Genomic DNA, 55,978 nt, shown 5'->3' with positions numbered 1-55,978 from the left:
ACACGCCACCCGCAACAGGGTCGGCCACAACTCGGCTTCGGCTGCGGTAAACGGCCGCAACGCCGCATAAGCGCCGAGTAACGCCCGCGCTCGTGGTCCGACGATCAACCCGTCCTCGTCTGAACACCAGTCGTTCAACGCAATCGCCACGTCGTAGAGCATCGGCCCCGAACAGGCGTTGTAGAAATCAATCAGCCCGGTCAGGTGAGTGCCTTCGAACATCGCGTTATCGCGGAACAGGTCGGCGTGAATGTTGGCTCGCGGCAGCGCCAGAATTTTCGTCTTCTGCTGTGTGATTTCGTCCAGAGCCCGTTGCAGCAGATCGCTCTGCTCGGCATTCAGGTGCGACAGCAACTGCGTGCCCTCCTCCAGCATCCAGTCCAGGCCGCGATCGGTCTTGCGTTTGATCATGTTGGCCCGGGTTGCAAGGTGCAGATGACCGAGCAACTCGCCGACCTGAGCGCAATGCTGCGCGTTGGCTTCCTTGATGTGCTTGCCGGCCAGGCGTGGCTGCAACAGAGCAGGTTTGCCGGCCAGTTCGCGCAAGGCGACGCCGTCCGTGGTGCGCAATGCATAAGGCACGGGCAGGTCAGCGTCGTGCAGCACGTCGAGCAGCTCGATGAAGAACGGCATCTCCTGCACCGGACCACGCTCAACCAGGGTCAGGACAAATTCGCCCTGCTCCAGGCTGATAAAGAAATTGGTGTTTTCGCTACCAGCGGCAATCCCCTGGAAATCAAGCAGGCGGCCGAGCCCGTAAGGGGCGAGAAAGGTTTCCAGCTCGGGCCGAGCCAGCGGGGTGAACACAGACATGTTTGAACTGCCAGTACGGGCGCCGCTGCTTGAGCTAGCGCCGATTGAAATTAAGTAACTACTTCCACTCAAATATCTTCCACGACGGAATCAGCATATCCGGCTGATCCGAGCGGATGAAGTTTGCATCCGTTCCGTCCGCACGCACCAGAAAGTAAGGCGGTGCGCCCTTCGGTGTGACCTTGATCGCGTACAGGAAACCGTTTTGGCGGTATTCCTGGATGGTTTTATCGCCTTCCGTGCGAATGGTGACGTCCGGCTCCGGCGATGGCGCATCGTCCGCCGCCATGACGGCCAATGGTGCGATTGCAAACAAGCCAGCCAGCAGCAAGCGATTTAGTGTGCGCATGATAACCTTGTCCCTTTGTCGTCAACGGTCCCGCTATTCTAGCGCCGGACCCGCCGAAAAGGTTGATCCTGCTCATGAGCCAAGCCCCCCTCGTCCTGGTGGACGGTTCTTCTTACCTGTACCGCGCTTTTCACGCCCTCCCACCGCTGACCACGTCCAAAGGCTTGCCGACCGGTGCGGTCAAAGGCGTGTTGAACATGCTCAAGAGCCTGCGCAAGCAGTACCCGGACAGTCCGTTCGCCGTGGTGTTCGACGCCAAGGGTGGGACTTTCCGCGACGAAATGTTCGCCGAGTACAAAGCCAATCGCCCGAGCATGCCCGATGACATGCGCGTGCAGATCGAACCGCTGCACCAGAGCGTGATCGCCCTCGGTTTCCCGCTGTTGTGTGTCGAAGGCGTCGAAGCCGATGATGTGATCGGCACCCTGGCCCGCAGCAGCGCGGCGGCCGACCGCCCGGTGGTGATCTCCACCGGCGACAAGGACATGGCGCAATTGGTCGACGGCCACATTACCTTGGTCAATACCATGACCGGTAGCGCGCTGGACGTGGAGGGCGTGAAGGAGAAATTCGGCGTCGCTCCCGAGCAGATCATCGATTATCTGGCGTTGATGGGCGATTCTTCCGACAATATTCCGGGCGTTCCGGGTATCGGTCCGAAGACGGCTTCTGGTTTGCTGGTTGGCGTCAACGGCGGCCTGACCGAGCTCTATGCGCAGCTCGACATCGTCCCGACCCTACCGATTCGCGGCGCGAAAACCCTGCCGGCCAAGCTCGAAGAGCACAAGGAGATGGCGTTTCTCTCTTATCAGTTGGCGACGATCAAGATCGACGTACCGCTGGAGATCGGCCTGGACGACTTGCAAATGGGCAAGCCGGACCACGACAAACTGGCTGAGCTTTACACGCTGCTGGAATTCAAGAGTTGGTTCGACGACAACCAGCGCGACGCCAAGCGTTCCGGCCAGGAAGTCACCGCGCCGGTGGTGGTTGAAGAAGCCGCTGTCGAGACCGAACTGAAGTACACCACGATCCTCACCCAGGCAGACTTCGACCTGTGGCTGAAGAAGCTCAACGACGCCAAGCTGATTGCCTTCGACACCGAAACCACTGGCATCGATGCGCAGCAGGCGCAACTGGTGGGCCTGTCTTTCGCTGTACAAGCCAACGAAGCGGCCTACATCCCGCTGACCCATTCCTACATGGGCGTACCGGATCAGCTGGATCGCGACACCGTGCTGCGGGCACTGAAACCGATCCTGGAAGACCCGAACAAGCTTAAGGTCGGCCAGCACGCCAAATTCGACATGAACATTCTGGCCAACTGCGCCATTGGTGGCGATCAGAATTGTGGCATCACCGTGCAAGGCATTGCTTTCGACACGATGCTTGAATCCTACGTGCTGGACTCCACCGCGACCCGTCACGACATGGACAGCTTGGCGCTCAAGTACCTGAATCACACCACCACCAGTTTTCAGGACATCGCCGGCAAAGGCGCCAAGCAACTGACCTTTGACCAGATCTCCCTGGAGCTGGCCGGGCCTTACGCCGCCGAAGACGCCGACGTGACGCTGCGCCTCCATCAAACCTTGCAGGAAAAGCTCAACGCAATTGCGAGCCTGAGCAAGGTTCTGAGCGAAATCGAAATGCCGTTGGTGCCGGTGCTGGCACGAATCGAACGCCAAGGTGCGCTGGTCGATGCCAACCTGCTGGGCATTCAGAGCGTTGAGCTGGGCGAGAAAATGGTCGCCCTCGAGCGTGAGGCGTTCGCCATCGCCGGGGAAGAATTCAACCTCGGCTCACCGAAACAATTGGGCGTGATCCTGTACGAAAAGCTCGGTCTGCCGATCCTCAGCAAAACCGCCAAGGGCCAGGCGTCCACCGCCGAAGCCGTGCTGGCGGAACTGGCCGAACAGGATTTCCCGCTGCCCAAGGTGCTGATGCAGTACCGCTCGATGAGCAAGCTGAAAAGCACCTACACCGATCGCCTGCCAGAGCAGATCAATCCGCGCACCGGACGGATTCACACCTCTTATCACCAAGCCGTAGCGGCGACCGGGCGTTTGTCGTCCAGCGATCCGAACCTGCAGAACATTCCGATCCGCACCGCCGAAGGTCGTCGGATTCGTCAGGCCTTCGTCGCGCCAAAAGGCTACAAGCTGCTGGCCGCCGACTATTCACAGATCGAACTGCGGATCATGGCTCACCTGGCGAAGGACGAAGGTTTGCTGCACGCCTTCCGCAACGATCTGGACGTGCACAAAGCCACCGCAGCGGAAGTCTTCGGGGTTGAACTGGCGGACGTCACCACCGACCAGCGGCGCAGCGCCAAGGCGATCAACTTCGGCTTGATCTACGGTATGAGCGCGTTTGGCCTGGCCAAGCAGATTGGTGTTGATCGCAAGCAATCCCAGGCCTACATCGACCGTTACTTCACCCGATACCCGGGCGTACTGGAATACATGGAGCGCACCCGCGCCCAGGCCGCCGAACAAGGTTTCGTCGAAACCATCTTTGGTCGTCGCTTGTACCTGCCGGAAATCAACGCGAAAAACCCGGCCCTGCGCAAAGGTGCCGAACGCACAGCGATCAACGCCCCGATGCAAGGCACCGCGGCGGACATTATCAAGAAAGCCATGATTGCGGTGGACAGCTGGCTGACAGCGTCAGGCCTCGACGCCAAAGTCATTCTGCAGGTGCACGATGAATTGGTTCTGGAAGTGCGGGAAGATTTGGTCGACCAGGTCCGTGATGAGATTCGCGTGCACATGAGCGACGCAGCGAAGCTTGATGTGCCGCTTTTGGTCGAGGTTGGCGTAGGAAACAACTGGGATGAGGCTCACTGAGCCATCTGAAATGACGTTTTCCGCTGCGGCATAGTGCCGCGGCAGAAAGAGCGAAAGGGCTCTTAGTTCAGAAAATGCGTTGGGTTATTCCAAAGGCTTTTTAAAAAATTCTGAACTAATCTCCTGAATTGCCACTCAGAGTTACTGAATGGGTGGTGAAGCCCTTCGATGCTCCTTTGTTGTGTTAAGTGTTGGCAGATATCTAGACCCCGCCCTAACGGTCTGGAACTTGAACCCCGGAACTTCCCCCTCCCCATAAGAAGTCCGGGGTTTTTTTTGTCTGCTGCTTTTGTGTGGACAGCTTACTCGGCAAGCTCGGCGCCCTTGTCTGCCAGTTCCATCCAGCCCGCCAGTACAGTGTAGGCGTCTTCCAGACCCATGCGCTTTGGCGCCGAAAATAGCTGGATGCTGATTGCATCACCCCAACCCCTGCGGATGTCTGTCTGAACCTTGAGCAGGACGTTTTTCGCCGCGCCGTAAGTCAGCTTGTCGGCTTTGGTCAGCAAAATGTGCATCGGCATGCCGCTGGCGACGGCCCAATCGAGCATTAACAAGTCGAAGTCGGTCATTGGATGACGGATGTCCATCATCAAAATCAGACCTTTCAAACTTTCGCGACCACCCAGATACGCTTCCAGGTGACGCTGCCAGTGCAGCTTCAACGGGATCGGTACTTTCGCGTAACCGTAACCCGGGAGGTCGACCAGACGACGATCATCGTCTAGCTTGAAGAAGTTCAAGAGCTGTGTGCGCCCCGGAGTTTTCGAGGTTCGCGCCAGACTGGCGTGCGTCAGGGTGTTCAGAGCACTGGACTTGCCGGCGTTGGAACGCCCGGCGAAGGCCACTTCAAAGCCTTCGTCGTCGGGACATTGGTCGACTTTGGCGGCGCTGAGCATGAAGGTGGACTGTTGGCACAGACCGAGGATGGGGTTCTTGAGTTGCATGGGATTTCCGATGTGGGCGGCGCCGGGAATGGACGCGGCGAGCAGTGTCGTTTCCGTTTCAGTGACGCCAGTATATAATGCCGCAGATTTTGTGTGCGCTTTGTCCCAGCGTAGGATGAAGTTCACGAGAGCGATTGACCTTGATTGCGCACTAGAACGCAGCACGCTCTCAACCCTGAAAAGGTCGTTTTATGACGAAATGGCTGCTAGCTGCCGGTGTCTTGATGCCGCTTTACAGCGCTCAGGCTACACAGGATCCGGAAGCTGTGTACAACCGTGTTTGTGTTGCTTGTCATTCCGGCCAACTACCCATGGCGCCTAAAAAGGGCGATCAGGAAGCTTGGACGCCAAGGTTGGCAAAAGGTATGGGGACGCTGGTGCAACACGTAACCCAGGGTTTCAAGGCGATGCCGCCGCGTGGTTTGTGCATGGACTGCAGTGCCGAGGATTACCGAACAATCATCCAGTGGATGAGCGAGTGATCCCGGCCCATAACTCTTTAACCCTTAGCCGTAGTTGGATTAGCTGATGAACAAATTGATCGTGAGTCTGCTGTTGACCGTGGGGATCTCCGGCATTGCCCATGCTGCAGGTGATGCGACTGCTGGTCAGGCGAAAGCCGCAGTATGTGGCGCCTGTCATGGCCCGGATGGCAACAGTATGGCGCCTAACTTTCCGAAACTGGCAGGCCAGGGCGAACGTTATCTGAACAAGCAGCTGGTCGACATCAAGTCCGGCAAACGCACGGTGCTGGAAATGACCGGCCTGCTGACCAACCTGAGCGATCAGGACCTGGCCGATATCGCCGCTTACTACGCCAGCCAGAAAGGCAGTGTTGGCGCCGCCGACCCGAAAGTCGTGGCTCGCGGTGAAGCACTGTTCCGTGGTGGCGACCTGGCCAAAGGCCTGCCAGCCTGCACCGGCTGCCACTCGCCGAATGGCACAGGCAACGCAGCTGCCGGCTACCCGCACTTGGGTGGGCAGCACGCTCAATATATTGCCAAGCAACTGACCGACTTCCGCAAGGAAGAAGGCGGCCGGTCCAACGATGGTGACACCAAAACCATGCAGACCATCGCCAAAAGGCTGAGCGACGAAGATATCGCAGCAGTGTCCAGCTACATTCAAGGCCTGCACTAAGACCGGCAAATGGGGCGTCGCGCGAGGCTTACATCTCCTGCAACGTTAACGCTCTATTAATCCGTCGCAGCAAGTATAAAAAGGGTGGCTTAGGCCGCCCTTTTTTGTGGCCGCTGCCGTTACACTACAGAACTCAAGCCCGCCAGGACCTGTCTGAAAACAGGTCGCGCGAGGCGACCCAAATTGTCCAGGAGTAAAGCATGCGTAATCTGATCATCAGCGCCGCACTCGTCGCTGCCAGCCTGTTCGGCATGACTGCCCAAGCCGCCGAAGCACCCGCCGCCCCTTACGTCGAACTGACCAATCCGGTTCCGGTCGCCGTGCCTGGCAAGATCGAAGTCGTGGAGCTGTTCTGGTACGGCTGCCCGCATTGCTACGCTTTTGAACCGGTGATCAATCCTTGGGTTGAGAAACTGCCTTCCGATGTGAATTTCGTGCGTATTCCAGCCATGTTCGGTGGTCCGTGGGACGCACACGGCCAGCTGTTCCTGACCCTTGAAGCGATGGGCGTTGAGCAAAAGGTCCACTCGGCAGTGTTCGAAGCCATTCAGAAAGAACACAAGAAGCTGGTCGACAAGAATGAAATGGCCGACTTCCTGGTGACTCAAGGCGTAGACAAGGACAAGTTCCTCGCCACTTTCGACTCCTTCGCCATCAAGGGCCAGATCAACAAGGCTCGCGAACTGGCCAAGAAATATGAAATCTCCGGCGTCCCAACCATGGTCGTCAACGGCAAGTATCGCTTTGACGTGGGCTCTGCCGGCGGTGCCGAACAAGCACTGCAACTGGCCGACAAACTGGTCGACAAAGAGCGAGCGGCTAACAAGGCTGCTGCCAACTAAGCGCGGCGACTGCCATGCGCCGTTGGGGTACTGAACGCGTCGTTGGCCTGCATGATCCGCGGGTCAACGAGCATCATCTGGAATCGACGGGTTTGCCCGCAGACAGCCGTCTGCGCTTGCTCAGTTTCAATATCCAGGTCGGCATCAGTACCGAGCGTTATCGGCACTACCTGACCCGGGGCTGGCAGCATCTGTTGCCGCACACCGGGCGTGCCGACAATCTGCAAAAGATCGGTAATCTGTTGGGCGACTTCGATCTGGTCGCCTTGCAGGAGGCCGATGGCGGCAGCCTGCGATCAGGCTACGTCAATCAGGTCGAACACCTGGCCCAGCTCGGTGCATTCCCCTACTGGTATCAACAACTCAATCGCAATCTCGGGCGCCTCGGCCAGCACAGCAATGGCGTGCTCAGCCGCCTGCGCCCCTGGGCGATTGAAGATCATCCGCTACCGGGGCCCAAAGGTCGCGGGGCGATTCTGGTGCGCTTTGGCGAAGGCCCGGAAGCGCTGGTAGTAGTCATGATGCACTTGGCGCTCGGCGCGCGCGCCCGCACGATGCAGCTGTCGTACATCCGCGAGTTGATCGGCGGCTATAAACACCAGGTGCTGATGGGTGACATGAACACCCACGCCAGTGACTTGCTGCAAAACTCTCCATTGCGTGACCTCGGCCTGCTCGCGCCGCAACTGGAAGCGACCTTTCCCAGCTGGCGTCCGCAGCGTTGCCTGGACCATATTCTACTGAGCCCGACCCTGACCCTTGAAAAGGTCGAGGTGCTGGCACACCCCATTTCCGATCACCTGCCGGTCGCGGTAGAGATTCGTCTGCCGGGTTCGCTCACGGCTGATGCATTGCCCGCGTTGAGTCCTGCCCCTCGCGGATCCCATGAATGAGCGACGAAGCACAGCGCTGGAAAGAGAAATACCTCAAAAACATCGAACAACAGGAAAAGCTTGAGCGTCGATGGGACGCCCGGCTCGACCTGCTACGTCGCGGACTGGTGCGCAGCACCCTGGCCGCAGAAGGTACCGATCGCGCGGTTGACCTATGCATGAAGGAAATGCGCGAAGTCCTGCGCACCGACGACATGGACGCCGGCCTGGCCGCCCTGCTTCCGCGGCTGGAAAAAGCCGTACTCGACTCCGAACAGCGCCGGGAAACCCGAGTCAATCAAACCAGCGCCGCACTGACCGCACTGGTCTCGCAGCTGCAAACATTGCCGCTGCCCCGGGAAGTAAGCCGGCCGCTGAAAAACTTCGCCAAGCATCTGGATACAAGGGTCAGGCAGGCGCGCGAAATTCCGTTGCTGCTCAGCGAACTGAGTGGCCTGCAAGGCAAAGCCTTGGGTCAGCTTGAAAACCCGGAGGAACCCGGCCGCCCAGGTTTGCTGCAGCGACTGTTTGGTAGCCGCGAAACGGATGAAACGGCATTACAGGTCACCCCCGTCGCTATTCCGACGCCCGCCACGCAGTATGCCGAATCGATGGCTGTGCCTCATGCCGAGAGACCACAGGTAAACGTCGATCTCGCGCCAGACGTCGATGAGCCGCAAGTGGCGGTCGTACACGTCGCCGCTCCCGTTGCTGCACCCGAGCGACTGACGATCGAGACACAATCGCCCGCCGCAGCGCCTTCTCCTGCCGTTGTAGCGTTTATCCCGCCAGTGCTTGAGCCGCAGCAAGCACCCGAGCAGATTCCAGAGACGCAACCGCAACCGGGCCTTGAACCTCCAGAAGAACTGGCTCCTTTGATTATCGAGCCAGCAACTCAGGCTCAACCGGCACTCAATCCCGACGAATTAACCCCGGTGGTCTACCTCGACAGCCTGCCGCTGCCCCCGGCCATGGCCCAGGTGTTGGCCGCCGCAGATCCTGAACAACCCGAGCCGGATATTCTCTACGCCCTGCCGGACTCACCCGAACCGTCCTATAGCTCGGTGGCCAAGCACATCGAAGACACGCTACTGGGCTTACTCGACGACCTGACACTTCCCGAGCATCATCGTCCGCAAGCCGAAACCCTGCGTGATCGACTGAAAAATGGCCTGAACTGGTACGAGTTGCTGCCAATCCTCGATGATCTGGCAACCTTGATGCTAGCCATCACCGACAGCGGCCAGCACGAATTTGAAGCCTATCTGCAGCAGCTCAACGAACGCCTCGAGTCGTTCCAAAGCAACTTGCAAGCCGCCAGCGACGGGCATGCCGACAACCGTTCTGCCGCACGCGAGATGGACACCCAGATCCGCGAGCAGGTCGACGGCTTGCAGAACAGCATGCAGGACGCGGCCGACCTGGAAGATCTCAAGCACGTCCTGGAAAATCATCTGGAAGGCCTGCTCGGCACCATGGACCAGCACCAGAGGCAGCGTGACGAGCGCGAGCAGGAAGCCGCGGCGCGCCTTCATAGTCTGGCCGAACGCGTTGCGCACATGGAGCAGGAAGCTTTGGGCTACCGCGAGCATCTCGAAGAGCAACGCCAGAAAGCCTTGATCGATCCACTGACCGGCTTGCCTAACCGGGCGGCCTGGAGCGAGCAGCTGGATCACGAAATCAGCCAATGGCAGCAACAGGGCAACTCCCTGTTGCTGGCAATGCTCGACCTCGACCATTTCAAACGTATCAACGATAACTACGGTCACCTGGCGGGCGACAAAGTGTTGAAAATCATCGCCAGCGTGCTCCGCAAGCGCCTGCGCGGGACGGATTTCATTGCCCGGTTTGGTGGTGAGGAGTTCGTTCTGTTGATGCCCGCGACAGTACCGGCTGTCGGCGCGAAACTGCTGGAAAACCTGCGCGCGTCGATCGAAGCATGCCCTTTCCACTTCAAGGGTGAGCCGGTGACCATCACCATTTCCATGGGGCTGACTGCGTTCAAACCCGGCGAAAATAGCGATTTGGTGCTGAAAAGAGCCGATCAGGCGCTATATCGGGCAAAACATGCCGGCCGCAACCGGGTGGATCTGGGCTGACGGTCAATTGTTCCATTTTGTTTAAAACTTCGCGCTGGCCGTCTGAGTGCAAGGCAGTACGTTACACTGTTGCATTACTGACTTGCGTGTGTTGCCTTCTGCCATGAAATACCTAGCCCTCGTCGTGTCGCTGATTCTGTTGGCCGGTTGTGCCAGCGGCCCACGGTTTGACACCCGTCACCCTTCAGCCAATCACGACAGCCGCATTCAGTTCGTGGTGGTGCATTACACCTCCGCGTCACTGGAACGCTCGCTGCAACTGCTGACCCATGGCGAGGTCAGCAGTCACTATCTGATTGGCGACGACAAGAGCGCCACTATCTATAAGCTGGTGGATGAAAATCTCCGGTCCTGGCATGCAGGGGAAAGCGAATGGGAAGGCCGGACCTGGTTGAACTCCAGCTCCATAGGCATCGAAATCGTCAATCCGGGCTTCAAAGTCATCCCGACAGGGCGTCTCTGGTACCCCTATAGCGAAGCCCAGGTCCAGTCCTTGATCATTCTGCTCAAAGACATCAGCAAGCGTTACGCCATCAGCCCCCGCAACATCATCGGCCATAGCGACATCGCACCGCTGCGCAAGCTGGATCCGGGCCCGATGTTTCCCTGGAAACGTCTGGCTGCCGAAGGCCTTGGAGTCTGGCCGAACGAGCAGGCCGTTACGCGTCAGCAAGCACACTTCGAAGTACAGCTGCCAACCATCAGTTGGTTTCAGGCACAACTGGCCCGCCTGGGTTATCCCACGCCGCAAACCGGCGAACTGGATGTTGCGACGCGTCATGTGATTGCGGCCTTTCAGATGCATTTCCGACCCTCTCGTTTCGATGGCACGCCGGATGCGCAAACCGCGGCGCTTCTACAAGTCTTGAATCAGACAAAATAATGACGCCCGCCCGACGGTCAGGGCTTTTTTTCCAACCAGCAGCTATAACTCATTGGTAACTCTTCGGATGTTCCCTATGCCTGCTGCTCGAGAGACGGTACGTAGTTGGTTCTATCGCCCCTGGTTTTTGGCGATACTGGCTGCTGCCTTGAGCGCGACACTCCTGATGGCCGGCAGCCTGTTCATAGCCATGCATCAAGTCGAGAAGAGCGAAAGCGAAGAGATGAATGCCCAGGGCGAGCGCTTCCTTGCTCGCCTGGAGCAACTTTTCGGGCAGTTGCGTGAAAGCCTCGACGACCTGGAAGCCCAGCCGTTACGAGGCTGCGATGACGAAATGATCGCGACCTTGCAGCAGGTCAGCTTCAATTACCGCTTCGTTTATGAAGCTGCCTATATGGATGCCTCGCGAATCTGCTCCAACCGCCCCCGCCAGGAAGGGCTGTCAATGATAAGGTCGCCGGACATAAGAGGCCCGACCTACAGTTACTGGCTGAACACCACTACCGAACCCGATGAAAACCGTGCCGCGCTGATGCTCGGGCGCGGTAATTTTCGTGTTGCGACGTCTCGCGGGCATTTGACTGACATGGTCGACTTGTTACCGGGAAGCAGCCTGCTGGTGGTACTCGACCACGGCACGCGCGCGATTCCGGTACTGGGTTTCTCACAGGTCTGGCCACCGACCGAACCCTGGCCCCCGAAAAGCGGCGACGCGCTACAGGTCACGCAGTCCCGCTTGATTTACCGCATGCCAACCAACAATCCCGAATACCAATTGGTGCTGATCAGCCCGCGCACCGGCATGAATGTGCCTGCGGTTTGGTGGTGGTTGCTGCCGGCCAGCCTGGTGCTGGCGGTGTGTGTGGGCTTTCTGGTGCTTCTGTTGGTGCGCCAGCGACAGTCGCTGGACGCCGAACTGAGTGGCGCCATACGGCGAGGCGAGTTGCAGGTGTTGTACCAACCGATCTTCGACCTCGACAGTCGCAATTGTGTCGGAGCAGAAGCCTTGTTGCGCTGGCGAAGGCCGGACGGCACCCTCACCAGCCCCGACCTGTTCATTCCGATGGCAGAGAATACCGGTCAGATCCGCCAGATGACCGACTTCGTCCTGCAGCGCCTGCTTGAGCAACTGGGTCAATTGTTGCGGGCCAATCCACAGCTGTACATTTCGGTCAATCTGGCGGCCTGCGACGTCATGGTGCCGCGTATTGGCCAGGTGATGGCACGCCTGCTGACCTTGCACCGCGTCGCAGCAAAGCAAATTGCCTTTGAGGTCACCGAGCGGGGGTTGATCGATGTCGTCGTCGCTCGGGAAAACCTGCAAGCCTTGCGGGATGTGGGGCACCAGGTGCTGATTGATGACTTTGGCACCGGCTATTGCAGCCTCGCCTATCTGCAAACCCTGCCAGTCGACTGCCTGAAAATCGATAAGGCGTTTATCGATGCGCTGGGTCATGACGCTGCGAGTAGCGGTGTCGCACCGCACATCATTCACATGGCCCAGGCCCTGCAACTCAAAGTCATTGCCGAAGGCATCGAACATGAATCCCAGGCGGCGTTTCTGAGCAGTGAAGGCGTGAAGTTCGGTCAGGGTTGGCTCTTCGCCCATGCGTTGAGCGCGGTGCAGTTCATCGAGCTGATTACCCGTGGCCGCCGATTGGCTGCTCGACGTCTCGATGACGAAGCCTGAAGCTGCTGCGGCTTATACCGACAGCGCCATATAGAACTGGGTACCCTGCCCTGGCCGCGAATAAACACCCATCCGTCCGCCGTGCAACTGCACGATTTCCTTGCACAGTGCGAGACCTAGCCCGGCACCGCCCTTCTTGCGACCCACCTGTACAAAGGGTTCGAAAATCCGCCCCTGCTGGCCGTAGGCAATACCTTCGCCGTTATCCTCGACGCTGATAATGACTCGCTCGCCATGGCGTCGAGCCTGCAAACGTATTTGCCCGCCGGGGGCGGTGTGGCGCAACGCGTTGTCGATCAGGTTATCGAGCACTCGGTCCAGCTGCGGCTGATCAGCCTGCAATCGTGGTAATGGCCCTTGCACCTCCACCGACAGGTCGATGCGCTGCTCTTTTGCAGGGCCAGCAAAACGATCCCGGGCCTGTTCCAGCAACTCCTCGATGGCGCACGGCGCCAGCGTGAGTTTCTGTAATCCGTTCTGATAGCGGGAGAAGTTCAGCAGATCGTTAATCAACTGCATCAAGCGCTGCATCTCTTCGTTCACGGTGTCCAGCAGATCAGCTTCACGCGAGTCCTCGGCAAAGTGCGCGCGCTCGCGGAACAGGCCGAACGCCATGTGCATTCCAGTGACCGGCGTTCGCAATTCATGAGAGGCGCGCAGTACGAACTCGCTGCGCACTCGTTCAAATGCACGCTGTTCGGTGACGTCATGCAGCACCATCACAGCGCCGAGAATATGGCCCTGAGTATGGCTGACCGGTGTCAGGCTAAAGGTCAGCAACCGCGACTCACCGTCAACCTCGATACTCAGGTCTTCCGGCGCCCGCTCCAAGGTGCCGCCGCGTAGCACCAGTTGCAGCTGTTCATCGAGTTCGGGACGCTCAAGCGCCGTCCCCAGACCTTGACCGAGACGATCGGTGTCCCAACCCAACTGACGCTGCGCCACGGGGTTGAGGTGTTCCAAACGACCATCGCGGTCAATCATCAGCAACCCATCGTCGATGCTGTCGAGCACCGCCTGCAAACGTTGCTGGCCTGCGAGCAGCTCATGGACATTGGTGGCCTGATGCTCGCGCAAGGCTTCGGCCATGATCCCGAAGCGCTTGGTCAACTGGTTCATTTCCACTGCCGAGGAAATCGGCAGCGTCACTTCGAAATTACCTTGGCCAATGTTGTCCGCCGCCTGGGCCAGGGCCTCGATCGGTTCACCAAAACGTCGAGCAATAGCATGGGCGGTGACGAAGCCGATGATCAGCACCGCCAGCCCTACAAGCCCGAGCAGGCCGGCAACCAGCAGCGCCCTCTCCCGGGCCTGCCGTTCGGTGGCACTGATGTTACCCAGCGCACGCTTGTGCTCGGCGATCAAGCCATTGCGCAGCGCATTGAATTTTTCGGTGAGTACTTCGTTGCCGCTCAACACGTGGGTCGAGTCACGTGACGATTCGTACGCTTGCAGAAAGCTCTGGTAGTCAGCCTTGGCCTGCTCGAAGCCGTACTGGAGCTCATCACCCGTCCGGGTATGGGCAATGCCGTCATCCAGCAACTGAACATAATGCTGCCTGGACGCCTCAAACGCCGCGGGATCTGGCTTTTCGCTGAGCATGATGATCAGTTGATCGCCGAGGGTCTGACGCAATTTCAGCCCCAAGTCGAGGGTGTCGAAACTATTGCGAATCAGCGCTTCCTGGGTACCCGCCATCTGCATCACGCTGACCAGCCCGAGCAACAGTCCAAGCAGCGCCACAGTGATCAGTGCGGAAATACTCAGAAACAGCCGCGTGCGCAACTTCATCGCCAGTTTCATCGCAGACAGCTCACAAATTGTACTGCTTGCGTTTGCGATACAACGTCGAGGCATCGATACCCAGGGTCTTGGCGGCCTGGTCCAGTGTGTCTGCGGTGGCGAGGACTGCTCCGATGTGGGCTTTTTCCAACTCGTCCAGACTCAACGCAGCGCCGATCCGTGGTGCGTTGTTGACCGGAGTTTCGGCCATGCCCAAGTGGCTGATCTCGACCCGCTCCTGTGGACAGATAATGCTTGCCCGCTCCACAACGTTGCGCAACTCCCGGATATTCCCCGGCCAGCGGTAGCCAAGCAGCGCTTCGCGGGCTTCGTCGCTGAAGCCACGAGCCGGACGCGCGTATTCCTTGACGAAACGGGCCAGAAAGCGATCGGCCAGATTCACAATATCTTCCCGGCGCTCGCGAAGAGGCGGCAGGTGCAAGGTGATGACGTTCAGGCGATAGAGCAGGTCTTCACGAAAACGGCCGTCGCGCACCATGTCTTCGAGGTTGAGGTTGGTGGCCGCGAGTATTCGTACATCGGCGCGACGGGTCACTGGATCGCCCACGCGCTCGTACTCTTTGTCCTGGATAAAACGCAGCAACTTAGGTTGCAACGTCAGGGGAAAATCGCCGATTTCGTCGAGAAACAGCGTCCCGCCATCGGCCTGATTGACTCGCCCCAAGGTGCTTTCGCTGGCACCGGTGAACGCGCCACGGCTATGGCCGAAGAGTTCGCTTTCCATGAGTTCGGCGGTCAGGGACGGGCAGTTGATCGTGACGCAGGATTTCTTCGCACGCTTGCTCCAGCCGTGAATGGCCTGGGACAGTTCACCTTTACCGGTGCCGGACTCGCCGAGAATCAAAATATTGGCATCGGTGCTGGCCACTTGGCGGGCAGTCTCGAGCACTACCTTCATCGCCGGGCTGTGAGAGTCCAGGCCGTCCTTGGGTTTGCGCACTTCGCCTTCAAGGGCTTCCAGACGTGCCGACAGTTGCCGTACTTCCAACTGCTTGGCGGTGGCCAGACGCAATTGGTCGGGGCTGCAAGGCTTGACCAGATAGTCGGCGGCACCGGCTTGTATGGCATCCACGGCGGTGTCCACAGCCGAATGAGCGGTGACGATCACCACCCTCATCCAGGGCGCCTGAATGCGCATCTGGGCCAGAACATCGAGGCCATTGTCTTCACCCAAGCGCAGGTCGAGAAAGCACAAGTCGAAGACTTGGCGCTGAAGCAGTGCATCAGCCTGGGCGGCGCTGTTGGCAGTTGCGACGCTGTAGCCTTCATCTTCGAGGCAATAGCGGAATGTACGCAGGATGGCGGACTCATCGTCCACCAGCAGAATGCGGCCTTGATGCTCAGTGGCGGATTCCATATTCCTACGCTCCTTAACGAATGATCTTGGTTAGTCCCGGAAAAATCGGGCAAGTTGCATGGTTGATTTTGGTCGATTCCAGCCACAGCAGCGTAGCTCTCTCCGCACCCTACGGCTAATCGCCTGATTTTGTTGTTTTTTTATCAGATAGCCGGTTCGCAGGCAGTTGCCGGTGTCCCCTTGTGACATCCATGCCCTCCTCGCAATTCAAAAATATTGAAATTTCCTACGAATTTATCGTGCATTACGCACGGCTTCAAAAGGACCATCGTGCAGGATGCGTCCGGCCCGAATTCAACATCATTAATAACTGATTGATTTTATTAGATTTTATTATCATGAAAAGCTGGCATGCAGGCTGCAGTAGTTTGCTAAACCAGGGCATCTAAACGTCGCCCCAACAAGATCACCACCGTGTGGGAGGAGCTTCAGGATGAGTCGCCAACGTGCCGCCCAATTGCGTTTCTCGCCACTGCATATTCAGCAAGGTCTGTTTGCTGTCCTGGCGCTATTAATTACCTTGATCGTCGGCCAGCAGTTTCAGCGCTGGGAGCAAAGCCAGCAGCAAGAAGCGCCACGCCTCTCGATTCAGCTTCCGACCCAAACCCATTTCAGTGCGGCCAGCAATAACCAGGCTGACAGCGCGCCGATGCGAATGATGGACGTCGACCAGGCTCAGCCTGTGGATGAGATGCCTCCTCAGGAACGCTGGGTGTTCTAAACACACAAACTTGGCGCGTTCGATGCGCCGGGAAAAGCACCACAAGTCACATCTCTAAATAGAAGCGTAAGGAGAATCACCATGTTGAGCTGGGCAATCACATTCTTGATCATTGCCATCATCGCTGCCGTATTGGGCTTCGGTGGTATCGCGGGCACCGCCACGGGTATCGCCAAGATTCTCTTTGTCGTGTTCCTGGTGATGTTTATTGCTTCCTTCTTCTTTGGCCGTCGCGGTCGAGGCTGAATATGAGCGTTTCGTTAAAGACAATGGCAGCCGCCCTGCTTCTGGGCGGTTGTGCCATGGCGATGGCAGCCAATGATGGCCAGGCGCGGGTCAATGAGCTAGTCAATGCAGACCCGCAATACCGCGAAACCTGGCAAGGCGTGGTGAAGAAGGAAGAACGCCTGCCGGAATGGGTCATGAACCTGTCCGGCGACGCCGAGCAAATGAATGCCGTTGAAGAAGATGGTGAAAAGTATCTCGTTGGGCCGCTTTGCGAATCGCATTCGACTTGCCTCAACAAGCGCTTGATCGTTGCCGTCAGCTTCGACAAGAAGGATGCCTACGCCATGTTGGTTGAAGTGCCTGCGGGACTGCCGGCCGACAAGTCGCCCACGCGACATGCCGACTACCGCTTTCTCGGCAAGCCGGATCAGGGCATGCAGGACCTGTTGATGGAACAACTCAAGAAAGATCCACACTGGTACTGAATTCGTAACATGAAAGAAGCAGCATGGCTCCTTTCCAACTGCGCTACCCGAGGAAGGTAGACGCATGACCAAGGGGTCGGGACGTTCTGCCTGTTTCAGGGGCGGAGTGACCTACGGGTACAGGGAGTACCTGCGCAAGGGCCGGGTCAGGCAAAAGCTGCGACGCAAGTTCGCTGGTCACTCATGACTAGACGGACTTGCGAAGAGCTTTCTCAGTGCAAACCGTTGTCCTAGAGCGTTCTGCTCGCATCCCCGCTCCCCCTCTGTCAATCCCTCGCAACACAATTTCGCGGTGTTCCTTTTGCGACCGTATATCGAGAAGCTGCGCCTAAAAAACAGAGAAGTTTCGCGTTTAAACGTAGGTTTTTTCCCAATTTTTTGCCCGAATTCCCTCGCTTAAAAAACAACCAACCTCCTCTGCGATGGCCGGTTCACGGCACTTATGCCTGCCGAAATGTCGTATTCGAACCGGTTGGGACGCGAGTTTCAGTTAAAAAAGCTCATGCCGATTCGGCATAGGGTAGGCGTTTACAGCATTAGACGTTGCTTCCTTGCATCTGAATAGTTGCGCCTTTTTTCGCCTGCCAGAGAGCCGATAACAAGCACTCCGGGGCACCTTATACGGGGGTAGACGCACAAGACTTTTTCGCCACAAGCGTTCCAGTTTTTTTGCATCTGCCTGAGTCAAACGCAAGTAAGGGTAAAGATATGAAGAAGGCAAAGCTCAGCCTCGCCTGGCAGATCCTCATCGGTCTGGTATTGGGGATTGCAATCGGTGCGCTGCTCAACCATTTCAGTGCCGAAAAGGCTTGGTGGATCAGCAACGTCCTGCAACCGGCAGGCGATATCTTTATCCGTCTGATCAAGATGATTGTGATCCCGATCGTGATCTCGTCCTTGATCGTCGGTATCGCGGGTGTCGGCGACGCGAAGAAGCTCGGCAGCATCGGCCTGAAGACCATCATCTACTTCGAGATCGTCACCACGATCGCCATCGTCGTCGGTCTGGTGTTGGCCAACCTGTTCCATCCGGGTGCCGGCATCGACATGAGCACGCTGGGTACTGTGGATATTTCCAAGTACCAGGCCACTGCGGCTGAGGTTCAGCATGAACATGCGTTCATCGAAACCATCCTCAACCTGATCCCGTCCAACATCTTCGCGGCTGTCGCCCGTGGCGAGATGCTGCCGATCATTTTCTTCTCGGTGTTGTTTGGCCTGGGCCTGTCGAGCCTGAAGCCCGACTTGCGCGACCCGCTGGTGAAGATGTTCCAGGGCGTGTCGGAAAGCATGTTCAAAGTCACCCACATGATCATGAACTACGCCCCGATCGGCGTTTTCGCACTGATCGCGGTGACCGTGGCCAACTTTGGTTTTGCTTCCCTGCTGCCGCTGGCCAAACTGGTGATCCTGGTTTACGTCGCCATCGCCTTCTTTGCCTTCGTGGTGCTGGGCCTGATCGCTCGCCTGTTCGGCTTCTCGGTGATCAAGCTGATGCGCATCTTCAAGGATGAGCTGGTGCTGGCCTACTCCACCGCCAGTTCCGAAACCGTGCTGCCGCGCGTTATCGAGAAGATGGAAGCCTACGGCGCGCCGAAAGCCATTTGCAGCTTCGTGGTCCCGACCGGCTACTCGTTCAACCTCGACGGTTCGACCCTGTACCAGAGCATCGCGGCGATCTTCATTGCCCAGCTCTATGGCATCGACTTGTCCATCAGCCAGCAATTGCTGCTGGTGCTGACCCTGATGGTCACCTCCAAAGGCATCGCCGGTGTACCGGGCGTGTCCTTCGTGGTGTTGTTGGCCACCCTGGGCAGCGTCGGCATTCCACTCGAAGGCCTGGCGTTCATCGCGGGTGCCGACCGCATCATGGACATGGCGCGAACCGCGCTGAACGTGATCGGCAATGCCCTGGCCGTATTGGTCATCTCCCGCTGGGAAGGCATGTACGACGATGCCAAGGGCCAACGCTACTGGAACTCCCTGCCGCACTGGCGCAGCAAGGAAAAGTTGCCGGTCGGTGAAGTCTCCAACAACTGAGTCATCCTGCATTAGAGTCAAAACAAACCCTGGAGAAATCCGGGGTTTGTCGTTTCTGGCGACCCCGATATCATTCGCCGCATTCTTCGAGGGATTTAACTGATGCTCAATGGCCTGTGGCTAAGCTTTTTCATCGTGGCTGCCGTTTCGGCACTGGCGCAATGGCTGATCGGCGGTAACGCCGGGATTTTCGCGGCGATGGTGGAAAGCATTTTCGCCATGGCCAAATTGTCGGTCGAGGTAATGGTCCTGCTGTTCGGCACCCTCACGCTCTGGCTGGGCTTTCTGCGGATTGCCGAGAAAGCCGGGATCGTCGAGTGGCTGGCCAAGGCGCTCGGCCCATTGTTTCTGCGCCTGATGCCCGAAGTCCCGGCGGGTCACCCGGCCATCGGCCTGATCACGCTGAACTTTGCCGCGAATGGTCTGGGCCTGGACAACGCCGCTACGCCGATCGGCCTTAAAGCCATGAAGTCGCTGCAAGAACTCAACCCCAGCGACACCATCGCCAGCAATGCGCAGATTCTGTTCCTGGTGCTCAACGCCTCCTCCCTGACCCTTCTGCCGGTGACGATCTTCATGTACCGCGCGCAGCAAGGTGCACCCGATCCGACCTTGGTGTTCCTGCCCATCCTGCTCGCCACCAGTTGCTCGACATTGGTCGGCCTGCTGTCGGTGGCGTTCATGCAGCGTCTGCGCCTGTGGGACCCGGTGGTGCTCGCGTACTTGATTCCCGGTGCCCTGGCCCTTGGTAGCTTCATGGCGCTGCTGGCGACGCTCTCGGCGACCGCTCTGGCCGGCCTGTCATCGATCCTCGGCAACCTGACGCTGTTCGGGCTGATCATGTTGTTTCTGGTGATCGGCGCGTTACGTAAGGTGAAGGTCTACGAAGCATTCGTCGAAGGCGCCAAAGAAGGCTTCGACGTGGCCAAGAACCTGCTGCCATATCTGGTGGCAATGCTGTGTGCCGTCGGCGTGTTGCGGGCATCCGGAGCGCTGGACTTTGGCCTGGACGGGATTCGGCATTTTGTGGAATGGGCCGGGTGGGACACGCGCTTCGTCGATGCGCTGCCGACCGCCATGGTCAAGCCGTTCTCCGGCAGTGCCGCCCGGGCGATGCTGATCGAAACCATGAAAACGTCTGGCGTGGACAGCTTCCCGGCGCTGGTGGCGGCGACGATTCAGGGCAGTACCGAAACGACCTTCTATGTATTGGCGGTGTACTTCGGCGCGGTGGGGATCCAGCGGGCGCGGCATGCGGTGGGGTGTGCGTTGCTGGCGGAGCTTGCCGGCGTTCTAGGCGCCATCGGGGTTTGCTACTGGTTTTTTGGTTAACGAAGAACGCCTGTGGGAGCGGGCTTGCTCGGCCTTGGTACTCGGTCTGGAACGCTTGCAGGCTACCGCCAGCAGGGCCAGCACTCGCGGCACCACCAGCAACTCCACCAGCAACGACGCGCCAGCGGTGTCGAGCGCGCCGAGGCCGTTGAGGTCGATGTGAGTGCTGTCGTCGTATTGACCGTGGAGCTTTTCGCTCAGGTGCTTGAGATCGGCGAATGGGCAAGCGTCTGCCGGCCATTGTGCTGCTGGTCATAAGCGCCGTGCTTTATCGGCTATTACGCAGATCTACGTAATAGCACGAACGGGTTACTTTGCGGCAGCTGCACGCTGTTTGTCCTTTACCTCGAAGCGCAACACACCGATGACCTGGCCATCTTCGGTCAGCACCCGAACCTGCCATTTACCCGCAGGGTTGCCGGGGAAATTCTGCTTGTGCGTCCAGGCGCGGTAGCCTTCCTTGCGCCCGCCGTGGATGTCCAGGGGGATGCGGTCGACCTCTTTGCCGTTGAACTGCCACACATGATAGATCCGCTCCTCCAGACCACGCGGAGCGTTAATCGCGGTGTAAGCGTACAGGCCGCTACCACGGATCTGGTCGGCGGTGACCTCATCGAGGCTGTCGCCGGGGATACGGCCCTGCATTTGCGTACTGATCGCCACATCGGTCATCCACAGCGTCGCCGGCGGAACCCACGAACGCAGCACCCAGCCAACGCCGCCGATGCCTACGGTGATGCTCAGAATCGCCAGCGCGTTGCGCACGGTACGAATCGGGAAGATCGACGCCAGGCTCGGGAACGACAGCACGACGGCAGTGCCCAGGGCCAGTCTGAAACTCTGAGAGGTGGTCAGGTGCAGGATGACAGGCAGGGCGGTCAGCAGTGCAGCGAACAACGTCAGCGTGTGCAGCGCCAGGAACGCCCAGCGTCGAGGCGCCAGCCATTTGTAGTAGAGCGGATCGGTGATGGAAATCAGCGCGGCGATACTCAGCAGCCCGGTGAAAACCAACTGACCGCTGTTCCAGGTGGTGGTGATGAAAAAGAACGGCAGGACGAAGAACAGACTTTCCTGGTGGATCATCTGCGTGGCGTAACGCAGCAGAGGCTGGGGTATTTCGCGCTTGAAGATTCTGGCGAACAGCTTGGTGAGGCTGTTTTCCAGCATCAGCCAGATCCAGCTGACCAGCATGATAGTGGTGATCCAGGTCGCCAGACCTTGCTGACGATCCACCAGAATGAAGCTGCCGACCCCGGAAATGAAACCACCGAGCGCAATGACCCCCGGATAGCGCTTCATCAATTCCAGGATGCGCTGTACGAATAGGGTCAGAGTCGGCATTCGGCGGTTCGCAATAGTCGTGGGAAAAATCCTCGACAGGGTAACCGCCGAGAGGGCGGTGTGGCGAGGGGCTGCGGTCCGATCACAAAACCCTTGTAGCAGCTGCCGAACGCAGGCTGCGCCAGCTGCTACACGGTTCGCGGTGCCCTTCGATGCAAGCGCCAACCCAGCAGCATCAATACGATGAGCCCCAGTACACCGGCAATCGCCCACATCAACTGGTCATCACTCATCAACGGCTTTTCGATCCGCAGGTAGCCCGGCTGCATGAGCAATTCACGCATGGCCTTATTCGCTTCCGCCAGCGTCACCCCTTGCAGCTCCTTGGCCGGATTGGCAAAACGGCCGTCCTCGTAATCCCCAAGGGCACTCCAGTAATAATCGGCCAACGCGCTATTGCCTTGCACGGCCCAGGCCTGGCGGGCGATGGCGGCCTGTTTGAGGCGGTTGAAGCTGTCGGCATTGAGACCGTCCCTGAGCAACCCGGCCTTCAGATCATCCAGCACCTGTTCGGCCTCGGACACGTCATCGCGCTCAACGTCGGCGTTCAGGCTCATGAAACCCACGCCACCAAACACCTCGCGCTCCGCCGAAGGTCCGTAGGACAAGCCATGGGCCAGGCGCATTTGGCGGTAAAGCGCCCAGTCCAGATAGTCCTTGAGCAAGTCGTAGGTTTCGTCGTGCTGATCTTCCAGCACCGGCTCCGGCACCAGCCAATGCAACTTGGCACTGCCGCCGACAAAACCGTGACTCAGGGTGCGCTCGTGGGCGGCACTGGCCTGGATTTCCGGCAGGGGCGGGTGATCGGTAGGGTCGACCGCTTCAAGCGCACCATAAGACCGTTCCAGATAGGCCGGCAGTAACCGATCGAGGTCGCCGACCACGATCAGGGTCATGTTGTTCGGCGCGTACCAGGCCTTGCGTACCTTTTCCAGCTGTTCGCGGGTCAGGTAATCGACCTCAGCCCGCTCGGGGCATTTGAGGCCCAGTTCCACCGCCAGCTGATTACTCGCCGTGTGGCCAAGATCCTGGCGATCCAGCCAGCGTTGCAGGTGCGAGTAATGGCCGCCGTCTTCGCGCTCGACCACTTGTTTGGCGGCGTTGATCGCGTTGTCGTCGATTCGGGTTTGGGTCAGCAGTGCCAGCAGCAGGTCGAGGACCTTGCGCTGGTTTTTCGCCGGGGCTTCGAGGACGAACGTCGTGTCAGCGTTGCTGGTGTAGGCGTTCCACTCGCCGCCCAGCGCCTGCATGCGCTCTTCCAGCCCGCCTTCGCCAGTGGCATCGATGCCGCTGAACAGCAAGTGCTCAAGCAGGTGCGGCAACTCTTTGTCGGCACAACTGAAATCATCGATGCCGACGCCGACCACCAGACGAATTGTCACATGCCCGCGCTCCGTGCCGGGCTTTAGCAGCAATTGCAGGCCGTTGGGCAGCGTATAGCCCTCGACCTGAAAGCGATCCAGGGCAAATGCAGGGAGTGAGCCAAGCAACAGACAAGCGAACAACAGACAACGCATAACGAGTTTCCATACGGCTAGCGTAAGTTCAACAGACTTCAGGCAAGTGTGGACGTTCAGGGTGAATGCGTGATGTCAGCAAAATCATCGGCAATGAGTGCGCCGGTGTCGGAAGTTTCCAGCACCACATAGGCGCTGCTGCAGAACAGCGAATTCAGACGCTTCATGTCGGCAATCAACTCCAGGTGTAACGAGCTGGTCTCGATGCTCTGCACGATCTTACGTTGCAATCGGCTGACGTGAGCATGGGCCAGGCGGCGTTCCTGTGCGCGAAAGCGACGTTTCTCACGCAATAACTGGCGGGCACTTTCCTTGTCGGCACTGAGGAACACTGACAAGCCGAGACGCAGGTTGGATATCAACTGACTGTGCAGCCCCGCCAACTCTTCCAGGCCGACCTCGGAAAAAGACCGGCGCTGCGAGGTTTTCTGCTGCTGAACCTTGCGCAGCATGCGTTCGATGAGGTCGCTGGCGAGTTTAAGGTTGATCGCCAACTCGATGATTTCCGCCCAGCGCCGGCTGTCCTGCTCGCTGAGGTCTTCGCGGGGCATTTGCGCCAGATAGAGCTTGATCGCACCGTAGAGCGATTCCACATCATCGGTCAGGCGCCGCATCTCCTGGGTCACGGCGGTTTGGTTGCCGCGCAGCACGTCGAGCATGGCCTCAAGCATGTTGTCGATCAGGTCGCCGATGCGCAGGGTTTCCCGGGCGGCATTGGCCAGCGCCAGGCTGGGCGTGACGAGTGCCGTTGGATCAAGATGCCGCGGTTTGGCGGTGCCGTTGATTTCCGGCCGCTCCGGAAGCAGCCACGCGCAGAGCCTGGCCATCAGCCCGACACTTGGCAGCAAGATCAGGCAGCGCGCGGTGTTGTAGAGCAGGTGAAAGCCAATGACCATTTCCTGAGGGCTGAAGTCCAGACTGTCAATCCAGTGCACCAATGGGTCAAGCACCGGAATGATCAGCAGCAGGCCAATCAGTTTATAGAGCAGGCTGCCCAAAGCCACTTGGCGGCCGGCGGCGTTCTGCATGCTGGTGCTGAGGAAAGCAAGAATGCCGCTGCCGATGTTGGCGCCGATCACCAGGCCGATGGCAACTGGCAAGCTGATCACCGCGGCACCGGCCAGGGTCGCCGTCAGCAGGACGGCGGCCAGGCTGGAGTAGGAAACCATCGCAAACAGCGCGCCGACCAGGGCATCCAGCAGAATGTCGCCGGTCAGCGAGGCGAAAATTACTTTCACACCTTGTGCCTGCGTAATCGGCGCGGCGGATTCGATGATCAGTTGCAGCGCCAGGATGATCAGCCCCAGGCCGATGCCGACCCGCCCCATCTGTCCGACCCGGGTCTGTTTGCGCGACAGGAAGAAAATCACCCCCAGAAAGATCAGCAGCGGCGACAGCCATGACAGATTGAGGGTCAGCACTCGCGCCATCAGCGCGGTACCGACATCAGCCCCAAGCATGGTCGCCAAGGCCGGGGTCAGCGCCATCAGGCCCTGACCGACAAAGGAGGTGACGAGCATGGCGGTGGCGTTGCTGCTCTGGACCATCGCCGTCACGACGATCCCCGAGATGAACGCCAGCCAGCGCTTGGACATGTTCCGGCCGATCACGTGACGCAAGTTGGAGCCGTAGACCCGCAGGATGCCGGTTCGGACGATGTGCGTGCCCCAAATCAACAAGGCCACGGCAGATAACAAATTGAGCAGGGTGAGCATGCAGGCCCCCTGTGGTGGTAGCGCCCCAAAGGGGCAAGTTGACGGTGCCGCGCGTTCTTCTACGTTCTGTACTTAAGCTGTAGTTGGCTAACGGTCTGTGCGCCAGCATCGCACAGCTAAAGAAGTGATTGAAACAGAACTGTCATGAAAAACGGGTTTATGCAGAGGTGAAAAGGGGGCCGGAGGACGCTACCGCTCAGCTGAAAAGGTGCATGAACATAACCTCTGTGGCGAGGGAGCTTGCTCCCGCTGGGCTGCGCAGCAGCCCTAAATCGGGGGAGAGTTCAAATCGCTGAAGTGATCCCTGCTCAGCCCTACGTCGATCAGATACTTGGCTGTCTGTGGGTTACGTTCGTCGCAGCGTGCATAGCATTTGATGTGAAGGAGCAAGCTGTACTTGTGCGGAATCAACAGGATGACACCGTCCAGTTGATCAAATAGTTTGGCCTTAAGTCGCACTCTGTCCTCTATGGTTTCTACTTGGAGCCAATCGTTACCTTCAACAGGTTCTGGAGTCCACCCGACCTGTTTGAACTTTTGTTGTAACTCATCAAGGAGTTTTACCGCTTGTTCGAACGGCAAGGTTTCCAGCATCGGCGACGTAGTTAGGGTGATCGCTTTGAATTCGGACCACCCAATCGCACCGAACGTGGTAGCGGGCAGCGTAAAGCCATAGTTGGGATCATCAAATTGGATGACAACTGGATTGCTGATCCAGGTAGAGCTCGGATGAGGTGGATCTTTAGCGACGTTAGGATCCCCAGGATAAATTGCCGTGTTGCCTTGAACAGGGAATGTCGAGTCTCGTGCGACTTCTCTATATGGCTTCCCGATATACACGTTCAAAAAATCAAAGGGGTGGTGAAAAGAAGTCAGACAAATGAACACCAGAAAAAATAATACTCTTTGCAAACGTCGACGCCACCCTCTGGACCGACTATTCATTCGCTGTAGTAGTCCGCACCTACGCTAACATCGATCAGATACTTCGCCGTCTTCGGGTTGCGTTCATTACAGCGGGCGTAACATTTGACGTTAAGCGCAAGACTGTATTTGTGAGGTATCAGGAGCATCACAATAACAACCTGGTCGAACAATTTACTCTGAAGCGCATTTCTGTCAGTTTCATTTGTGGTTACCAGCCAAGCATGATCACTGCCGTTTCGCGGTGTCCAACCCGCTTCTTTCAACGTGGTCTGCATGTTGTCTAGCAGGGGCAAGAGTTCCTCAAAAGCCAATGTTTCGAGCATTGGAGAGGTGGTAAGAGTTGCAACTTTACTCTTGTTGTACGTCACTGCACCAAATTTGGTTGGTGGCAAGGTGAAGCCATGCTCAGGATCATCAAACCGAATGACAACAGGACTGCTGATCCAGGTTGAACTTGGATGGGGTGGTTCACTGGGGTAAACGGCTGTCTTTGCCTGTACTGAGAATGTTGAGTCTCGCACCACCTCCTCGTACGGTTTACCAACGTGAACGCTAAGCACATCTATGCTTCTATCGGAGTAGGCTGCATAAGCAACGAGAGCAGCAGCGGTGCCAACCACTAACAATCGAATACGCGTTGAGAGCATCCTCATTTGACGCCTCCGCCTTGGGATATCTCTGTTATCGATTGCTCCAACTGGTTATGTGTTAGGGGGTCTTTAAGCAAACGATCAAATTGCGTGGCAGCTCGAAGAACAGTAAGCGTCCGGCCAAGTCACCTTCCGAACTCCAGCATTAAGGGCGATGGTGTCCGCGTATTTTTAAGCGGACGCGATCACCCTTAACGTCAGGATTTCCATGCGCCAACGAAGCTCTTATCCAAAACCCTTCAAGGCCCAGGTTGTTCAGGAATGCCTGCAACCGGGCGCGACTCTATCCAGCGTTGCCATCAGTCACGGCATCAACGCCAACGTGATCCGCAAGTGGCTGCCGCTTTACCGGGATCAATTGCCAGCGGCGTTGCCGGCTTTCGTTCCATTGAGACCCACGCCCAAACGGCAGACAGAAGCGATGGCCATTATTGAGCTGTCGCTTGGCGAGCAAACGCTCACAGTGAAATGGCCGACTTCCGATCCTGAAAGTTGCGCCCGCTTTGTCCGTGGGCTCACGCCATGATCCGCATCGATGCTATCTGGCTCGCCACCGAGCCTATGGACATGCGCGCCGGCACTGAAACTGCGCTGGCCAGGGTGATCGCGGTGTTCGGTGCGGCGAAGCCGCACTGCGCTTATCTGTTTGCCAATCGCCGTGCCAATCGCATGAAAGTGCTGGTACACGATGGGATTGGCGTTTGGCTGGCTGCACGTCGCCTGAACCAAGGCAAGTTCCACTGGCCAGGCATTCGACAAGGCAGCGAAATGCAGCTGGATACCGAGCAACTTCAGGCCTTGGTGCTCGGTCTACCTTGGCAACGCGTTGGAGCTGGCGGGGCAATCACACTGCTTTAAAAACTCTAATTTGCGTCTTGGCTTGCTGTCGCAAGCGGTCTGCTTTGGTAAAATCCAGGGCATGACTTCCTCGCCCAATCTCGATCAAATGAATCCCGACCAACTGCGTGCATTCGCTGCGCAGTTGCTGTCGCAAGTCGAGACCATGGGCAAGACCGTCGAAACAATGGGTAAGAAGATCAACCGCGATCAAACGGTGATCGAGAAGCTGACCCACGAGATCGCCCAACTCAAGCGTTTGAAGTTTGCCAAGCGCAGCGAGCAGATGAATCCGCAGCAGGCCAGCCTGCTTGATGACCTGATCGATACCGATATCGCGGCGATTGAGGCTGAGCTTCAAGCCTTGCAAATAGCGCCAGCGGCGACCGAAACAAAGCAAAAGCCCAAGCGCACCGCATTGCCGGCAGAATTCCCACGCATGTTGATCCATCACGAACCGGACAACACCCACTGCCTATGCGGCTGCGCACTCAAGCGCATCGGTGAAGATGTCAGCGAAAAGCTGGACTACACGCCCGGCGTGTTTACCGTCGAACGCCACGTTCGTGGCAAGTGGGTTTGCGATGACTGCGAAACGCTGATCCAGGCCCCCGTACCGGCGCAGGTCATCGACAAGGGCATCCCGACTGCTGGGTTACTTGCCCACGTCATGATCGCGAAGTTCGCTGATCATCTTCCGCTTTACCGTCAGGAATCGATTTTTGGTCGTGCCGGCTTGGCGATTCCACGCTCGACTTTGGCTCAATGGGTGGGGGTTACTGGCGTGCAGTTGCAGCCCCTGGTCGATGCACTGCGCAACGTAGTGCTCGGGCAGCAGGTCGTCCACGCCGATGAAACACCGGTGCAGATGCTCGCTCCGGGTTCGAAGAAAACCCACCGCTCTTATGTTTGGGCTTACGCCACCAGCCAATTTTGCGAAACAGCCGCTGTCGTCTACGACTTCAGTCCCAGCCGCGCCGGTGAACATGCTCGCAACTTCCTGCAAGGCTGGAAAGGTAAGCTGGTCTGCGACGATTTTGGCGGTTACAAGGCCAGCTTCGAACTCGGCGTGACCGAGATCGGCTGCATGGCCCATGCCCGGCGCAAGTTCTTCGAATTGCACGCTACTAACAAGAGCCAGCTCGCCGAGCAGGCCCTGCGTTACATCCAGTTGCTGTACGAAATCGAGAGCGAAGTGCGCGATCTGGAGCCGGATTTACGGTGCCGAATACGGCAAGAAAAAGCCGTACCGGTGATGGGTATGCTGCATGCCTGGATGATCGCCCAGCGTGATCTTGTGCCCGAAGGTTCGGCTATCAGCAGAGCGCTCGATTACAGCCTGAAACGCTGGGCAGCGCTGTCGCGCTACCTCGATGACGGGGCCGTACCCATTGATAATAATTGGGCGGAGAACCAGATCCGACCATGGGCTCTTGGGCGCAAGAACTGGCTCTTCGCCGGGTCGCTACGCAGCGGAAAACGGGCGGCGGCAATCATGAGCTTGATCCAGTCTGCGCGGCTGAATGGTCATGACCCGTACGCCTATCTAAAGGATGTTCTCATGCGCCTGCCGACGCAGCGGGCGAGTGAAATCGAGCAGTTGCTTCCGCATAAGTGGCAGCCGGTTTAATCACGCAAGGCGTGATGCCCGGACGCATACGAAGAACAAAAGCCATACGTTGGTCTTTGTCCGCCAAATCAGAGAACGGATTGCGGCCAAATGTGACTTGACGATAGTCAGGAGCCTTACATTGACTGGCTAGAGTAAGTTGAATCTCTTCGGAAACTCCAGTGAACAAGCCAGTTACCACGGACACAACATCACCGGCTTGAGTGCCTTGCATAAGTCTTGCGAAGTGATTCACGTCATACATGGCTGGCTGAAGAATGTTTAGCTGCTCATGAGCAGCCATAAGCTCGACGCTCGTAGCAATATCTCCGGCGTCGATTGCCTTGAATGTATCGGATACCTCCGTCCGGAACGCACCGAATTCAACTCTATCTGCAATGGGCCAAAGTACTTCATTTTTAAGGCTGCTGCGGTCAGGCAGGCATTTCTCCATTTCCTTGAACCCTCGCACCATGAAAAACCGGTGCAATGGATAAACATCCAGGAAAAGAGCAGTGTTTCCAAGCGCCAGCATTTCGTGAACGTATTGCAATTCTTCTTGAAGAAACGCAATCGCGTCGCCTGACAGTGGATCACTCGTCAGGGGGACCGGATTCTGCTGCTTGGCCTGATCCCATTGTGTCCAAAGCTCAGGATCCGAACGCAATTTGTTCACCACTACGCGTTCATACAAATCCTTTGACTGACTGTCTTTTAACTTTCGGTAAGCTTTTTTCTCCGCTTCGATTCTCTGGTCTAGCGTGGAGGCATGAATCAACCCACACCCCACCTGCTTCGAAGCAAACGCCGCCAACCCCGCCCACTGAAACCGGTTATCCGCCAGCCACAACTGCGCATAGGCCGCGTTAATCTTGCGGTTGCGCGCTTGCGGATCGGCAATCAGTACGCCGCCCGGTGCGACCCATTCTTCGGCTTCTTTCTGAAACCTGCGCCACAGGCAGTTACACGTCAGCAACGGCACTTCGACGCGGGTTTTCGGGTTCGGGCCGCCCTTGGTGGTTTCGCGTTTGCAGGTAGGCAGTTCGCAGGTACTGTCCCAGAGTTTTTTCATGTCCAGGTCGTCTGGGGCCATGCATTGTCCGGTCATTTCGTTCTTCCTTGAGGTGTCAGACAGTCCAGCGGACTACGGCCAAATCCGGTTGTAAGGTCGTCACGCTTTGGGTCATGCCCTGAGCGTTGGTCTGGCCTTTGACGATGCGGCCTTCGGCGGTTTCGATTTCGTAGTCTTGACCGGCAATCGGTTCGCCATTGCCGGCACTAACGGCTTTGAATTCGACCAAGGGTTGGCCAATGATCGGCAGGGGCGGAATGAATGGCGCGGCGGTGTGACTGCTGCCGATGATGACGTTGCCGGAGCCGCCGATCACCACGCCGCCATGGCTGGCGGTGCTGTCGAGGGTTATGGCGTTCAGGCCGTTGATGAACACCGTTGAAGAGAATCCACCGCTGAGGGCCTGACCGCAGGTGCATTTGTCGCTGACCCGAGCGGCGGCGAGACCGTTGAAAAAGACATCGGGTGAGCCGCTGGCAATCGGGTTGGTGCCGTGACCAGGGAGGGGACAGGTGGTCGGGTCCGTGAGGCGTGCAGCCGGTTTTCCAGACATATGCATTCCTTGTCATTGTCGTTTGAAGCGAGCGGGGGACGCTAACCACCAGAACTCTGTGCGTCAACCTTTGGAAAGAACTGTCGGCTAATTCTTCAACTGCGTTGATGTGATTCACGCGCTCTGCGACACATGTTTAATGACACCCAGAGTTACTTCTCGGAGGCTACAACGCCTTGCGCCGTTGCCTACGGTTACGCCAGAATCCGCCGGCTTGTGCGCCTTGGCCCGGGTCTCTATCGTTTCCCAGTCGCTGAAAAACAGTGATCGGGTTTGGTAGCCCGTAGTCTGGCGCATAGCCACTTCTTGCGGACGCTTATTGAGCGTCGCAGCTTTATGGTGGTCATGCGCAGGGTCCCTTCGGGGGCGCCGGTTCCAGTACTCCGGTCTACCAACCTGTGTATGGCCGCCACCCTTCGTTTGGTAGCGAGAGTGATGGCTCCACGTAATGAGTACTGGAGTTCTATCTATGTTCAAGGTAACGCCCAACCCACCGGACACCGATCCGGTCCCCCACGACTTCCCGCCGCGTAAACCCAGCAGCATTTTCTTCATAGACCCCAAGGTCGATAACGAAACCTTGCTCGGGCACGCCTGCGAATCGTTGGCGTCAGCCAGTGTAATGGCCAGTGATTTCGCAGGGTTTCTGGATGGCCCACAGCGCAGCACTCTGCTGGGGATTCAGCAAAGCATCATGTTAGGGGAATTGGCGGTGAATCGAGTGCTGGATAACCTCGATCCGCCAGGGTAATCACAGAGCAAAAAAATGTGGGAGCGAGCCTGCTCGCGATGGGGCCGTCACATTCAACATTGATGCTGACTGACAGGCCGCTTTCGCGAGCAGGCTCGCTCCCACAGGTTTTGTGCACTGGCTGACACCAGCCAGTGCACAGGTTCGGGTTACTGACCCGGAACATCCTTGCGCAGTTTCACTGGGTCCTGCTGCTTCTTCTTTTTCATCATTGCGGTGCGCATCTTGATGTTGATCGCTTCCACTGCCAGCGAGAACGCCATGGCGAAGTACACGTAGCCTTTTGGCAAATGCACTTCGAAGGACTCGGCAATCAACACGGTACCGACCAGCAACAGGAACGACAGCGCCAGCATTTTCAGCGACGGGTGCTTGTCGATGAATTCGCTGATGGTGCCAGCCGCCAGCATCATCACCAGTACGGCGACGATGATCGCAGCGACCATGACCGGCACATGGGAAACCATACCCACGGCGGTGATCACCGAGTCCAGGGAGAACACGATGTCGATAATCGCAATCTGGATGATGGTGTACAGGAAGCTGCCACCCTTGGCGGTCGGTTCCTCGTGGGTCTCATCCTCGCCTTCCAGTGCGTGGTACATCTCTTGCGAGCTCTTCCACAGCAGGAACAGACCACCGAAGAACAGGATCAGGTCTCGCCCGGAAATACCCTGGCCGAACATTACGAACAGGTCGGCGGTGAGGCGCATGACCCAGGTGATCGACAGCAGCAACAGGATCCGCGTGACCATGGCCAGCGCCAGGCCGAAAATCCGGGTGCGCTGCTGCATGTGTTTGGGCATGCGGCTGACCAGGATCGAAATCATGATGATGTTATCGATACCCAGGACGATTTCCAGGGCGGTCAGGGTAAAGAAGGCAACCCAGATTTCAGGGTTGGTCAGCCATTCCATGTGTATTCCTTTGAGCGATTGTTAAACCACGAAGGGCCCGGGCTTCAAACAGCAAAGCCTGGACCCGTCATGGTGAGTCTTGGGCTTATAGAGTGCTGAACAGCGGAAAAATCCCCATCAGCAACGCGGCAACCAGTATGCACATGCACACCAGCACTGCCCATTTCAGGGTGAAGCGCTGATGGTCACCGAAGTCGATACCGGCCAGGGCCACCAACAAGTAGGTCGATGGTACCAGCGGGCTCAACAAGTGGACGGGCTGACCGACGATCGAGGCACGTGCCATTTCAACCGCGGTTATACCGTAATGACTGGCGGCTTCCGCAAGTACCGGTAACACGCCGTAATAAAATGCATCGTTCGACATGAAGAACGTGAACGGCATGCTTACCAGCGCAGTGATCACGGCCAGATACGGGCCGAGAAAATCCGGGATGACCGCCAGCAGGCTTTTCGACATCGCGTCGACCATACCAGTGCCCGTCAGGATACCGGTGAAGATGCCCGCGGCAAAGATCAACCCGACCACCGCCAGCACGCTACCGGCGTGGGCCGCAACGCGGTCCTTCTGTTGTTGCAGGCACGGGTAGTTGACGATCATCGCGATACTGAACGCCACCATGAACAGCACCGGCAGCGGCAACAGGCCCGCGATCAGGGTGCACATCAGGCCCAGGGTCAGGGCGCCGTTGAACCAGATCAACTTCGGACGACGGGCATCCGGGAATTGCGAAACGCTGATTTCACTGTGGTCGATTTCATCGCCCACCAGGTGCAGCTCACCCAGACGCGCACGCTCACGCTTGCCGTAGAAGTAGGCGATCACGAGGATTGCCAGCACCCCGGCAGCCATCGCCGGAATCATCGGTACGAAGATGTCCGACGGGTCCACATGCAGCGCACTGGCCGCACGGGCGGTCGGGCCGCCCCATGGGGTCATGTTCATCACGCCACCGGCGAGGATGATCAGACCAGCCATGATCCGCGGGCTCATGCCGATGCGGCTGTAGAGCGGCAGCATGGCGGCCACGCAAATCATATAAGTGGTCGCGCCGTCACCATCGAGGGAGACGACGAGCGCCAGTACGGCGGTGCCGACCGACACTTTCAGCGGGTCGCCCTTGACCAGTTTGAGGATCTTGCGCACGGCCGGGTCGAACAGGCCGGAGTCGATCATCAAGGCGAAGTACAGAATGGCGAACATCAGCATCACACCGGTCGGCGCGAGCTTGGTGATGCCTTCGAGCATCATCGGGCCAATCTTCGGCGCAAAGCCACCGAACAGCGCGAACAGGATCGGGATGATGATCAGAGCGATCAGCGCGGACAGGCGCTTGGTCATGATCAGGAACATGAACGTGATGACCATGGCAAAGCCAAGGAAAGTCAGCATGGGAATACTCCAGGCATAGCGCGGCTAGGGAATAGGCGAACCGGGTGGGTCAGCGCAGAACGGGAAGCACGAGGCGTATGGGCGGAGTGACAGCGAAGTGGCGGGTAGCAAAGGACATCAGGATCACCATTGTTGTTGTTAAATGGGCTGTGCGAGCGATAAAACACTGGCATTGGCCGACCGGTCTGTTGCCGGTAGTGGGGGCGATCCTAATCGGAGAAGCTTTCACCCAGCTTTCGCGGATGAAAGCATTGACCAGATGTGCAACCGGTCGTCGGGCGGGTTTAAAGTCCCTGAATACGGGGCAGGAGGAAAAAACATGGCCGACATTCATACCGGCGGCTGCCACTGCGGACATCTGCGCTATCAATTCAGCGGGCCTTTGCGCGACATCGCCCACTGTCATTGTTCGATTTGCCGACGGGTCAGTGGCGGCATTGTGACCACCTGGATCACCGTGCCGGCATCAGCCTTTGAATGGACGAAAGGGATACCCGCGCAGTACGACTCTTCGACAACCTGCGTACGGTATTTCTGCGGCAACTGTGGGGCGCAGCTGGCGCTGGTCACGCACCTGAGCCCGGACACTATCGACGTGACCATCGCCACCCTCGATCATCCCGAGCAGGCACCCGCCGAAAGGCATATCTGGACGGACAACCGTCTGCCCTGGCTGCACCTGGACGAACATTTGCCGGGCGAAGCTGAGGAACCGTTGTAAACTGATCAAAAAATAGACAGATCCAGTGGCCGAATGGCGCCCATCCAGATGGCATGCTCGGTGTGGTCGAGCAGATCGTCGCCGGTGTCCGGGTGCAGGAACACCACCAGACCCTTGCGGTTGAGCGCAAGCCAGGGCAGCACATCGCCGATGTATTGCGGCTCGAAAGCCAACTGGCAGCTCCAGTCAGGGTGCGGGCCCACCGGGCGTTCATGAACGCGGCCCATCTTCACTGGAAACAATTGCGCCGCCTGCTCACACAAGGCTCGCGCCTGAGGAAGGGTGCTGGCGTCGAAGTAGACATGGGCGTGGTAGCCCTTGATCGGCTGCATTTGAAACCCTCTGAACCGAGTCGAACCGGCGTTGTTTCCCACAGGTCACACGCCATATAGATAGGAAAAACGGAGCACGGCCATGAAAAATGCCGAAACCCCGGTGGTGAAAGTGGTGCTTTATGGTGCCATGAGTAGCCTGGGCAGTGCGCTGATGGCTGAAATGCTGCGGCGCCAACATGAAGTGATCGCGATTCTCGATGATCTGACGGCGCTCGCGCCGCGTCCGGGATTGCGGACCAAGACCGGCGATGTGTTCGACGCCGAGCGGGTCAAGCAGAGTGTCGCCGGTTGTTCGGCGGTGATCTGCCTGCTGGATGCACCAGGGTTGCCGATGAACAGCGAGCACGTGGAAAAATCCATCGTCCCCGGCCCGGTCGAGCAAGTGCTGGCGGTGGATGCTCTGATCGATGGCATGCAGGCCTCGGGGATTGCCCGGTTGTTTCTGGTGGGCGATTTCGAGGCATTGGACGATCCGGAAATAGAAGATCGACTGCAACGCCACGCCGCCGAAGAAATTCGAGAAGCCCTGCAAAGCAGCTCCTTGCACTGGACGCTGGTGAATGCGCCGCGCGGGGTGCCAGGGCTAACCATCGAGCATTTCAGCCATATCAGCAGCAACCTGGAGCCGAGCCTCACCGAACCGCTTGAGCGGTTGAGCCGGGTGGCGGTCGGGATTGCCGATGAGTTGCGGTTGAACCTGCATGTCGGCGAACACGTGACCTTTGTCGCGACCGAGGCTATACCGCGATAGACGGCAGCGGCAGGCCATTCAGCGATTGCGCACTGCTGGCCTGCTCAGCCATCAGCCAGTCCACAAACTGTTGAATCAGTGCGCCACGCCGTTTTCGCTGGGGCAAGACCACGTAATAGCCGAGCCTGGAGACAACCGTTTGCGCAATCGGTCGGCACAACAATCCCTGCGCCAGCAAGTTATCCACAAGGTGTCGCCAGCCAATGGCCACGCCTTGGCCGCCAATCGCCGCTTGAATCAGCAACGTGTAATTGTCGAAGCGCAATTGCCCCGGCGCGGGTGCCGAAGCAATCCCCAACTCACGAAACACGCCGCTCCAGTCGAACCAGTTGCTGCTGTTCTCGCCTCGAAGGTGCAGCAGCGGGAATTCCAGAAGTGACTGGACCGGCAAGGGCAGGGCGCGGTCCTTCAGCAACAGTGGGCTGCACACCGGAAATACTTCTTCGCTGAACAACCAATGGCTTTCACCCTGCTTGAATCGACCATCACCAAACAACACCGCCACATCGATATCGGTGCGCAGCATGTTGAGGCTGCGTTCGCTGGTGACCAGGCTGACGTCCACTTGAGGATTGGCGGCATGAAAGCGGTGCAGGCGCGGCATCAGCCAATAAGCGGCGAAGGCGAAGTCGGTGGCGACCTGCAACACTTCATGTTGGTTTTGTGCGCTGATCGCGCTCAATCCTGCGTCGATATTCTGCAATCCAAGTTGAACCTGCTCAAACAGGATCGTCCCGGCCTCAGTCAGTTCGATGCCGCGATAGATCCGGTCGAAGAGTCGCGTTCCGAGTTGTTCTTCCAACCGTTTGATCTGCTGGCTGATGGCCGGTTGCGTGGTGCCAAGCTCCACCGCAGCAGCGGTGAAGCTGCGCTGACGAGCCGCCGCTTCAAAGGCGCGAAGCAAATCCAGAGACAGATCACCAAGAGCGTCATACATAAGCTGTGCTTATCCTAGTCATTGCCGCGCATGGGCTTTACCGCAAATTGCTTGGGCTACATGCTCGATCGCAGCACTCTCGCATAAATATTCACTATGGAATGCCGCGATCACATGAAGCGCAAGAATATTCTTTTCATCATGGCCGATCAGATGGCCGCGCCAATGTTGCCGTTCTACGGTCCTTCGCCCATCAAACTGCCTAATCTCAGTCGCCTCGCCGCCGAAGGCGTGGTGTTTGACGCCGCTTATTGCAACAGCCCTCTGTGCGCGCCGTCGCGTTTTACCCTGGTCAGCGGTCAATTGCCGAGCAAGATCGGCGCCTACGACAACGCGGCCGATTTCCCCGCCGATGTCCCAACTTATGCCCACTACCTGCGTCGACTCGGCTACCGCACCGCGCTGTCGGGCAAGATGCATTTCTGTGGCCCGGATCAACTGCACGGTTATGAAGAACGCCTGACCAGCGACATCTACCCGGCCGATTACGGCTGGTCTGTGAACTGGGACGAGCCGGACGTGCGTCCAACCTGGTTTCACAACATGTCTTCGGTGCTGCAAGCCGGGCCGTGCGTACGCACCAATCAGCTGGATTTCGACGAAGAGGTGGTGTTCAAGGCCCAACAGTACTTGTTTGATCACATTCGTGAGGAGGGCGATCAGCCGTTCTGCCTGACCGTTTCGATGACTCACCCACACGACCCGTACACCATTCCCAAGGCTTTCTGGGATATGTATGACGACGCCGACATCCCATTGCCTGAGACCCCGGCCCAGTCCGAACTCGATCCACACTCCCAGCGTTTGCTGAAAGTTTACGACCTGTGGGACAAACCGTTGCCTGTGGATAAAATTCGCGATGCGCGCCGTGCATACTTCGGTGCGTGCAGCTATATCGACAGCAACGTCGGCAAACTTCTGCAAACACTCGAGGAAACGGGTCTGATCGACGACACCATCATCGTGTTCTCCGGCGACCATGGCGACATGCTCGGCGAGCGCGGTCTTTGGTACAAAATGCATTGGTACGAAATGGCCGCGCGCGTGCCTCTTTTGATCAGTGCGCCGGGGCAATTCGGCGCTGGCCGGGTCAGCGCGGCGGTCTCCACCGCCGATCTGTTGCCAACCTTCGTGGAACTCGCGGGCGGTTCGCTGGAACCGGGGCTGCCGCTGGATGGCCGCTCACTGGTCTCGCACCTGCAAGGGCAGGGCGGTCATGACGAGGTCTTCGGCGAATACATGGCCGAAGGCACGATCAGCCCGCTGATGATGATTCGCCGTGGCGCTTACAAATTCATCTACAGCGAAGACGACCCTTGCTTACTCTTCGACGTACACAACGACCCGCGCGAACTAGAAGAACTCAGCCAATCGCCACAACATCGGCCGCTTTTCGATGAATTTCTCGCCGAAGCCCGGGCTAAATGGGATATCCCGGCGATCCACCAACAAGTGCTCGCCAGCCAACGGCGCCGACGATTTGTCGCCGACGCATTAACTATCGGAAAGCTGAAGAGCTGGGATCACCAGCCGCTGGTGGACGCCAGTCAGCAGTACATGCGCAACCACATCGACCTCGACGATCTGGAGCGTAAAGCACGTTATCCACAACCCTGCCAAAACCAATAACGTTAAGGGGAATGCCATGCGTAGGTTATCCACAGCAGTAACGATCGGGCTTCTGGCTCTGGGCAGTGCATCGGCGTATGCCGATCAGAGTTGCGAGACGGTAAAAATGGCCGACCCTGGCTGGAGCGATATTGCCGCGACCAACGCCATCACCGGGTTTCTGCTGGACGGCATGGGCTACAAGGCCAAGGTTGACACGCTGGCGGTGCCGATCACCTTTGGCGGCTTGAAAGATGGCCAGGTGGACGTGTTTCTCGGTAACTGGATGCCGGCACAACAGGGTTTCTACGACAAATTCGTGGCCACCGGTGACGTCACACAACTGGCGAAAAACCTCGAGGGCACCGAATTCACGCTCGCCGTCCCGGATTACGTCTGGGACGCGGGTGTGCATAACTTTGCCGACCTGAACAAATACGCCGACAAGTTCGACAAGAAGATCTACGGCATCGGCTCCGGCGCTCCCGCCAACATCTCCTTGCAAGAAATCATCAAGAAGAACGACTTCGACATGGGTCAGTGGAAACTGGTCGAGTCCAGCGAGCAGGCAATGCTGGCGGAAGTGTCTCGCGCGGTGAAAAAGCAGAAGTTCGTGACCTTCCTCGGCTGGACCCCGCACCCGATGAACGTGCAGCTGAAAATGCATTACCTCAAGGGCGGCGAGAAGTATTTCGGCGACACCGGCAGCGTCCACACACTGACCCGCAAAGGTTATGCACAGGCCTGCCCGAACGTCGGCAAGCTGCTCACCAACCTGCGTTTCACCCAGGAGATGGAGAACAGCATCATGTCCGACGTGGTGAACAAGAAGGTCAGCAATGCTGACGCGGCAAAGGCGTGGATCAAGGCTAATCCGGCGGTGCTGGATAAGTGGCTGGATGGGGTGAAGACAGTGGATGGGAAGGACGCGTTGCCGGTGGTGAAAGCCAAACTCTAATTCTCTCCGCCGATCGTTCCCACGCTCTGCGTGGGAACGATCGGTGCCTGTCCTGCTACCCTTGCGCAAAACCCACCCGAGAGGACCCATGGCCTTCCCAAGCCGCCATTCGCTCTTCCCCTTCCTCAGTTGGTTGCCCCGGCAAACCCGCGCCAGCGTCGGTCGTGATCTGATCGTCGGTCTCAGCGGTGCCATTCTCGCGCTGCCGCAATCCATTGCCTACGCGCTGATCGCCGGTCTCCCACCGGAATACGGTCTGTACGCCGCCATCATCCCGGTGCTGATCGCGTGTCTCTGGGGTTCTTCGTGGCACTTGATCTGCGGTCCTACGGCGGCGATCTCTATCGTCTTGTACGCCAGCGTCAGTCCTCTAGCCGTTCCTGCGTCAGAGGACTACGTCACCCTGATCCTGTTGCTGACGCTTCTCGCCGGTATTTTCCAGTGGCTGCTCGGTTTTCTGCGCTTCGGCGCCCTGGTGAATTTCGTTTCACACTCGGTGGTCCTGGGTTTCACTCTCGGCGCGGCGGTGGTGATTGCCATCGGCCAACTGCCGAATCTGCTGGGGCTGGACGTGCCCAACCAGGCAACAGCGCTGAACAGCTTGATGATGCTGTTCAGTCACCTCGGCGAAGTGGATAAACCTTCGCTAATGCTGGGGTTGGCGACAGTCGTGGTGGGCGTGGTGTTGAAACTGCTCTTGCCACGCTGGCCGACGCTATTGATGACCCTGGCGCTGAGCGGATTGCTGGTCTGGCTCTGGCCATCGATGTTCGGCCATGTGAAGTTAGTCAGCGCATTTGTCGGGCGGATGCCGCCCTTCAGCCCGCTGCCGCTGGATCTGGACTTGATTCTGCGCTTGCTACCCAGCGCGGTGGCGGTGGGCATGCTCGGGCTGGTCACCAGTCTGTCGATTGCCCGTTCCTTGTCGGCCCGCTCACAGCAGTTGCTCGACGCCAATCAGGAAGTCCGCGCCCAGGGTTTATCGAACATGGTCGGTGCGTTTTTTTCCGGGTCGCTGTCAGCCGGTTCCTTCACCCGCTCAGGCCTGAGTTACGAAGCAGGTGCCTGCTCGCCGATGGCCGGCGTGTTCTCAGCGTTATGGGTCGCACTGTTCGCCCTCTTCGGCGCGGCGTTGATCGCGCACATTCCAATCCCGGCCATGGCCGGCAGCATTCTGTTGATCGCCTGGGGGCTGGTGGATCATCGCGGCATTCGCGCGTTGCTGCGGGTCAGCCGCGCCGAGTTCCTGGTCATGGCGCTGACCTGTGTCGCCACGCTGTTGCTGGAGTTGCAGACGGCAATTTACGCCGGCGTGCTGGCCTCGCTGTTCTTCTACCTCAAGCGCACCTCGCAACCGCGGGTCCAACATTGGCGCGATGGGGATGAAGACATTCTGCGGGTCGGCGGCTCGATCTTTTTCGGCGCCAGCCATTACCTGCAAGTACGCCTGCAACGGATGCACGGCGCGCGCGTGGTGATCGAGGCGCAACAGATCAACTTCATCGACTATTCAGGTGTGGAAATGCTGCACCAGGAAGCGCGGCGGCTGCTGAAACAGGATCGCAGCCTGACATTGCGGCAGGCGCGGCCGCAGGTGGTGGAAGAATTGCGGAAGCTGGAAGGGGCGGAGAAATGCCCGATCCGGTTTGAGGATTAAAGCGCCAACTGCCGACGAAGCTCGGCCAGCGCTGGCGCGGTGTCCGGGCGCACGCCGCGCCATAGGAAGAAGGCTTCTGCGGCTTGTTCAGCGAGCATCCCCAAGCCATCCATCGACACCGCTGCGCCATGTTCACTGGCCCAACGGCAGAACGAGGTCGGCTCCTTGCCGTACATCATGTCGTAGCACACCGTTTTGCCCGGCTCGATCAAACTGCTGGCAATCGGCGGTACTTCACCTGACAGACTGGCGGACGTCGCGTTGATGATCAGGTCCACCGACTCCTTCAACCAATCGAAACTACTGGCCGACACCGGCCCCAGGTCCGCGAACAATTCCGCCAGCAGCTCGGCTTTTTCTAACGTGCGGTTGGCGATGATCACCGAGGCGGGTTGCTCGGCCAGCAACGGCTCCAGCGCACCGCGCACCGCGCCTCCGGCACCGAGCACCAGGATGCGTTTGCCCTTGAGGCTGAAACCGGCGTTGACCGTCAGGTCCCGCACCAGACCGGCGCCATCGGTGTTGTCGCCCAGCAGGCTGCCATCGGCCAGTTTGCTCAGGGTGTTCACCGCACCGGCACGTTGCGCCCGCGCCGTCAGACTGTTCGCCAGACGATAGGCCTCTTCCTTGAACGGCACCGTCACATTCGCCCCGCGCCCTTCGAGGAAAAACGTCCGAGCGCACGTGGAAAAATCGTCGAGGGGCGCCAGCAACGTGCTGTAGTCGAGTTTTTGAGCCGTCTGCTCAGCGAACAGACGGTGGATCAGCGGCGACTTGCTGTGGCCAATCGGGTTACCGAATACGACGTAACGGTCCATCAGAATTCCTCGTTCAGGCCTTGGCCAACCAATCTCGGTCTTGCAGGAAGTATTCGGTCAGGCGTGCCTCTTCGCTGCCCGGTTCGACTTTCCAGTCGTAGCCCCAGCGTACTTGCGGCGGCAGGGACATCAAGATCGACTCAGTTCGACCGCCCGATTGCAGACCGAACAGCGTGCCGCGGTCGTAGACCAGATTGAACTCGACGTAGCGCCCACGGCGGAATTCCTGGAATTCACGCTGTTTCTCGGTAAACGCGTCATTTTTGCGGCGCTGCACGATCGGCAGGTAGGCGTCGATGAACGCATCACCGATGGCACGCATGAAGGCGAAGCTGGTGTCGAAATCCCACTCGTTCAAGTCATCGAAAAACAGCCCGCCGATGCCGCGCGGCTCGTGACGATGCTTGATGTGGAAGTAGCTGTCGCACCAGGCCTTGTAGCGCGGGTAAACATCTGCACCGAACGGCGCGCAGGCCTGCTCGGCGACGCGGTGCCAGTGCACACAATCTTCGTCGTTGCCGTAATAAGGCGTCAGGTCAAAGCCGCCGCCGAACCACCAGACCGGTTCTTCGCCTTCTTTTTCAGCGATGAAAAAGCGCACGTTGGCGTGGGACGTCGGCACATACGGGTTGTGCGGGTGAATCACTAGCGACACACCCAAGGCTTCGAAGCCACGGCCGGCCAGTTCTGGTCGGTGGGCGCTGGCGGACGGTGGGAGACCACTGCCGAAGACGTGGGAAAAGTTGACGCCGCCCTTTTCGATGACCGCACCGTTTTCGATCACCCGGGTGCGACCGCCACCGCCGGCAGGCCGGGTCCAGGTGTCTTCGACGAAGCGCGTGCCGCCGTCTTCAGCTTCGAGGGCCGCGCAAATGCGGTCTTGCAGGTCGAGCAGGTAGGCTTTTACGGCCTCGGTGCGGGTCGTCATGTCATCACCTTGAATCGGGCAAAGCTACGCGGCGCTTAACGGCCGGCGGCAAATTGCTGCGTAGGATAACACTGCACCTTGCCCCGTCGCAGTTGACGAAGATCAAGCTTGGGAGTTCGATAGGGCGCTTCGCGCTACAACTCTAGTAGCTAAGACCCAAGGAGTAGGCAGATGGCTAAGCGTATCCAGTTCCGCGCCCATGGCGGCCCGGAAGTGCTCGAGTATGTCGATTACCAACCCGCCGAGCCCGGCCCGCAGCAGGTTCGCGTGACTAACAAGGCCATCGGCCTGAATTTCATCGATACCTATTACCGCAGTGGCCTCTATGCGCCGCCAGCCTTGCCGTCGGGCGTGGGCGCGGAAGGTGCGGGCGTGGTCGAGGCGGTGGGCAGTGAAGTCACCCGCTTCAAGGTCGGTGATCGCGTAGCTTACGGCAGCGGTCCGTTGGGCGCCTACAGCGACGTTCACGTCTTGCCGGAGGCCAATCTGGTGCACCTGCCGGACGCGATCAGCTTCGAACAGGCCGCCGGGGTGATGCTCAAGGGCCTGACCGTGCAGTACCTGCTGCGTCAGACGTATGAACTCAAGGGTGGCGAAACCATCCTGTTCCACGCCGCGGCCGGTGGTGTCGGCTCGCTGGCCTGCCAATGGGCGAAGTCCTTGGGTGTGAAGTTGATCGGCACGGTCAGCTCGCCGGAGAAAGCCGCTTTGGCCAAAGCCAATGGCGCTTGGGCAACCATCGACTACAGCCATGAAAATGTCGCACAACGCGTACTGGAATTGACTGACGGCAAAAAAGTCCCGGTGGTGTACGACGGCGTCGGCAAGGACACCTGGCTGACCTCGCTCGATAGCACGGCGCCTCGCGGTCTGGTGGTGAGCTTCGGCAATGCGTCCGGTGCGGTAGACGGGGTGAATCTGGGGATTCTCTCGGCGAAGGGTTCGCTGTACGTGACCCGCCCGACTTTGGCGACCTACGCCAACAACGCTGAAAACCTGCAACGTATGGCGGATGAACTGTTCGAGATGATCATCAGCGGGAAGCTGAAGGTGGACATCAGCCAGAAGTATCCATTGGCTGAAGCGGCGAAGGCGCAGAACGAATTGTCGGCGCGGCGTACGACTGGCTCGACAGTGTTGTTGCCCTGACGGACGCTTTCGCGAGCAGGCTCGCTCCCACATTGGTTATGTGTCGATCACAAATCCCCTGTGGGAGCGAGCCTGCTCGCGAAGGGCTCGCCTCGGTATTAATCCGGGCGCACAACGTGGCCGGTGGCCAAATCACGAATCACACTCGGGTTCCTGCGTCCCCCGAGGTTACCGCCCAGCACCAAATCAACCTGCCCACGGAAATACTGCTCCACACGAATCCGGGTCCGCGCCGCCGGCCGGCCCTGTGGATTGGCCGAGGTCGACACCAGCGGCCCCACCAACGCGCACAAATCCCGTACTTGCAGATGATCGCTGACCCGCAATGCCACCGTTTCATGCACACCGGTAATCCACTGGGGCAACAGATTCTGATGCGGCACCAGCCAGGTATTCGGCCCCGGCCAGGTGCTGGCCATGCGATCCATCCACAGTTCAGGGAAGTCTTCGAAGAGGAAGTCGAACTGACGAATGTTGTCGGCAACGAGAATCAGGCCTTTATCCACAGACCGTCCCTTGAGCATCAGTAGACGATCCACCGCTTCTTCGTCCCACGGGTCGCAACCCAGGCCCCAGACAGCTTCGGTTGGGTAGGCAATCACCGCCCCTGCGCGAATTGCTCGTGCGGCTTGTTGCACACGCCAACTGTTGACCATGAAAAAAACTCTCCAGAATAAGGCTCTGCGCAGTTTACCGATCTTCCTTATAAAACCTAGCTCACCCGCGCAAACCAGCGCCCGTTTTCGCAGACCGCACGGCCGTCCATTTCCAGCTCCGTCAGCGCTGCCAGCACTTTGGGCAAGGCCCAGCCGCTGCTGACGGACAGTGCTTCACTGGTATGGGGCGCCGCGTGAAGCAGCCTAAGCAAGGGATGAGTCGCCGCCGCCGAGGGCATCTCTGTGGATAACGGCAACCGTTGCCAGCCACGCAAGGCTTCGAGGATATGCTCGATGGTTTCCACCAGCACCGCGCCGTCGCGAATCAGCTGATGACACCCCTTGGCACCAGGGTGGTGGATCGACCCCGGAATCGCATACACCTCACGCCCTTGTTCCGCCGCCAGCCTCGCGGTGATCAACGAACCGCTGGCGACACTCGCCTCGACCACCAGCACGCCGAGGGATAAACCGCTGATAATTCGATTGCGCCGGGGGAAGTTGCTGGCGCTGGGACCGGCGTCCAGCGGGAACTCCGAAATCACCGCGCTGCCCGAGTCGATCATGGCGTCCGCCAGGCGTCGATTGCGCTGTGGATAAAACTTTTCAAGTCCCGTGCCAAGTACACCGACCGTTCGCCCGCCCACGTCCAAAGCGGCTTGATGCGCGGCGGCATCAATGCCCAGCGCCAAACCGCTGGTAATGACAAAACCGGCGCCCGCCAAACTGCGGGAAAAGGCAGCGGCAGTATCCATGCCCGGCCGCGAAGCGCGACGACTACCGACCATCGCCAGCTGCGGTTTTTCCAGAATGCCCGGATCGCCCGCAACGAATAACAGTGGCGGCGCATCACTGATTTCCGCCAGCAGCGCCGGATAGTCAGGTTGGTCCCACATCAGTAAATGCTGGCCCGGGCGCTCTAACCAGGCCAATGCGTGACCCGCACCATCACGGATTTCCGTGGAGCGTCTGGCCTCCGCGCAAGCGAGGGGCAGACCCAGCGAACGCCAGGCACTGGCGGGCGCGCTGATAGCCTTGGAGGCCGAGCCGAACGCCTCAAGCAATTTCTTGAACCGCGCAGGGCCGAGCTCCGGTAGTCGATGCAAACGTAAACGAGCTTCCAGTTCCGCAGGGGAAACCGGTGCAAAATCAGGCAGTGACATGGATCATCCTTGATCGTTAAGAGCCCCGTTCAAACGGGAATAAGCTGTGGATAACTCTGTTGGTAACTTGTGGAGCCTGCTTACGGATTTCGCACCTTGTCCAGGACCGCCAGGGAGCGTGATGCGTTGAGCACCAGCCCGTAGCTGAGCTTGTCGTAGGTGCGGAAAACCATCAGCAAACCGGCGCGCTCATCCGGGATTTTCAGTGGCTGACCGGTGATTCGGTCACGCACGGTCTCGCCGGTTTTCATCACCTCCAGCACATTGCCTTCGGCGAGACCATCGCGCCGCCCCCTGTTTAGCGTGACCACATCCAGTGCGCCAATCTGAGTGACACCGCGCGGCACGTCGATGATTAACCCGTTGATCTCGGTTGTTGGCGCACTGGGCATAAAGGTCGAGTTGATCGATCGCTCTTCACCGCTGAACAAGCGGTCGCCGAGGCGGACCTCTTGAGTAGTGCGTTGCAGCGCGAGGGTGGCGATGTCGCCTTCGGTGGCCACGATCTCGCCACTGCCGATGTCGTCGGCATTGATCCCCAAAAACTCTTTACTGTCAGGGTCGGTGTAGATCTTGCCCTGACGGAAGATGCCGTAAACCGGCTGGGCCGGGTCGAAATGGCCGCGAGCGAAGATTCGGTCACCGGTGCCACTGAGCACGCGCTCGGCATCGCCGGCGACGATATAAGGCGCCTTGTCGAAGTCCTCGACCGTGTCGACGATGCGGTTGCTCAGCAAAAAGCTGTTGATCGATTGCAGCGGAATGCTCGGGATCGCATCGGCAACCGGGCTGCTGCGGATGCGTGGCGAAAGCTTGATGGTGCCCCGAGAAGCGCCGCGGTTGAGGGTCAGCCGCGGCTGGCCATTGACGTAGACCAGCGAAAGCGAGTCGCCGGGGTAAATGAGATTGGGGTTTTCGATCTGTGGATTGGCCTGCCAGAGCTCCGGCCATTTCCACGGCTCACGAAGGAATTTCCCCGATATGTCCCAGAGTGTGTCACCCGATACCACGGTGTATTGCTGTGGAAAACCTTCCTTGAGTTGCACTTGCCCGTGCGCCAAACCGGCCGAGGCCAGAAGGAGCAAGGCGAGTAGTGATTTCCTCATGCGGTGAATCCCTTTATTATGTGCGTTCGCGTGAAACGCCAGAGCCCTCGTGGCTCGCTCCCGGCTTGCTACTGCAAAGAAGGGAGCTACGTTTTACAACGGTAGCCTGCATCTTCGGACCCGCCAGGCCATCGACCCGACATTACCTCACACGTGCAGCAATTGAGCTTATGGCCATTTTAGACATCCTCGAATTCCCCGACTCGCGCCTGCGTACTATCGCCAAACCTGTGGCCGTAGTGGACGACGAAGTGCGTCAGTTGGTCGATGACATGTTTGAAACAATGTATGAAGCGCCAGGCATCGGTCTCGCCGCGACCCAGGTCAACGTGCACAAACGTATCGTCGTGATGGACCTCTCCGAAGACCGCAGCGAACCACGGGTGTTCATCAACCCTGAGTTCGAAACCCTGACCGACGAGATGGAGCAATATCAGGAAGGCTGCCTCTCGGTGCCGGGCTTCTACGAAAACGTGGATCGCCCACAGAAGGTCAAAATCAAGGCCCTGGACCGCGACGGCCAGCCTTACGAACTGATCGCCGAAGGCCTGCTCGCGGTGTGCATCCAGCATGAATGCGACCACCTGAACGGCAAATTGTTCGTTGACTACCTGTCCAGTCTCAAACGCGACCGAATCAAGAAGAAACTGGAAAAGCTCCATCGCCAGAACGCTTGATGCCCTCCTTTCAAAGGCTTGCTGCGGCAAGCCTTTTTCTTTTCAGAGATTGCTTCCATGACTGAGCCACTGCGCATCGTCTTTGCCGGCACCCCGGAATTCGCCGCCGATCACCTCAAGGCCCTGCTCGACAGCCCTTATGAGATCGTCGCGGTCTACACCCAACCGGACCGTCCGGCGGGTCGCGGGCAAAAGTTGATGCCAAGCCCGGTCAAGCAACTGGCGTTGGAAAACTCCATTGCGGTGCTGCAACCGCCGACGCTGCGCAACGAAGACGCTCAGGCTGAACTGGCCGCGCTCAAGCCGGACTTGCTGGTGGTGGTCGCCTACGGCCTGATCCTGCCGCAAGTGGTGCTGGATATTCCGCGCCTGGGCTGCATCAACAGCCACGCGTCGTTGCTGCCACGCTGGCGCGGTGCGGCGCCGATCCAACGCGCCGTGGAAGCGGGCGACAGCGAAAGCGGGGTGACCGTGATGCGCATGGAACTGGGCCTCGATACCGGGCCGATGCTGCTGAAGGTCACCACGCCGATCACCGCTGACGACACCGGCGGCAGCCTCCACGACCGTCTGGCCGAAATGGGCCCACCGGCCGTGATTCAGGCGATTGCCGGCCTCGCTGCGGGCACTCTGGAAGGTGACGTGCAGGACGACAGTCTCGCCACCTACGCGCACAAATTGAACAAGGATGAAGCGCGCATCGACTGGAGTCGCCCGGCGGTTGAGCTGGAACGCCTCGTTCGTGCCTTCAATCCTTGGCCGATCTGCCACAGCACGCTGAACGGCGAAGCATTGAAAGTGCTGGCCGCCAACCTGGCTGAAGGGCAGGGCGCACCGGGTGAAATCCTCAGTGCCACCAAGGACGGTTTGATCATCGCCTGCGGTGAGCAGGCACTGTGTCTGACCCGTCTGCAATTGCCGGGCGGCAAAGCGCTGAACTTCAGCGACTTGTTCAACAGCCGTCGTGAGAAATTCGCTGTTGGCACCGTTCTCGGTCAAGCGGTGGACGCTCAATGAATCCACGTCTGGCCGCCGCCAAGGCACTGGCTGCTGTTCTTAACGGAAAAGCCTCACTCAATAGTTCCCTGCCGACACAGATGGACAAGGTCGAAGACCGCGACCGCGGCTTCACCCAGGACCTGGCGTTTGGCACCGCTCGCTGGCAGCCGCGTTTGTCAGCGCTGGCGGCCAAATTGCTGCAGAAGCCGTTCAAGGCAGCCGACGCCGATGTCGAAGCGCTGTTGCTGGTCGGTCTCTATCAACTGCTCTACACCCGGGTCCCGGCCCACGCCGCCATCGGTGAAACCGTGGGTTGCGCCGACAAGCTGAAAAAGCCTTGGGCCAAGGCTTTGCTCAACGCCGTGCTGCGTCGCGCCCAGCGGGAAAGCGAAGCGCTACTGGCCGAGCTGGAACACGACCCGGTGGTGCGCACCGCCCATCCGCGCTGGCTGCAAAAATCCCTTAAAGCGTTCTGGCCTGAACAGTGGGAAGCCATTTGCGCGGCGAACAACGCGCATCCGCCGATGATTCTGCGGGTCAACCGTCGCCATCACACCCGCGATGCTTATCTCGCGTTGCTGATCGAAGCCGGCATCGCCGCCACGCCGTGCGTTTACAGTCAGGACGGCATCATCCTCGACGCCGCCGCCGACGTGCGCAGCCTGCCGGGTTTCGCCGAAGGCTGGATCAGCGTGCAGGACGAAGCGGCGCAACTGGCCGCCGACCTGCTCGACCTGGCGCCGGGCCAACGGGTGCTGGACGCTTGCTGCGCGCCGGGCGGCAAGACCTGTCACATTCTTGAAGCCGAGCCAGCACTCGCCGGCGTCGTGGCAGTTGACCTGGAAGCCAAACGTCTGGTGCGAGTGCGGGAAAACCTCGCACGTCTGGGCCTGAGCGCCGAACTGATCGCCGCCGACGGCCGCGACACCGCCACCTGGTGGGACGGCAAACCGTTCCAACGTATTCTGCTGGACGCGCCTTGCTCGGCCACCGGCGTGATCCGTCGCCATCCCGACATCAAACTGACCCGCCAACCCGATGACATCGCCGCGCTGGCGGTGCTCCAGGGCGAGCTGCTCGACGCCATGTGGCTAACGCTGGAAGTCGGCGGCATTCTGCTTTATGCAACATGCTCCACGCTGCCGACCGAGAACACTGAAGTCATCGAAGCGTTCCTCGCTCGCACACCGGGCGCCCGTGAACTGGACCTCGCCACTGCGGCCGGCATCAAGCAGCCTCATGGTCGTCAGTTGCTGGTTCAGGAAGGCGGCCACGACGGGTTCTACTACGCCAAGCTGATCAAGATCGCCGCCGCGCGCGGTTAAATGGATTCAATGGAGTGACTGGATGAAAATCATCATCCTCGGTGCGGGGCAAGTCGGCGGTTCGCTGGCAGAACATTTGGCCAGCGAGGCCAACGACATCACGGTGGTCGACACCGACAGCGAACGCCTGCGCGATCTCGGTGATCGGCTGGACATCCGCACCGTGCAAGGCCGCGGCTCATTGCCGACGGTGCTTCGTCAGGCCGGCGCGGACGACGCCGACATGCTGGTGGCGGTGACCAGCAGCGACGAAACCAACATGGTTGCCTGCCAGGTCGCCCACACCCTGTTTCACACCCCGACCAAGATCGCCCGGGTTCGCGAAGCCGCGTACCTGACTCGCTCCGAGCTGTTCGACAACGAAGCGATTCCGGTGGACGTGCTGATCAGCCCGGAGCAAGTGGTCACCAACTACATCAAGCGCCTGATCCAGCATCCGGGCGCCTTGCAGGTAATCGATTTCGCCGAAGGCAAGGCGCAATTGGTGGCGGTCAAGGCGTACTACGGCGGCCCACTGGTGGGTCAGCAACTGCGCCAGTTGCGTGAACACATGCCGAATGTCGAAACCCGCGTGGCGGCGATTTTCCGTCGCGATCGGCCGATCCTGCCTCAGGGCGATACGGTCATCGAGGCGGACGACGAAGTCTTTTTCATCGCGGCGAAGGCAAATATTCGCGCGGTGATGAGCGAAATGCGCCGCCTCGATGAGAGCTACAAGCGCATCGTTATCGCCGGTGGCGGACAGATCGGTGAGCGTCTGGCCGAGGCCATCGAAAGTCGTTACCAAGTGAAGATCATCGAGATGAACCCGGCGCGCTGCCGTCATCTCTCGGACACCCTCGACAGCACCGTGGTGTTGCAGGGCAGCGCTTCGGATCGGGACTTGCTGATGGAGGAGAACATCGCCGACGCTGACCTTTTCCTGGCCCTGACCAACGACGACGAAGCCAACATCATGTCCTCGCTGCTGGCCAAGCGCCTGGGTGCGAAGAAGGTGATGACCATCATCAACAACCCGGCCTACGTCGACCTGATCCAGGGCGGCGACATCGACATCGCCATCAGCCCGCAATTGGCGACCATCGGCACCTTGCTGGCCCACGTGCGCCGTGGCGATATCGTCAGCGTGCACTCATTGCGCCGGGGCGCTGCGGAAGCCATCGAGGCGATTGCCCACGGTGATGAGAAGTCGAGTAAGGTCATCGGCAAGGCCATTGAGAACATTGGTTTGCCGCCGGGCACCACCATTGGTGCAATCATCCGCGCCGAAGAAGTGATCATTGCCCACGACGACACGGTAATCGCGGCGGGTGACCATGTGATTCTGTTCCTTGTGGATAAGAAGCATATTCGGGATGTGGAAAAGCTGTTCCATGTGGGGCTCAGTTTCTTCTAACTGATCGTTCCCACTCTGCGTGGGAAAGATCGCTGTCGAAAGAGGGGCAAAAAATGATCGAATCCCTGGAAAAAATGCTCGCCAAGGGTGTGGATAACTCATTGTTGCGCTTCGGCCTCGGCAAGGGCTATCTGGATCTTGGGGAAAACGCCAAGGCCGCTGAGCATTTCCAGCGCTGCGTCGAATTTGATCCGAAGTATTCGGCAGCCTGGAAGTTATTGGGCAAGGCCCATCTGGGGCTGGCGGATTTTGCGGCCGCGCGTCAGGCCTGGGAACAGGGCCTGGAAGCCGCTCGCGCCCATGGCGACAAGCAGGCAGAAAAGGAAATGACGGTGTTTCTGAAGAAGCTCGAGCGTCAGGCTCACTGATCAGAGGTATCGCAGGCCAATGCCCTCGGCATCCACCAGCACCACTTCCATTCGCACGCGCGGCGCGCCTGTGGGTAAGCCCTGCACTTGACCGTAAACCACCGCGCCCTTGGGTAACGTCGCCAAAGTTGGATGCTTGACGTAGACGCCTGCGGCCGAAAGGTTACGCGTCTGGCCCAAGCATTCGCCGAAGCTTTCGTGACTGATCTTGATACGAAACGATTTGCGGTGTTCGGACATCTTCTGCGCCCTTTATTGAACGGTTGTGGATAACCCTGCACCCAAAGTTATCCTCAGATCATGCCAATCAACTCAATACCAGCGTTCTTCACCCGGTGGACGCTTCTTGAAGCGCTTCATGCTCCACATGTACTGGCTCGGATAGGCCCGCACATAGCGCTCGACCACCTGGCTCATGGCCGCGCAGGACGTCTCGGTATCGGTGCTGTACATGGCCTCTGGCGCGGCTTCGATGATCACTTTGTAACCCGAACCGTCCGGCAGACGTAGCGCATGCAGGAACACGCCGACCGCTTTGCCGCCAGCGAGCATGTTCGGTACGAACTTGCTGGTCAGGGCCTGTGTGGCGAAGAACGGTACGAAGATCCCGGCGGACTCGGCCGGTTCCGGGTCAGCGGGAATGCCCACTGCACCCCCTTTGCGCACTTCCTTGATGACACTGAGGATGCCTTCCCTGGTGGAAGCGGCCACCCGGTTGCCCAATTGCACCCGCTGCTTGCGCAGCAAATCATCCACAGCCTTCAATTTCGGCGGGCGATAGAAAATGATCGGTTTGCACTGGTTGCAATAGAAGTGGTTCAGCACCTCCCAGTTGCCCAGGTGGCTGGTGATACCGACCACACCTTTGCCAGAGGCGAGGGCGTCCTTCAATACGTCGAGACCTTCGACTTCACGCACCAGGTCGATGGAGCGCTGGGCCGGCCAGATCCAGGCGCAGGCGCTTTCGGTCAGGGACTTGCCGATGTCTTTCAGACTCTGGCCGACCAGACGCTCCCGTTCAGCAGGGTCCATCTGCGGAAAGCACTTGGCGAGATTGATCCGCACCACATCGCGGGAACGGTTGGGGGTTTTCCACATCACCCAGCCGATGGCCGAGCCCACCGCCTGCACTGCCCGCCACGGGAGCAGGGCAAACAGCCGCAGAGCGCCTACCAGCAAGGCGCCTTTAAACTTATCCACAGGTCACTCCTGATCTTGTGCTGTGCGTGAGGCGGCTATTCTAACCGCCGTTCGCCAGTGTCGCGTAGCGATCGCAATCCTGGGTGTGGTCCATGACCATGCCCGAGGCCTGCATCAGCGCGTAGCAAATAGTCGGGCCGACGAAGGTGAAGCCGGCCTTTTTCAGGCGTTTGCTCATCTCCACGGCGGTCGGCGTCACGGCCGGCACTTCGCTGCGATCCTTGAAATGATTGATCACAGGCTTGCCGTCGACGAAGGACCAGAGAAACTCAACCGGGTCCTCCAGCGCCAGCCATGCCTGGGCATTGCGCCGGGCCGCGTTGAGTTTTAGGCGATTGCGAATGATGCCCGGATCGAGCATCAATTCATCAATTTCGGCGTCGCTCATTTGCGCCACGCGTTGTACGTCAAAGCCGAACAGCACCTCGCGATAACGCTCACGTTTACGCAGCACGGTGATCCAGGAAAGGCCGGCCTGGAACCCTTCGAGTAAAAGCAACTCGAACAATCCCTGCGCATCGCGTAGCGGCGTACCCCACTCCTGATCGTGATAAGCCATGTACAGCGGATCTTCGGAACACCAAAAGCAGCGTGGCATAAGGCTCCAGGGGGCGTGCGCAGGACCGAATCGGGTATACTCCCGCTCTTTAAATCGCAGCCCAAGAAACAGGTGAATTTCGTGAGCCAGCCTACGCCAGCCGTGCGTACCTTCCAAGACTTGATCCTCGCCCTCCAGCAATATTGGGCCGAGCAAGGTTGTGTGGTACTTCAGCCCTACGATATGGAAGTAGGCGCCGGGACTTTCCACACTGCCACGTTCCTGCGCGCCATTGGCCCGGAAACCTGGAACGCCGCTTATGTGCAGCCCAGTCGTCGCCCGACTGACGGCCGCTACGGCGAAAACCCGAACCGTCTGCAGCACTACTATCAGTTCCAGGTAGTACTGAAGCCGAACCCGGACAACTTCCAGGAACTGTACCTGGGCTCCCTGAAGCACGTCGGTCTGGACCCGTTGGTCCACGACATTCGCTTTGTTGAAGACAACTGGGAATCGCCGACCCTCGGCGCCTGGGGTCTGGGCTGGGAAGTCTGGCTTAACGGCATGGAAGTGACGCAGTTCACCTACTTCCAGCAAGCGGGCGGCATCGAGTGCTACCCAGTGACCGGCGAGATCACTTACGGTCTGGAGCGTCTGGCCATGTACCTGCAAGGCGTGGACTCGGTCTACGACCTCGTCTGGGCTGACGGTCCGTTTGGCAAAGTGACCTACGGCGATGTGTTCCACCAGAACGAAGTGGAGCAGTCGACCTACAACTTCGAACAGGCCAACGTCGAGAAGCTGTTCGAACTGTTCGATTTCTATGAAAGCGAAGCCAAGCGCCTGATCGAACTCGACCAGCCACTGCCGTTGCCGAGCTACGAAATGGTGTTGAAGGCCTCCCATACCTTCAACCTGCTGGATGCGCGCCGGGCAATCTCGGTGACCGCGCGTCAGCAATACATTCTGCGAGTGCGCACCCTGGCGCGTTCCGTTGCGCAAGCCTACCTGCTGGCTCGCGCCAAGCTGGGCTTCCCGATGGCGACCCCGGACCTGCGTGATGAAGTGTTGGCTAAGCTGGAGGCTGCACAATGAGTGTTCAAGATTTTCTGGTTGAACTGGGCACCGAAGAACTGCCACCCAAAGCCCTGAACACCCTGGCTGACGCGTTCCTGGCCGGTATCGACAAGGGCCTGCAAGCCGCTGGCCTGAATTACGAGACCAAAACCGTCTACGCCGCGCCACGTCGCCTGGCTGTGCTGATCACTTCGCTGTCGACTCAGCAGCCGGATCGCAGCATCAACCTCGATGGCCCGCCACGTCAGGCCGCGTTCGATGCCGAAGGCAATCCGACTCAAGCGGCACTGGGCTTCGCCAAGAAGTGTGGCGTCGACCTTAGCGAAATCGATCAGAGCGGCGCGAAACTGCGCTACAGCCAAAGCATCGCCGGCAAACCGACCGCGAGCCTGCTGCCGACCATCGTCGAAGATTCCCTGAACGACCTGCCGATCCCCAAGCGCATGCGCTGGGGTGCTCGCAAGGAAGAGTTCGTTCGCCCGACACAGTGGCTGGTGATGCTGCTCGGTGACCAAGTCATCGATTGCACCCTCCTCGCCCAGAAATCGGGTCGCGATTCCCGTGGTCACCGCTTCCATCACCCGGAAAGCGTGCGCATCACCTCGCCGGCCAACTACCTGACCGACCTGCGGGCCGCTTACGTATTGGCCGATGCCAATGAGCGTCGCGAACTGATCAGCAAGCGCGTCGAAGAGTTGGCGACGATGCAGGAAGGTACTGCAATCGTTCCGCCAGCCCTGCTCGACGAAGTGACCGCGCTGGTTGAATGGCCGGTGCCGCTGGTGTGCTCGTTCGAGGAACGTTTCCTCGATGTGCCGCAAGAAGCGCTGATCACCACCATGCAGGACAACCAGAAGTACTTCTGCCTGCTGGATGCCGACGGCAAGTTGCTGCCACGTTTCATTACCGTGGCCAACATCGAAAGCAAAGACCCGCAACAAATCATCGCCGGTAACGAGAAAGTGGTTCGTCCACGCCTGACCGACGCCGAGTTCTTCTTCAAGCAAGACAAGAAGCAGAAACTCGAAGACTTCAACCTGCGCCTGCAGAATGTGGTGTTCCAGGAAAAACTCGGCAGCGTCTACGACAAGGCCGAGCGCGTTTCCAAACTCGCCGCGTTTATCGCTCAACGCATTGGCGGCAACGCCGCGTGGGCTTCCCGTGCCGGCCTGCTGTCCAAGTGCGACCTGGCGACCGAGATGGTCGGCGAGTTCCCGGAGATGCAAGGTGTCGCCGGTTACTACTACGCCCTCAACGACGGCGAGCCGCAAGATGTTGCACTGGCCCTGAACGAGCAGTACATGCCGCGCGGTGCCGGCGCTGAACTGCCGACCACCCTGACCGGTGCGGCCGTGGCTATCGCGGACAAGCTCGACACCCTGGTCGGCATTTTCGGGATCGGCATGCTGCCGACCGGTAGCAAAGACCCGTATGCCCTGCGCCGTGCAGCGCTGGGTGTATTGCGAATCCTGATCGACAAGAAACTCGACCTCGACCTGAACGACGCCGTGGCGTTCGCCGTGAATGCGTTCGGTACCAAGGTCAAGGTTGCTGGCCTGAACGACTCGGTACTGGAGTTCATCTTCGACCGTCTGCGTGCCCGTTACGAAGACGAAGGCGTTGATGTCGGGACGTACCTGTCGGTGCGTGCCTTGAAGCCGGGTTCGGCGCTGGACTTCGATCAACGCGTACAAGCGGTGGAGGCATTCCGCAAGTTGCCGGAAGCCGCTGCACTGGCCGCGGTGAACAAACGCGTTTCGAACCTGCTGAGCAAGGTAGAAGGCTCTGTTCCTTCGGTCGTGGAAGCCAAGTACTTCGACAACGCCAACGAGTTCTCCCTGTATTCGGCGATCCAGCAGGCTGACCAGGCTGTCCAGCCGAT

Annotated in this window: 54 protein-coding genes and 1 pseudogene (2 of these 55 only partly in view); 30 read left to right on the top strand and 25 right to left on the bottom strand. The window is 58.8% G+C overall.

From position 1 onward, the window contains the following. Together ACYZTU_RS01595 and ACYZTU_RS01590 are read right to left on the bottom strand one after the other, a co-directional pair. Positions 1-813, bottom strand: partial view of a homoserine kinase gene (locus tag ACYZTU_RS01595; protein WP_282379618.1) — the 5' portion only. It extends 138 nt beyond the left edge of the window; 813 of the gene's 951 nt are visible here — the first part of the coding sequence; its start codon is at positions 811-813; the stop codon falls past the left edge of the window. A 58-nt stretch (positions 814-871) separates the two neighbouring features. Further along, complete coding sequence (locus ACYZTU_RS01590; protein ID WP_461967550.1) at positions 872-1,162, bottom strand: DUF2782 domain-containing protein; 291 nt, start codon at positions 1,160-1,162, stop codon at positions 872-874. A 74-nt stretch (positions 1,163-1,236) separates the two neighbouring features. On the opposite strand from ACYZTU_RS01590, the gene polA reads away from it, so the two are divergent. Then, entirely contained in the window at positions 1,237-4,011 is a 2,775-nt protein-coding gene (gene polA, locus ACYZTU_RS01585) for a DNA polymerase I (RefSeq protein ID WP_461967548.1), read from the top strand. A gap of 302 nt (positions 4,012-4,313) precedes the next feature. Here polA and yihA read toward each other — a convergent pair whose 3' ends face one another. Next, a complete protein-coding gene (gene yihA / locus ACYZTU_RS01580; protein ID WP_449644418.1) occupies positions 4,314-4,955 on the bottom strand; it encodes a ribosome biogenesis GTP-binding protein YihA/YsxC in 642 nt (213 codons plus the stop codon). Between the two features lie 191 nt (positions 4,956-5,146). Here yihA and ACYZTU_RS01575 point away from each other — a divergent pair, with 191 nt between their 5' ends. The 7 genes from ACYZTU_RS01575 to ACYZTU_RS01545 all read left to right on the top strand — a co-directional run bounded on the left by ACYZTU_RS01575 (position 5,147) and on the right by ACYZTU_RS01545 (position 12,481). Then, positions 5,147-5,437, top strand: a complete 291-nt coding sequence (locus ACYZTU_RS01575) for a c-type cytochrome (protein ID WP_461967546.1) — start codon at positions 5,147-5,149, stop codon at positions 5,435-5,437. 46 nt (positions 5,438-5,483) lie between these two features. Continuing rightward, complete coding sequence (locus ACYZTU_RS01570; protein WP_461967544.1) at positions 5,484-6,095, top strand: c-type cytochrome; 612 nt, start codon at positions 5,484-5,486, stop codon at positions 6,093-6,095. A 200-nt stretch (positions 6,096-6,295) separates the two neighbouring features. After that, a complete protein-coding gene (locus ACYZTU_RS01565; RefSeq protein ID WP_461967542.1) occupies positions 6,296-6,937 on the top strand; it encodes a thiol:disulfide interchange protein DsbA/DsbL in 642 nt (213 codons plus the stop codon). A gap of 14 nt (positions 6,938-6,951) precedes the next feature. After that, positions 6,952-7,830, top strand: a complete 879-nt coding sequence (locus ACYZTU_RS01560; RefSeq protein ID WP_461967540.1) for an endonuclease/exonuclease/phosphatase family protein — start codon at positions 6,952-6,954, stop codon at positions 7,828-7,830. Beyond that, positions 7,827-9,908, top strand: a complete 2,082-nt coding sequence (locus tag ACYZTU_RS01555; protein WP_461967538.1) for a GGDEF domain-containing protein — start codon at positions 7,827-7,829, stop codon at positions 9,906-9,908. Before ACYZTU_RS01560 ends, ACYZTU_RS01555 begins: the two co-directional genes overlap by 4 nt. Positions 9,909-10,011: 103 nt before the next feature. Beyond that, positions 10,012-10,791: an N-acetylmuramoyl-L-alanine amidase gene (locus ACYZTU_RS01550; protein ID WP_461967536.1), complete on the top strand. Its 780-nt coding sequence runs from the start codon at positions 10,012-10,014 to the stop codon at positions 10,789-10,791. A 76-nt stretch (positions 10,792-10,867) separates the two neighbouring features. Beyond that, positions 10,868-12,481 (top strand): EAL domain-containing protein, encoded by a 1,614-nt coding sequence (locus ACYZTU_RS01545; protein WP_461967534.1) that lies wholly within the window; start codon positions 10,868-10,870, stop codon positions 12,479-12,481. Positions 12,482-12,493: 12 nt separating this feature from the next. On the opposite strand, the gene ACYZTU_RS01540 is transcribed toward ACYZTU_RS01545, so the two are convergent. Together ACYZTU_RS01540 and algB are read right to left on the bottom strand one after the other, a co-directional pair. Beyond that, positions 12,494-14,284, bottom strand: coding sequence for a KinB sensor domain-containing domain (locus ACYZTU_RS01540; RefSeq protein ID WP_461967532.1), 1,791 nt, complete (start codon positions 14,282-14,284; stop codon positions 12,494-12,496). A 10-nt stretch (positions 14,285-14,294) separates the two neighbouring features. Further along, positions 14,295-15,641: a sigma-54-dependent response regulator transcription factor AlgB gene (gene algB / locus ACYZTU_RS01535; RefSeq protein WP_461967530.1), complete on the bottom strand. Its 1,347-nt coding sequence runs from the start codon at positions 15,639-15,641 to the stop codon at positions 14,295-14,297. Between the two features lie 433 nt (positions 15,642-16,074). Here algB and ACYZTU_RS01530 point away from each other — a divergent pair, with 433 nt between their 5' ends. The 5 genes from ACYZTU_RS01530 (at position 16,075) to ACYZTU_RS01510 (ending at position 20,447) form a co-directional block, all read left to right on the top strand. Beyond that, positions 16,075-16,362, top strand: coding sequence for a hypothetical protein (locus ACYZTU_RS01530; RefSeq protein ID WP_461967528.1), 288 nt, complete (start codon positions 16,075-16,077; stop codon positions 16,360-16,362). An 81-nt stretch (positions 16,363-16,443) separates the two neighbouring features. After that, the gene (locus tag ACYZTU_RS01525) at positions 16,444-16,608 is read left to right on the top strand and encodes a DUF1328 domain-containing protein (protein ID WP_003177151.1); all 165 of its coding nucleotides are present in this window, start codon (positions 16,444-16,446) and stop codon (positions 16,606-16,608) included. Between the two features lie 2 nt (positions 16,609-16,610). Further along, positions 16,611-17,075, top strand: coding sequence for an inhibitor of vertebrate lysozyme family protein (locus ACYZTU_RS01520; RefSeq protein WP_461967526.1), 465 nt, complete (start codon positions 16,611-16,613; stop codon positions 17,073-17,075). Positions 17,076-17,783: 708 nt separating this feature from the next. Then, positions 17,784-19,115 (top strand): glutamate/aspartate:proton symporter GltP, encoded by a 1,332-nt coding sequence (gene gltP, locus ACYZTU_RS01515; protein ID WP_461967524.1) that lies wholly within the window; start codon positions 17,784-17,786, stop codon positions 19,113-19,115. Positions 19,116-19,217: 102 nt separating this feature from the next. Next, the gene (locus tag ACYZTU_RS01510) at positions 19,218-20,447 is read left to right on the top strand and encodes a nucleoside recognition domain-containing protein (protein WP_461967522.1); all 1,230 of its coding nucleotides are present in this window, start codon (positions 19,218-19,220) and stop codon (positions 20,445-20,447) included. A gap of 96 nt (positions 20,448-20,543) precedes the next feature. Here ACYZTU_RS01510 and ACYZTU_RS01505 read toward each other — a convergent pair. The 6 genes and pseudogenes from ACYZTU_RS01505 to ACYZTU_RS01480 form a co-directional block, all read right to left on the bottom strand. Next, positions 20,544-20,666 (bottom strand): annotated as a pseudogene (locus ACYZTU_RS01505) (ABC transporter permease); the annotation flags it as partial. A 90-nt stretch (positions 20,667-20,756) separates the two neighbouring features. Then, complete coding sequence (locus ACYZTU_RS01500; RefSeq protein WP_461967520.1) at positions 20,757-21,788, bottom strand: DUF5924 family protein; 1,032 nt, start codon at positions 21,786-21,788, stop codon at positions 20,757-20,759. 128 nt (positions 21,789-21,916) lie between these two features. Beyond that, entirely contained in the window at positions 21,917-23,305 is a 1,389-nt protein-coding gene (locus tag ACYZTU_RS01495; RefSeq protein ID WP_461967519.1) for a M16 family metallopeptidase, read from the bottom strand. Positions 23,306-23,361: 56 nt separating this feature from the next. Then, positions 23,362-25,020, bottom strand: a complete 1,659-nt coding sequence (locus tag ACYZTU_RS01490) for a Na/Pi cotransporter family protein (RefSeq protein ID WP_461967517.1) — start codon at positions 25,018-25,020, stop codon at positions 23,362-23,364. 267 nt (positions 25,021-25,287) lie between these two features. Then, a complete protein-coding gene (locus tag ACYZTU_RS01485; RefSeq protein WP_461967516.1) occupies positions 25,288-25,932 on the bottom strand; it encodes a hypothetical protein in 645 nt (214 codons plus the stop codon). Positions 25,933-25,961: 29 nt separating this feature from the next. Beyond that, positions 25,962-26,600: a hypothetical protein gene (locus tag ACYZTU_RS01480; protein ID WP_461967514.1), complete on the bottom strand. Its 639-nt coding sequence runs from the start codon at positions 26,598-26,600 to the stop codon at positions 25,962-25,964. Between the two features lie 205 nt (positions 26,601-26,805). Between ACYZTU_RS01480 and tnpA the strand changes: the two genes are divergently transcribed. From tnpA to tnpC, 3 genes are all read left to right on the top strand, one after another. After that, positions 26,806-27,123, top strand: coding sequence for an IS66-like element accessory protein TnpA (gene tnpA, locus ACYZTU_RS01475; RefSeq protein WP_461964108.1), 318 nt, complete (start codon positions 26,806-26,808; stop codon positions 27,121-27,123). Next, positions 27,120-27,455 carry an IS66 family insertion sequence element accessory protein TnpB gene (gene tnpB, locus ACYZTU_RS01470; RefSeq protein ID WP_461964106.1) on the top strand — a complete coding sequence of 112 codons (336 nt, stop codon included), beginning with the start codon at positions 27,120-27,122 and terminating at the stop codon, positions 27,453-27,455. The genes tnpA and tnpB overlap by 4 nt, the downstream gene beginning before the upstream one ends. 61 nt (positions 27,456-27,516) lie before the next feature. Next, entirely contained in the window at positions 27,517-29,064 is a 1,548-nt protein-coding gene (gene tnpC / locus ACYZTU_RS01465) for an IS66 family transposase (RefSeq protein ID WP_461964104.1), read from the top strand. On the opposite strand, the gene ACYZTU_RS01460 is transcribed toward tnpC, so the two are convergent. Then, positions 28,994-30,151 (bottom strand): DUF2515 family protein, encoded by a 1,158-nt coding sequence (locus ACYZTU_RS01460; protein WP_461967513.1) that lies wholly within the window; start codon positions 30,149-30,151, stop codon positions 28,994-28,996. The genes tnpC and ACYZTU_RS01460 overlap by 71 nt on opposite strands. A gap of 19 nt (positions 30,152-30,170) precedes the next feature. Further along, positions 30,171-30,668, bottom strand: coding sequence for a PAAR domain-containing protein (locus tag ACYZTU_RS01455; protein ID WP_461967511.1), 498 nt, complete (start codon positions 30,666-30,668; stop codon positions 30,171-30,173). A 469-nt stretch (positions 30,669-31,137) separates the two neighbouring features. Between ACYZTU_RS01455 and ACYZTU_RS01450 the strand changes: the two genes are divergently transcribed. After that, positions 31,138-31,419 (top strand): DUF6124 family protein, encoded by a 282-nt coding sequence (locus ACYZTU_RS01450; protein WP_046044899.1) that lies wholly within the window; start codon positions 31,138-31,140, stop codon positions 31,417-31,419. 149 nt (positions 31,420-31,568) lie between these two features. On the opposite strand, the gene ACYZTU_RS01445 is transcribed toward ACYZTU_RS01450, so the two are convergent. Then, positions 31,569-32,336 carry a TerC family protein gene (locus ACYZTU_RS01445; RefSeq protein WP_449644437.1) on the bottom strand — a complete coding sequence of 256 codons (768 nt, stop codon included), beginning with the start codon at positions 32,334-32,336 and terminating at the stop codon, positions 31,569-31,571. A gap of 85 nt (positions 32,337-32,421) precedes the next feature. Next, positions 32,422-33,729, bottom strand: a complete 1,308-nt coding sequence (locus ACYZTU_RS01440; RefSeq protein WP_282379672.1) for a CitMHS family transporter — start codon at positions 33,727-33,729, stop codon at positions 32,422-32,424. Between the two features lie 319 nt (positions 33,730-34,048). Between ACYZTU_RS01440 and ACYZTU_RS01435 the strand changes: the two genes are divergently transcribed. Continuing rightward, complete coding sequence (locus ACYZTU_RS01435; RefSeq protein ID WP_461967510.1) at positions 34,049-34,450, top strand: GFA family protein; 402 nt, start codon at positions 34,049-34,051, stop codon at positions 34,448-34,450. Positions 34,451-34,455: 5 nt separating this feature from the next. Here the strand turns inward: ACYZTU_RS01435 and ACYZTU_RS01430 are convergent, their stop codons facing one another. After that, positions 34,456-34,782 carry a DOPA 4,5-dioxygenase family protein gene (locus tag ACYZTU_RS01430; RefSeq protein ID WP_461967509.1) on the bottom strand — a complete coding sequence of 109 codons (327 nt, stop codon included), beginning with the start codon at positions 34,780-34,782 and terminating at the stop codon, positions 34,456-34,458. Positions 34,783-34,864: 82 nt separating this feature from the next. Between ACYZTU_RS01430 and ACYZTU_RS01425 the strand changes: the two genes are divergently transcribed. Beyond that, complete coding sequence (locus ACYZTU_RS01425) at positions 34,865-35,536, top strand: NAD(P)-dependent oxidoreductase (RefSeq protein WP_461967507.1); 672 nt, start codon at positions 34,865-34,867, stop codon at positions 35,534-35,536. On the opposite strand, the gene ACYZTU_RS01420 is transcribed toward ACYZTU_RS01425, so the two are convergent. Next, positions 35,523-36,473, bottom strand: coding sequence for a choline sulfate utilization transcriptional regulator (locus tag ACYZTU_RS01420; RefSeq protein ID WP_461967505.1), 951 nt, complete (start codon positions 36,471-36,473; stop codon positions 35,523-35,525). The two genes, ACYZTU_RS01425 and ACYZTU_RS01420, sit on opposite strands and share 14 nt — an antisense overlap. A 114-nt stretch (positions 36,474-36,587) precedes the next feature. Between ACYZTU_RS01420 and betC the strand changes: the two genes are divergently transcribed. The 3 genes from betC (at position 36,588) to ACYZTU_RS01405 (ending at position 40,696) form a co-directional block, all read left to right on the top strand. Continuing rightward, entirely contained in the window at positions 36,588-38,102 is a 1,515-nt protein-coding gene (betC, locus tag ACYZTU_RS01415) for a choline-sulfatase (RefSeq protein WP_461967504.1), read from the top strand. Between the two features lie 16 nt (positions 38,103-38,118). Beyond that, positions 38,119-39,039, top strand: coding sequence for a choline ABC transporter substrate-binding protein (gene choX, locus ACYZTU_RS01410; RefSeq protein ID WP_461967502.1), 921 nt, complete (start codon positions 38,119-38,121; stop codon positions 39,037-39,039). 88 nt (positions 39,040-39,127) lie between these two features. Further along, on the top strand, positions 39,128-40,696 hold the full coding sequence (locus ACYZTU_RS01405; protein WP_461967500.1) for a SulP family inorganic anion transporter: 1,569 nt from the start codon (positions 39,128-39,130) through the stop codon (positions 40,694-40,696). On the opposite strand, the gene aroE is transcribed toward ACYZTU_RS01405, so the two are convergent. Together aroE and hemF are read right to left on the bottom strand one after the other, a co-directional pair. Further along, positions 40,693-41,514 carry a shikimate dehydrogenase gene (aroE, locus tag ACYZTU_RS01400; RefSeq protein ID WP_461967498.1) on the bottom strand — a complete coding sequence of 274 codons (822 nt, stop codon included), beginning with the start codon at positions 41,512-41,514 and terminating at the stop codon, positions 40,693-40,695. The genes ACYZTU_RS01405 and aroE overlap by 4 nt on opposite strands. Positions 41,515-41,527: 13 nt before the next feature. Beyond that, positions 41,528-42,442, bottom strand: coding sequence for an oxygen-dependent coproporphyrinogen oxidase (hemF, locus tag ACYZTU_RS01395; protein WP_461967496.1), 915 nt, complete (start codon positions 42,440-42,442; stop codon positions 41,528-41,530). A 171-nt stretch (positions 42,443-42,613) separates the two neighbouring features. Here hemF and ACYZTU_RS01390 point away from each other — a divergent pair, with 171 nt between their 5' ends. Continuing rightward, complete coding sequence (locus ACYZTU_RS01390; RefSeq protein ID WP_461967494.1) at positions 42,614-43,591, top strand: NADPH:quinone reductase; 978 nt, start codon at positions 42,614-42,616, stop codon at positions 43,589-43,591. Between the two features lie 98 nt (positions 43,592-43,689). On the opposite strand, the gene ACYZTU_RS01385 is transcribed toward ACYZTU_RS01390, so the two are convergent. The 3 genes from ACYZTU_RS01385 to ACYZTU_RS01375 form a co-directional block, all read right to left on the bottom strand. Next, positions 43,690-44,247 carry an L-threonylcarbamoyladenylate synthase gene (locus tag ACYZTU_RS01385; RefSeq protein WP_461967492.1) on the bottom strand — a complete coding sequence of 186 codons (558 nt, stop codon included), beginning with the start codon at positions 44,245-44,247 and terminating at the stop codon, positions 43,690-43,692. Between the two features lie 56 nt (positions 44,248-44,303). After that, a complete protein-coding gene (gene dprA / locus ACYZTU_RS01380; protein ID WP_461967490.1) occupies positions 44,304-45,410 on the bottom strand; it encodes a DNA-processing protein DprA in 1,107 nt (368 codons plus the stop codon). 80 nt (positions 45,411-45,490) lie between these two features. Further along, a complete protein-coding gene (locus tag ACYZTU_RS01375; protein ID WP_461967488.1) occupies positions 45,491-46,516 on the bottom strand; it encodes a LysM peptidoglycan-binding domain-containing protein in 1,026 nt (341 codons plus the stop codon). A gap of 170 nt (positions 46,517-46,686) precedes the next feature. On the opposite strand from ACYZTU_RS01375, the gene def reads away from it, so the two are divergent. The 5 genes from def to ACYZTU_RS01350 are packed head-to-tail and all read left to right on the top strand — an operon-like array spanning position 46,687 to position 51,281. Continuing rightward, positions 46,687-47,193: a peptide deformylase gene (gene def / locus ACYZTU_RS01370; protein ID WP_027926190.1), complete on the top strand. Its 507-nt coding sequence runs from the start codon at positions 46,687-46,689 to the stop codon at positions 47,191-47,193. Between the two features lie 57 nt (positions 47,194-47,250). Beyond that, on the top strand, positions 47,251-48,210 hold the full coding sequence (gene fmt / locus ACYZTU_RS01365; protein WP_461967486.1) for a methionyl-tRNA formyltransferase: 960 nt from the start codon (positions 47,251-47,253) through the stop codon (positions 48,208-48,210). Beyond that, the gene (rsmB, locus tag ACYZTU_RS01360) at positions 48,207-49,517 is read left to right on the top strand and encodes a 16S rRNA (cytosine(967)-C(5))-methyltransferase RsmB (protein WP_461967484.1); all 1,311 of its coding nucleotides are present in this window, start codon (positions 48,207-48,209) and stop codon (positions 49,515-49,517) included. Before fmt ends, rsmB begins: the two co-directional genes overlap by 4 nt. A 22-nt stretch (positions 49,518-49,539) precedes the next feature. Next, positions 49,540-50,913 (top strand): Trk system potassium transporter TrkA, encoded by a 1,374-nt coding sequence (gene trkA / locus ACYZTU_RS01355; RefSeq protein WP_449644453.1) that lies wholly within the window; start codon positions 49,540-49,542, stop codon positions 50,911-50,913. Positions 50,914-50,966: 53 nt separating this feature from the next. Next, positions 50,967-51,281, top strand: coding sequence for a tetratricopeptide repeat protein (locus ACYZTU_RS01350; RefSeq protein WP_449644454.1), 315 nt, complete (start codon positions 50,967-50,969; stop codon positions 51,279-51,281). Here ACYZTU_RS01350 and ACYZTU_RS01345 read toward each other — a convergent pair whose 3' ends face one another. The 3 genes from ACYZTU_RS01345 to tag form a co-directional block, all read right to left on the bottom strand. Next, a complete protein-coding gene (locus ACYZTU_RS01345; protein ID WP_449644455.1) occupies positions 51,282-51,521 on the bottom strand; it encodes a PilZ domain-containing protein in 240 nt (79 codons plus the stop codon). Positions 51,522-51,593: 72 nt separating this feature from the next. Then, on the bottom strand, positions 51,594-52,481 hold the full coding sequence (locus tag ACYZTU_RS01340) for a lysophospholipid acyltransferase (RefSeq protein ID WP_282379710.1): 888 nt from the start codon (positions 52,479-52,481) through the stop codon (positions 51,594-51,596). Between the two features lie 40 nt (positions 52,482-52,521). Further along, positions 52,522-53,079 (bottom strand): DNA-3-methyladenine glycosylase I, encoded by a 558-nt coding sequence (gene tag, locus ACYZTU_RS01335; RefSeq protein WP_461967482.1) that lies wholly within the window; start codon positions 53,077-53,079, stop codon positions 52,522-52,524. A gap of 81 nt (positions 53,080-53,160) precedes the next feature. On the opposite strand from tag, the gene glyQ reads away from it, so the two are divergent. Beyond that, on the top strand, positions 53,161-54,114 hold the full coding sequence (gene glyQ / locus ACYZTU_RS01330; protein ID WP_461967480.1) for a glycine--tRNA ligase subunit alpha: 954 nt from the start codon (positions 53,161-53,163) through the stop codon (positions 54,112-54,114). After that, on the top strand, positions 54,111-55,978 hold the 5' portion of the coding sequence (gene glyS, locus ACYZTU_RS01325; RefSeq protein WP_461967478.1) for a glycine--tRNA ligase subunit beta. Its footprint extends 187 nt past the window's final position; the window shows 1,868 of its 2,055 coding nt (coding positions 1-1,868); it begins with the start codon at positions 54,111-54,113; the stop codon falls past the right edge of the window. The genes glyQ and glyS overlap by 4 nt, the downstream gene beginning before the upstream one ends.

Source organism: Pseudomonas sp. HLT2-19-2 (assembly GCF_054898005.1).
The sequence above is the reverse complement of the archived record's forward strand: the minus strand, read 5'-3'. Positions and strand labels throughout refer to the sequence as shown.

Bases quoted from the DNA above. Each gene is read 5' to 3' on its own strand.
- ACYZTU_RS01565 (WP_461967542.1), top strand. From the start codon at position 6,296: ATGCGTAATCTGATCATCAGCGCCGCACTCGTCGCTGCCAGCCTGTTC.
- ACYZTU_RS01375 (WP_461967488.1), bottom strand. From the start codon at position 46,516: ATGAGGAAATCACTACTCGCCTTGCTCCTTCTGGCCTCGGCCGGTTTG.
- ACYZTU_RS01350 (WP_449644454.1), top strand. From the start codon at position 50,967: ATGATCGAATCCCTGGAAAAAATGCTCGCCAAGGGTGTGGATAACTCA.
- ACYZTU_RS01520 (WP_461967526.1), top strand. From the start codon at position 16,611: ATGAGCGTTTCGTTAAAGACAATGGCAGCCGCCCTGCTTCTGGGCGGT.
- ACYZTU_RS01460 (WP_461967513.1), bottom strand. From the start codon at position 30,151: ATGACCGGACAATGCATGGCCCCAGACGACCTGGACATGAAAAAACTC.
- yihA (WP_449644418.1), bottom strand. From the start codon at position 4,955: ATGCAACTCAAGAACCCCATCCTCGGTCTGTGCCAACAGTCCACCTTC.
- ACYZTU_RS01405 (WP_461967500.1), top strand. From the start codon at position 39,128: ATGGCCTTCCCAAGCCGCCATTCGCTCTTCCCCTTCCTCAGTTGGTTG.
- hemF (WP_461967496.1), bottom strand. From the start codon at position 42,442: ATGACGACCCGCACCGAGGCCGTAAAAGCCTACCTGCTCGACCTGCAA.
- betC (WP_461967504.1), top strand. From the start codon at position 36,588: ATGAAGCGCAAGAATATTCTTTTCATCATGGCCGATCAGATGGCCGCG.
- ACYZTU_RS01590 (WP_461967550.1), bottom strand. From the start codon at position 1,162: ATGCGCACACTAAATCGCTTGCTGCTGGCTGGCTTGTTTGCAATCGCA.
- ACYZTU_RS01435 (WP_461967510.1), top strand. From the start codon at position 34,049: ATGGCCGACATTCATACCGGCGGCTGCCACTGCGGACATCTGCGCTAT.
- ACYZTU_RS01480 (WP_461967514.1), bottom strand. From the start codon at position 26,600: ATGAGGATGCTCTCAACGCGTATTCGATTGTTAGTGGTTGGCACCGCT.
- aroE (WP_461967498.1), bottom strand. From the start codon at position 41,514: ATGGACCGTTACGTCGTATTCGGTAACCCGATTGGCCACAGCAAGTCG.
- ACYZTU_RS01545 (WP_461967534.1), top strand. From the start codon at position 10,868: ATGCCTGCTGCTCGAGAGACGGTACGTAGTTGGTTCTATCGCCCCTGG.
- dprA (WP_461967490.1), bottom strand. From the start codon at position 45,410: ATGTCACTGCCTGATTTTGCACCGGTTTCCCCTGCGGAACTGGAAGCT.
- tnpC (WP_461964104.1), top strand. From the start codon at position 27,517: ATGACTTCCTCGCCCAATCTCGATCAAATGAATCCCGACCAACTGCGT.
- ACYZTU_RS01425 (WP_461967507.1), top strand. From the start codon at position 34,865: ATGAAAAATGCCGAAACCCCGGTGGTGAAAGTGGTGCTTTATGGTGCC.
- rsmB (WP_461967484.1), top strand. From the start codon at position 48,207: ATGAATCCACGTCTGGCCGCCGCCAAGGCACTGGCTGCTGTTCTTAAC.
- def (WP_027926190.1), top strand. From the start codon at position 46,687: ATGGCCATTTTAGACATCCTCGAATTCCCCGACTCGCGCCTGCGTACT.
- ACYZTU_RS01430 (WP_461967509.1), bottom strand. From the start codon at position 34,782: ATGCAGCCGATCAAGGGCTACCACGCCCATGTCTACTTCGACGCCAGC.
- ACYZTU_RS01560 (WP_461967540.1), top strand. From the start codon at position 6,952: ATGCGCCGTTGGGGTACTGAACGCGTCGTTGGCCTGCATGATCCGCGG.
- ACYZTU_RS01555 (WP_461967538.1), top strand. From the start codon at position 7,827: ATGAGCGACGAAGCACAGCGCTGGAAAGAGAAATACCTCAAAAACATC.
- ACYZTU_RS01525 (WP_003177151.1), top strand. From the start codon at position 16,444: ATGTTGAGCTGGGCAATCACATTCTTGATCATTGCCATCATCGCTGCC.
- ACYZTU_RS01385 (WP_461967492.1), bottom strand. From the start codon at position 44,247: ATGGTCAACAGTTGGCGTGTGCAACAAGCCGCACGAGCAATTCGCGCA.
- ACYZTU_RS01440 (WP_282379672.1), bottom strand. From the start codon at position 33,729: ATGCTGACTTTCCTTGGCTTTGCCATGGTCATCACGTTCATGTTCCTG.
- ACYZTU_RS01455 (WP_461967511.1), bottom strand. From the start codon at position 30,668: ATGTCTGGAAAACCGGCTGCACGCCTCACGGACCCGACCACCTGTCCC.
- ACYZTU_RS01510 (WP_461967522.1), top strand. From the start codon at position 19,218: ATGCTCAATGGCCTGTGGCTAAGCTTTTTCATCGTGGCTGCCGTTTCG.
- trkA (WP_449644453.1), top strand. From the start codon at position 49,540: ATGAAAATCATCATCCTCGGTGCGGGGCAAGTCGGCGGTTCGCTGGCA.
- fmt (WP_461967486.1), top strand. From the start codon at position 47,251: ATGACTGAGCCACTGCGCATCGTCTTTGCCGGCACCCCGGAATTCGCC.
- ACYZTU_RS01445 (WP_449644437.1), bottom strand. From the start codon at position 32,336: ATGGAATGGCTGACCAACCCTGAAATCTGGGTTGCCTTCTTTACCCTG.
- ACYZTU_RS01540 (WP_461967532.1), bottom strand. From the start codon at position 14,284: ATGAAACTGGCGATGAAGTTGCGCACGCGGCTGTTTCTGAGTATTTCC.
- ACYZTU_RS01550 (WP_461967536.1), top strand. From the start codon at position 10,012: ATGAAATACCTAGCCCTCGTCGTGTCGCTGATTCTGTTGGCCGGTTGT.
- ACYZTU_RS01575 (WP_461967546.1), top strand. From the start codon at position 5,147: ATGACGAAATGGCTGCTAGCTGCCGGTGTCTTGATGCCGCTTTACAGC.
- polA (WP_461967548.1), top strand. From the start codon at position 1,237: ATGAGCCAAGCCCCCCTCGTCCTGGTGGACGGTTCTTCTTACCTGTAC.
- ACYZTU_RS01500 (WP_461967520.1), bottom strand. From the start codon at position 21,788: ATGCCGACTCTGACCCTATTCGTACAGCGCATCCTGGAATTGATGAAG.
- tnpB (WP_461964106.1), top strand. From the start codon at position 27,120: ATGATCCGCATCGATGCTATCTGGCTCGCCACCGAGCCTATGGACATG.
- ACYZTU_RS01490 (WP_461967517.1), bottom strand. From the start codon at position 25,020: ATGCTCACCCTGCTCAATTTGTTATCTGCCGTGGCCTTGTTGATTTGG.
- ACYZTU_RS01530 (WP_461967528.1), top strand. From the start codon at position 16,075: ATGAGTCGCCAACGTGCCGCCCAATTGCGTTTCTCGCCACTGCATATT.
- tnpA (WP_461964108.1), top strand. From the start codon at position 26,806: ATGCGCCAACGAAGCTCTTATCCAAAACCCTTCAAGGCCCAGGTTGTT.
- ACYZTU_RS01390 (WP_461967494.1), top strand. From the start codon at position 42,614: ATGGCTAAGCGTATCCAGTTCCGCGCCCATGGCGGCCCGGAAGTGCTC.
- choX (WP_461967502.1), top strand. From the start codon at position 38,119: ATGCGTAGGTTATCCACAGCAGTAACGATCGGGCTTCTGGCTCTGGGC.
- algB (WP_461967530.1), bottom strand. From the start codon at position 15,641: ATGGAATCCGCCACTGAGCATCAAGGCCGCATTCTGCTGGTGGACGAT.
- ACYZTU_RS01420 (WP_461967505.1), bottom strand. From the start codon at position 36,473: ATGTATGACGCTCTTGGTGATCTGTCTCTGGATTTGCTTCGCGCCTTT.
- gltP (WP_461967524.1), top strand. From the start codon at position 17,784: ATGAAGAAGGCAAAGCTCAGCCTCGCCTGGCAGATCCTCATCGGTCTG.
- ACYZTU_RS01345 (WP_449644455.1), bottom strand. From the start codon at position 51,521: ATGTCCGAACACCGCAAATCGTTTCGTATCAAGATCAGTCACGAAAGC.
- ACYZTU_RS01570 (WP_461967544.1), top strand. From the start codon at position 5,484: ATGAACAAATTGATCGTGAGTCTGCTGTTGACCGTGGGGATCTCCGGC.
- ACYZTU_RS01495 (WP_461967519.1), bottom strand. From the start codon at position 23,305: ATGCGTTGTCTGTTGTTCGCTTGTCTGTTGCTTGGCTCACTCCCTGCA.
- ACYZTU_RS01450 (WP_046044899.1), top strand. From the start codon at position 31,138: ATGTTCAAGGTAACGCCCAACCCACCGGACACCGATCCGGTCCCCCAC.
- tag (WP_461967482.1), bottom strand. From the start codon at position 53,079: ATGCCACGCTGCTTTTGGTGTTCCGAAGATCCGCTGTACATGGCTTAT.